At 43.5% G+C, this 57671-nt stretch carries 39 protein-coding genes (2 of these 39 running past the window's edge); 21 read left to right on the top strand and 18 right to left on the bottom strand.

Annotated elements, in window-relative coordinates:
* The 8 genes from guaD to PG901_RS00840 form a co-directional block, all read right to left on the bottom strand.
* Positions 1-1309: the 5' portion of a guanine deaminase gene (gene guaD / locus PG901_RS00875; RefSeq protein WP_271133137.1), read on the bottom strand. It extends 125 nt beyond the left edge of the window; only the first 1309 of its 1434 coding nucleotides appear in the window; it begins with the start codon at positions 1307-1309; the stop codon falls past the left edge of the window.
* 99 nt (positions 1310-1408) lie between these two features.
* Positions 1409-2527, bottom strand: coding sequence for an XdhC family protein (locus PG901_RS00870; RefSeq protein WP_271133136.1), 1119 nt, complete (start codon positions 2525-2527; stop codon positions 1409-1411).
* A complete protein-coding gene (gene xdhB / locus PG901_RS00865) occupies positions 2520-5108 on the bottom strand; it encodes a xanthine dehydrogenase molybdopterin binding subunit (protein ID WP_271133135.1) in 2589 nt (862 codons plus the stop codon). Before xdhB ends, PG901_RS00870 begins: the two co-directional genes overlap by 8 nt.
* Positions 5105-6856, bottom strand: a complete 1752-nt coding sequence (locus PG901_RS00860) for a xanthine dehydrogenase small subunit (protein WP_271133134.1) — start codon at positions 6854-6856, stop codon at positions 5105-5107. Before PG901_RS00860 ends, xdhB begins: the two co-directional genes overlap by 4 nt.
* 157 nt (positions 6857-7013) lie before the next feature.
* Positions 7014-8375: a uracil-xanthine permease family protein gene (locus tag PG901_RS00855; RefSeq protein WP_227692381.1), complete on the bottom strand. Its 1362-nt coding sequence runs from the start codon at positions 8373-8375 to the stop codon at positions 7014-7016.
* A gap of 355 nt (positions 8376-8730) precedes the next feature.
* Positions 8731-9423: a 1-pyrroline-5-carboxylate dehydrogenase gene (locus tag PG901_RS00850; RefSeq protein ID WP_271133133.1), complete on the bottom strand. Its 693-nt coding sequence runs from the start codon at positions 9421-9423 to the stop codon at positions 8731-8733.
* Positions 9424-9434: 11 nt separating this feature from the next.
* Positions 9435-12662, bottom strand: a complete 3228-nt coding sequence (gene putA, locus PG901_RS00845) for a bifunctional proline dehydrogenase/L-glutamate gamma-semialdehyde dehydrogenase PutA (RefSeq protein ID WP_271133132.1) — start codon at positions 12660-12662, stop codon at positions 9435-9437.
* A gap of 702 nt (positions 12663-13364) precedes the next feature.
* Positions 13365-14660: an NCS2 family permease gene (locus PG901_RS00840; RefSeq protein WP_201625685.1), complete on the bottom strand. Its 1296-nt coding sequence runs from the start codon at positions 14658-14660 to the stop codon at positions 13365-13367.
* 568 nt (positions 14661-15228) lie between these two features.
* Between PG901_RS00840 and tolQ the strand changes: the two genes are divergently transcribed.
* From tolQ to PG901_RS00820, 4 genes are all read left to right on the top strand, one after another.
* Positions 15229-15960, top strand: a complete 732-nt coding sequence (gene tolQ, locus PG901_RS00835; RefSeq protein ID WP_271133131.1) for a protein TolQ — start codon at positions 15229-15231, stop codon at positions 15958-15960.
* Positions 15957-16415 carry a protein TolR gene (tolR, locus tag PG901_RS00830; RefSeq protein ID WP_201563520.1) on the top strand — a complete coding sequence of 153 codons (459 nt, stop codon included), beginning with the start codon at positions 15957-15959 and terminating at the stop codon, positions 16413-16415. The genes tolQ and tolR overlap by 4 nt, the downstream gene beginning before the upstream one ends.
* A 120-nt stretch (positions 16416-16535) precedes the next feature.
* A complete protein-coding gene (locus tag PG901_RS00825; RefSeq protein ID WP_271133130.1) occupies positions 16536-17579 on the top strand; it encodes a TonB C-terminal domain-containing protein in 1044 nt (347 codons plus the stop codon).
* A gap of 128 nt (positions 17580-17707) precedes the next feature.
* Positions 17708-19000: a translocation protein TolB gene (locus PG901_RS00820; RefSeq protein ID WP_271133129.1), complete on the top strand. Its 1293-nt coding sequence runs from the start codon at positions 17708-17710 to the stop codon at positions 18998-19000.
* 316 nt (positions 19001-19316) lie between these two features.
* Here the strand turns inward: PG901_RS00820 and PG901_RS00815 are convergent, their stop codons facing one another.
* The 3 genes from PG901_RS00815 to PG901_RS00805 form a co-directional block, all read right to left on the bottom strand.
* Positions 19317-19949, bottom strand: coding sequence for a c-type cytochrome (locus PG901_RS00815; protein WP_201618702.1), 633 nt, complete (start codon positions 19947-19949; stop codon positions 19317-19319).
* Positions 19950-20025: 76 nt separating this feature from the next.
* A complete protein-coding gene (locus tag PG901_RS00810) occupies positions 20026-21627 on the bottom strand; it encodes a flavin monoamine oxidase family protein (protein ID WP_201618647.1) in 1602 nt (533 codons plus the stop codon).
* Between the two features lie 361 nt (positions 21628-21988).
* Complete coding sequence (locus tag PG901_RS00805; protein WP_271133128.1) at positions 21989-23443, bottom strand: cytochrome c; 1455 nt, start codon at positions 23441-23443, stop codon at positions 21989-21991.
* 690 nt (positions 23444-24133) lie between these two features.
* On the opposite strand from PG901_RS00805, the gene PG901_RS00800 reads away from it, so the two are divergent.
* Complete coding sequence (locus PG901_RS00800; RefSeq protein ID WP_271133127.1) at positions 24134-24427, top strand: hypothetical protein; 294 nt, start codon at positions 24134-24136, stop codon at positions 24425-24427.
* Between the two features lie 90 nt (positions 24428-24517).
* Here PG901_RS00800 and PG901_RS00795 read toward each other — a convergent pair whose 3' ends face one another.
* Positions 24518-25141 carry a flavodoxin family protein gene (locus tag PG901_RS00795; RefSeq protein WP_271133126.1) on the bottom strand — a complete coding sequence of 208 codons (624 nt, stop codon included), beginning with the start codon at positions 25139-25141 and terminating at the stop codon, positions 24518-24520.
* A gap of 520 nt (positions 25142-25661) precedes the next feature.
* Here PG901_RS00795 and PG901_RS00790 point away from each other — a divergent pair.
* Positions 25662-26924 (top strand): YeeE/YedE family protein, encoded by a 1263-nt coding sequence (locus PG901_RS00790; protein WP_271133125.1) that lies wholly within the window; start codon positions 25662-25664, stop codon positions 26922-26924.
* A 121-nt stretch (positions 26925-27045) separates the two neighbouring features.
* On the opposite strand, the gene PG901_RS00785 is transcribed toward PG901_RS00790, so the two are convergent.
* Both PG901_RS00785 and PG901_RS00780 read right to left on the bottom strand, forming a co-directional pair.
* Positions 27046-27942 carry a polyphenol oxidase family protein gene (locus PG901_RS00785; RefSeq protein ID WP_271133124.1) on the bottom strand — a complete coding sequence of 299 codons (897 nt, stop codon included), beginning with the start codon at positions 27940-27942 and terminating at the stop codon, positions 27046-27048.
* Between the two features lie 88 nt (positions 27943-28030).
* Positions 28031-29098, bottom strand: coding sequence for an RluA family pseudouridine synthase (locus PG901_RS00780; protein ID WP_442966836.1), 1068 nt, complete (start codon positions 29096-29098; stop codon positions 28031-28033).
* Positions 29099-30027: 929 nt separating this feature from the next.
* Between PG901_RS00780 and PG901_RS00775 the strand changes: the two genes are divergently transcribed.
* From PG901_RS00775 to yfaE, 13 genes are all read left to right on the top strand, one after another.
* Positions 30028-31200, top strand: a complete 1173-nt coding sequence (locus tag PG901_RS00775; RefSeq protein ID WP_271133123.1) for an outer membrane protein assembly factor BamD — start codon at positions 30028-30030, stop codon at positions 31198-31200.
* Between the two features lie 178 nt (positions 31201-31378).
* Positions 31379-33562 carry a CHC2 zinc finger domain-containing protein gene (locus PG901_RS00770; RefSeq protein ID WP_271133122.1) on the top strand — a complete coding sequence of 728 codons (2184 nt, stop codon included), beginning with the start codon at positions 31379-31381 and terminating at the stop codon, positions 33560-33562.
* 697 nt (positions 33563-34259) lie between these two features.
* Complete coding sequence (gene rpoD, locus PG901_RS00765; RefSeq protein ID WP_201563538.1) at positions 34260-36182, top strand: RNA polymerase sigma factor RpoD; 1923 nt, start codon at positions 34260-34262, stop codon at positions 36180-36182.
* 249 nt (positions 36183-36431) lie between these two features.
* Positions 36432-37679 carry a multidrug effflux MFS transporter gene (locus PG901_RS00760; RefSeq protein WP_271133121.1) on the top strand — a complete coding sequence of 416 codons (1248 nt, stop codon included), beginning with the start codon at positions 36432-36434 and terminating at the stop codon, positions 37677-37679.
* The gene (locus PG901_RS00755; protein ID WP_271133120.1) at positions 37666-38256 is read left to right on the top strand and encodes a TetR/AcrR family transcriptional regulator; all 591 of its coding nucleotides are present in this window, start codon (positions 37666-37668) and stop codon (positions 38254-38256) included. The genes PG901_RS00760 and PG901_RS00755 overlap by 14 nt, the downstream gene beginning before the upstream one ends.
* Before the next feature lie 382 nt (positions 38257-38638).
* Positions 38639-39286: a thiaminase II gene (tenA, locus tag PG901_RS00750; protein WP_271133119.1), complete on the top strand. Its 648-nt coding sequence runs from the start codon at positions 38639-38641 to the stop codon at positions 39284-39286.
* 86 nt (positions 39287-39372) lie between these two features.
* Positions 39373-40071, top strand: coding sequence for a class I SAM-dependent DNA methyltransferase (locus PG901_RS00745; RefSeq protein WP_271133118.1), 699 nt, complete (start codon positions 39373-39375; stop codon positions 40069-40071).
* 127 nt (positions 40072-40198) lie between these two features.
* Entirely contained in the window at positions 40199-40579 is a 381-nt protein-coding gene (locus PG901_RS00740; RefSeq protein WP_271133117.1) for a YbeD family protein, read from the top strand.
* A gap of 551 nt (positions 40580-41130) precedes the next feature.
* Entirely contained in the window at positions 41131-43407 is a 2277-nt protein-coding gene (gene nrdA, locus PG901_RS00735) for a class 1a ribonucleoside-diphosphate reductase subunit alpha (protein ID WP_271133116.1), read from the top strand.
* Positions 43408-43592: 185 nt separating this feature from the next.
* Positions 43593-45224 (top strand): P-loop ATPase, Sll1717 family, encoded by a 1632-nt coding sequence (locus tag PG901_RS00730; protein ID WP_201612330.1) that lies wholly within the window; start codon positions 43593-43595, stop codon positions 45222-45224.
* Positions 45225-45335: 111 nt separating this feature from the next.
* Positions 45336-45677, top strand: coding sequence for a hypothetical protein (locus tag PG901_RS00725; RefSeq protein WP_271133115.1), 342 nt, complete (start codon positions 45336-45338; stop codon positions 45675-45677).
* A 77-nt stretch (positions 45678-45754) separates the two neighbouring features.
* Positions 45755-46888, top strand: a complete 1134-nt coding sequence (gene nrdB, locus PG901_RS00720) for a class Ia ribonucleoside-diphosphate reductase subunit beta (RefSeq protein ID WP_201565347.1) — start codon at positions 45755-45757, stop codon at positions 46886-46888.
* Between the two features lie 179 nt (positions 46889-47067).
* Positions 47068-47334, top strand: coding sequence for a class I ribonucleotide reductase maintenance protein YfaE (yfaE, locus tag PG901_RS00715; RefSeq protein WP_183617826.1), 267 nt, complete (start codon positions 47068-47070; stop codon positions 47332-47334).
* 181 nt (positions 47335-47515) lie between these two features.
* Here yfaE and PG901_RS00710 read toward each other — a convergent pair whose 3' ends face one another.
* Positions 47516-48844 carry a S1C family serine protease gene (locus tag PG901_RS00710; RefSeq protein ID WP_201624331.1) on the bottom strand — a complete coding sequence of 443 codons (1329 nt, stop codon included), beginning with the start codon at positions 48842-48844 and terminating at the stop codon, positions 47516-47518.
* 466 nt (positions 48845-49310) lie between these two features.
* Between PG901_RS00710 and PG901_RS00705 the strand changes: the two genes are divergently transcribed.
* Together PG901_RS00705 and PG901_RS00700 are read left to right on the top strand one after the other, a co-directional pair.
* On the top strand, positions 49311-50168 hold the full coding sequence (locus tag PG901_RS00705) for a Nif3-like dinuclear metal center hexameric protein (RefSeq protein WP_271133114.1): 858 nt from the start codon (positions 49311-49313) through the stop codon (positions 50166-50168).
* 1194 nt (positions 50169-51362) lie between these two features.
* Positions 51363-52586 (top strand): transglycosylase SLT domain-containing protein, encoded by a 1224-nt coding sequence (locus tag PG901_RS00700; RefSeq protein WP_201565350.1) that lies wholly within the window; start codon positions 51363-51365, stop codon positions 52584-52586.
* 155 nt (positions 52587-52741) lie between these two features.
* Here the strand turns inward: PG901_RS00700 and PG901_RS00695 are convergent, their stop codons facing one another.
* From PG901_RS00695 to PG901_RS00685, 3 genes are all read right to left on the bottom strand, one after another.
* Positions 52742-55813 carry a LysM peptidoglycan-binding domain-containing protein gene (locus tag PG901_RS00695; RefSeq protein WP_271133113.1) on the bottom strand — a complete coding sequence of 1024 codons (3072 nt, stop codon included), beginning with the start codon at positions 55811-55813 and terminating at the stop codon, positions 52742-52744.
* 230 nt (positions 55814-56043) lie between these two features.
* Positions 56044-56538, bottom strand: coding sequence for a nuclear transport factor 2 family protein (locus PG901_RS00690; protein ID WP_201565352.1), 495 nt, complete (start codon positions 56536-56538; stop codon positions 56044-56046).
* A gap of 511 nt (positions 56539-57049) precedes the next feature.
* A protein-coding gene (locus PG901_RS00685; protein ID WP_201624349.1) for a CNNM domain-containing protein crosses the window boundary here: on the bottom strand, positions 57050-57671 show its 3' portion. It continues 716 nt past the right edge of the window; the window shows 622 of its 1338 coding nt (coding positions 717-1338); the start codon falls outside the window, past its right edge; its stop codon occupies positions 57050-57052.

The following is a 57671-nucleotide window of genomic DNA, read 5'->3' as shown; positions in this document are numbered from 1 at the left end:
GTCTTTCTAATAAAGGCGTTGCTGCCATATCTATTACCACGAAATCTGCTTCTTTATTAGGCATAAAGTTACCGATTTTATCATCTAGCATTAACGCCTGCGCATTGCCCAAAGTAATCTGATATAGCCCTTGATGAGCGGACAATTGATTGTTTTGTAGCTGCTGAACTTTATAAGCCTCTGACAAGGTGACGAGCATCGATAAACTGGTTCCCGCCCCTACATCAGTAGCGATACTGACGCCGGTATAGCCTAATGTTTTAGGTAAATCAAATAATCCACTGCCTAAAAACAAATTAGACGTTGGACAATGTGCTATTTGCGTACCAGTTGCGCGTAGCCTTTCGTATTCTGGGGTTTCAAGATAGATGCCATGCGCTAAAGTGGTATATCGACCTAGCAGTCCCATATCCTCGTAGATATCTAAATAACCTTTATGTTTGGGATAGAGCTTACGTACAAAAGCCACTTCCTCACGGTTTTCTGCCAGATGTGTTTGCAGATAAACAGTGTCGTAGCTGGCATATAGCTCGCCTGTCAATTGCAGCTGTTTTGGCGTCGAGGTAATGGCAAACCTTGGAGTAATAGCCACATGTTGGCGTCCATACCCATGCCAATTATTAATAATATCTTGCGTGTCTCGAATGCTTTGCTCAGCAGGCACACACAGATGCTCAGGCGCGTTTTGATCCATCAACACGTTACCCGTAATCATACGAGTATTGAGCTTGTGACTTTCAGTAAAAAAGGCTTCTGCGGATTGCGGATGACTCGTAGAAAACACCATGGCGCTGGTTGTGCCATTGGCGAGTAGCTGATTTAAGAAGAATTGCGCCGTATCATGGGCAACCTTTGGATCAGCAAAGTTGGCTTCAGTGACAAAAGTATAATTATTGAGCCAATCAAGTAGCTGCTCACCGAAAGCCGCAATCATATCTATTTGCGGATAGTGCACATGGGTATCGATGAAGCCCGGCATAATCAGCTTATTACGATAGTCATGAATCTTTACCGTTGTTTGATCATTAGTTTCAGCATAACTTGCTAACATTGCTTCGCTACTACCATAATCTACAATGTGGCCTGTTACATCATCGACAACCAGCGCACCCTTAGCAATATATTCAGGATAGACGTTCACGCCTGCAATGACGGGTAATAGCGTGATACTTTTATCAATGGTTGCTGTATTTGGGTGGTTATCAGTCGCTGAGCTGGATTTCTCAGTATGCGCACGTTCAGCCACTTGATTCAGATCATTTTCGGTAAGATAGTGCAGGAGCTGCGCTTGATAAATATGTAGAGCCATGGGTAAATCTCCCGTCACTTGGTCATACCGAACGTTTTAGTTAGAATCTAAATTAATGGTAAAGGTAGAAATCAGTATTGATGGTCTAGCACTTATGGCTTATTTTTGATGATAATGCTGCAAAATTTGCGCGGCAATAGATACAGCAACGGCCATAGGTTCTTTACCACCAATCGGTAATCCAATTGGCATGGTTAGTTGCTCGACTATCTGCTTATCATAACCACGTTGCAGCAGACGATTTTTAAAACGCTCTGCTTTAGTTGCCGAGGCAATACAACCAATATAAGGCATAGATATTTTTGAATAATCATTATCTAGATCCTTATCTGAACCATTATTATCAAGATTGGTTGCTAAACCGTTTGCCTCTGAAGCAGCATCCAACGCGGCACGTACCAATTCAAAATCAAGACTGTGATCATGGGTCATAACCAGAATAAAACGCTGACCGCTTTGTTTAAATGATTCAATAAATGGGCGAATGAAATCAACAGGATCATCATCAATATGCGCACGGATATGGGCAGGAAGATTATAGAGCTTAGGCTGAGTCAAACTAGGCTGAGTTTCTAATCCTTGAGACAAATCTTCTGTTTGAATAGATTTGTTTGGCAAATTAGAATTATTTAATAAATAACGCTCAAACATCTCAGGGCGACTATCGACCCAATCCACTTGGCAAGGCAGCTCTGCCAGTATCGTCATCAATGCCGCTGCCACGTGCCCGGCTCCAAATACCAATATCGACATCGGCGGCGTCACATTAAAACATTCAAACATAACGGTGACACTACCACCGCAGCACTGTGCCAGCTTTGCACCTAGCGGATAATGCTTGGTATAAACTGTATCGCGTCTTACTACTTTAGATGGCGTCGAATCACTGTCGTTATCATTGTTATTGTTATTGTTATTGTCGGTATTTTTATTGACACTTTTGTCTCTTTTAGAAGATTTTGGTACGGTTGTATCTATCTCACCATTTAGCAATTGCCGTGCTGTCGCAACAACATCATGTTCAAGACCGCCGCCGCCAAGCGTATCGCAACAGTTATCATGGGTGATCACCATTTTGGCCTGTAGCGCTCGCGGCGCAGACCCATTAACCGCAACGATAGTCGCCAATACGTGCGCAGACCCTTGCTGCTGATACTGGGCTAGACCATCATACCAACGTACTGGTATTGGCATAGGTGGCAATGATGAATTATTCACTGTGCGTCGGTTCACTATGGGCAGGGCCTCTAGCCGTTGCTACGTTAGGATGCTCTATCGCTTCTGGCTGCTCGTCGACTGTTTGACCCTCGACCTCTGGCGGCTTGATATCTTCGGCATGTGGCACAAGTTGTGGCTTAACTTTATCATCGTCAATACCGCAGTTGTCCTCCTCATCTCTAGTCAAGCTATCAATCGCATCAAAGTTTATATTCGTGTCAATCTCCCACTCTTCCCCTTGCATGCGCATCACCGCTTTTAATACTGCCTCTGGGGTTGCAGGCATCGTAAGATCAGGGTTCTTTTTATAATCACTTAAGCTTGCGACTGCATTATTGATAGCACACCAAACGCTAGCTGCCAGCATAAAAGGTGGCTCACCAACTGCTTTAGAATTATAAATGGTTTGCTCTTCATTTTTACGATCGTATAATTTAACGGTAAATTGTCTTGGCAAATCATGTGACGTTGGAATCTTATAATTGGCGGGGCTGTTAGATGCGAGTGTGCCCTTTTTATCCCAAGTAAGCTCCTCAGTTGTGAGCCAACCCATGCCCTGCACAAAGCCGCCTTCAATCTGTCCAATATCGATAGCGGGGTTAATCGACTGTCCTGCATCGTGTAAGATGTCGCAGCGCAGCACTTGATACTCACCAGTTAACGTATCTATTTCAACTTCAGAACAGGCAGCGCCTAAGGCAAAGTAAAAGAAAGGTCGACCCCACGCTTTAGAGCGGTCGTAAAATATCTTTGGGGTTTTATAATAGCCAGTAGAAGATAGACTAACGCGGTGCTGATACGCTAACTGCACCATTTCAGCAAAAGTAAAATCTTCCTTGTCGCCAATATAGACATGATTACGCTCAAAGCGTATGTCTTCTTGCGCCACTTCAAAATACTCAGCGGCAAACTCGACGATACGTGCTTTGATGGTTAAACAAGCATTTTGCGCGGCTTTACCATTGATATCGGTGCCTGATGAAGCCGCAGTCGGTGAGGTATTGGGTACTTTATCGGTACGCGTTGCCGATACTTTTACGGTATCCAAATCCACATCAAATTCATTGGCAACGATTTGAGCAATTTTGACAAATAACCCTTGCCCCATCTCTGTCCCGCCATGATTAAGGTGGATACTGCCATCGGTATAAATATGTACCAGAGCGCCTGCTTGATTGAGGGTCTGCACGGTGAACGAGATGCCAAACTTCACAGGCGTTAAGGCGATGCCAAGACGTTTGTCGCTGCCTTCAGCTTTGGCTTGCTCATTAGCTTTTATCATATGCTGGCGACGCTGCTCATAATCACAATCTTTTGCCAATGTATCCATAATCGTTGCCAAATCAAAATGCTCGATTGGCTGACCATAATGAGTACTATGGCCGTTTTTATAAAGATTCATCAAACGCACTTGCAGAGGGTCTTTGCCTAAAGTATAGGCGATATGATCCATCATATATTCGGCAGTCATCAGACCTTGAGGCCCGCCAAAACCTCGATAAGCAGTGTTCGATACGGTGTGCGTTTTACAGCGATGCCCTGCCACCTGCGCGGCTGGATAATAATAAGCGTTGTCACAGTGGAACATCGCTCGATCGACGATAGCATCGGACAAATCTGGCGCATAACCACACAAGCCAGCCAGCTGCATATCGACGCCAAGGATTTGTCCTGATTCGTCAACGCCGACTTCATAACGGTTGGCAAATTCGTGGCGTTTACCGGTCACCACCATGTCATCTTGACGATCCAAGCGCATACTGACAGGTACATTGTGACGTTTGGCAACGATACCGCAAAAGCATGCCCATGCAGCGGCTTGGGTTTCTTTGCCGCCAAAACCGCCGCCCATTCTGCGTACGACCGTATTGACCGCATGAAAGGGCAAATCCGTCACCTCAGCGACCAGCTGTTGCACTTCACTCGGATGCTGCGATGAGGTATAGACTTCAAGCCCGCCATCATCACAAGGCACGACATAGGACACTTGGCCTTCAAGATAAAAATGCTCTTGACCTAGCATATGAATATGGCCTGCGATACGCATAGGCGCCTTTGCAAGCGCTGCTTCGGTATCACCGCGCCGCATAAAGTGGCTTGGACGTACAAACTCGTTCTGCTCTAAAGCCTCATCAATACTTAATATAGCCGCTAATGGCTCATATTCTACAACCGCTTTAAGCACCGCCTTTTTTGCGGCACGGTGAGAGGTTGCCACAACCAAAAATAGCGTCTGACCTACGTACTCTGTGATCTCATCTACCATCAATGGCTCACCGTCGAATACAGCGCCGATATCCGTCTGAGCAGGTAAGTCTTTAAAACTTAAAACATCAATCACCCCATCAGCCGCTCTAACAGCACTGAGATCCATACTGGTTACCCGAGCATGAGCGTGACTGCTTTTACCAACTGCCAGATGTAGGGTACCTTGCGGCTTTAAGATATCATCCACATAGGTGGCCGTTCCCATGACGTGACTAATCGCACTGTCATGTTTGGCAGAAGTGCCGATTTTGTTTTTAGGCGGACGTACGCGGCGAATACTATAGCTGTCAAATAAGGATGATTGATGGCTCATGATGATTCTCTCTCAGTTTGCGTCTCTTTTATCAGCTGCTTGCCACACTTAATTAGTAAACGTTGCACCACATGCAAGCGATACTCACGGCTGGCTCGGACATCCGTTAATGGCGAGACATCCATCGGTAGCGCTTTTGCAGCTTTCTCAAAACTTGCAAGCTCAAGGGGCTGGCCTAGGAGCGCTTGCTGGCAATTTTTTGCTAATAATGGTATTGCTGCCATACCGCCGAGACCAATTTTTGCATGGTCAATAGTCATACCATCTGCTGACAGATCGATTCTTACGGCAACCAAACAAGCAGAAATATCATCTTCATAACGCTTACTAATTTTATGAATGAATAAATGCTGATTAGCCTGCATCAGTGGCATATGAATAGCGACAATATAACTGCCTGCCCGTAGCTTGGTCTTTTTATAATCTATAAAAAATTCTGATAAGGGTATTATCTCGTCTACATAATGCTTTTGATTATGTTCATTGTTTTTATCTTTAGCGTTTGCCTCTTCCCCACCAATATCTCCATTATTGGGATTACAATGACGCAAATGAATGCGCGCTTCTAACGCCAGTAAAATTGGCGGTAAATCTCCAATTGGCGAGGCATTGGCAATATTACCGCCAAGTGTACCCATATTACGTATTTGCGGTGAAGCGGTTCTTGCGAATAATGCCGCAAAGGCAGGAAAGTTATGTTCAAGTATCGGCAGCATTTGCTGATAGGTCATGCTAGCCCCAAACGTCAATTCCTGCACAGCTTCTTCATTATCAGTGGACTTATCTAAGTCGGATAACGGCTTTGAATCATGCTTTGAGCTAGACTTTGAATGAGAAAGTGACCAAGTTTTTAGCTCATCAATAGCAGATAGCTGAATAATCACTTCATGATCAACCAAGTGCTGAGTAATGCTTAACCCCAAATCCGTACCACCCGCCCAAATAGTCGCTTGTGGATATACGGCCAATAACTGATTAAGCGCATCCACTGTCTTTGGAATGAATAACTGCCGCGACCCTTCAGCAAGAGCAGGCTCAATAGTTGAGGCTTTATTCGAGGTATCCAATGATTCAGTTTTAGATAACGACTTACTTTTACTTGCCATCGCATCCGTCGCTAAGCTTATGGTCAAATCTTTTGCGACTGTTTTATCAGTATCTCTTTGCTGGCCAATTTTACCCATCGTTAGACCTGCTTCAATGATGGGTCGATAACCAGTACAACGGCATAGATTCCCTGAAATTGCGGCGACAATATCATCATAGCTTAGGTCATCGTAGCTTGATTCACCATTTGTGCTGCCCTGCTTGGTATTTTTCTGTTGTTGCATACGATTATTTTCATACAAATTAGCCAGAGACATGACAAAACCAGGGGTACAAAATCCACATTGCGAGCCATGGCAGTCAACCATCGCCTGCTGTGCAGGATGTAATAGCGCCCGCTCTGGGTGATGTGCTGGATTGTCCGCCAGATAAGAAGCGGTCATTAAATGATGACCATCCATAAGCGACAATAGAGCGATACAGGAGTTAAAAGTATAAAAAGGAGTGCTGTCACTAGAGTCGCTTGTCGCATGGTTAGGCAAGCGTTGCGCCATAATGGTACATGCGCCGCAATCGCCACTACCGCAGCCTTCTTTAGTATCAGTTTGATGCTCGTGCAAGCGCAGATACTCAAGTACCGTCGTATTCGGATTGAGGTGGCTTATCTCATGGCGCTTTCCGTTCAGATAGAAACTAATCATAGCAATACTCGGCTAAAAAATTGGGCTTTATGAAATTAAACAGCTTAGATAGATTATTAATATAAACACTTGCTTGATGGCGAAAACAAATCAATGAATATGTAATAGCTATCACACAATAATATTTACTAACCACACTTCTATTAAATATTTACTTTTATATATCAGCGTCTTGGGTATCTTCTGGTAAAAATAAACTCAATGCAATGGCAGTAATCGCGCCTATTGCGACAGGCGATATCAGCACGTTACGTATTGATTCAGGCAGTTGTGATAACACCTCAGGCACCATAGATACGCCGATACCGATGCCTACAGAAGTAGCAATAATCAACATATCACGGCGGTCAAGCTTAGCGCTAGCCAATACTTTTATACCAGCTACCGCTACTGTCCCGAACATTACCAATGTTGCGCCACCAAGTACGGGCTGCGGCATGGTTTGCAATATGGCGCCAAAGATAGGAAACAATCCGATGATAATCATAAGAGCCGCAATATAAATACCAACATGGCGGCTGGCGACGCCCGTAAGCGCAATGACGCCGTTATTTTGGCTAAAGGTGGTCGACGGCATGCTGTTTAAGGTGGCAGCAATCATAGAGTTGACCCCATCTGCCAATACCCCGCCTTGAATTCTATTAAGATAGACAGGGCCTTTGACAGGTTCTTTTGATACTACAGCGTTGGCTGTGAGATCGCCCGTCGTTTCAAGGGCGCTGACACAGTACAGGATAGCTAATGGAATAAAAGCGGTGATATCAAACTGAAAACCAAATTTGAATGGGATAGGAATGGTAATAAAACCGACATTGTTTAATGAAGAAAAATCTAATCTGCCCATGAAGAATGCGGCTAACATTCCTAAGATTAAGGCAATGACGATAGAAGAAAGTCTTAATAGTGGGTTTTTTGAGCGGTTAAATACAATCACCGATACCAGCACAACCATCCCTAAAAACAGATTTTGCAAACTGCCAAAATCTTCGGCGCCAAAACCGCCTGCAATATCAGTCATGGCAACTTCAATCAGCGGAACACCGATGAGAATAATAATGGTACCGGTAACAACCGGGGTAAATATTCTTTTTAATTTATGAATAAAGCGGCTAAGAACAATTTCAACGAAGGCGGCACAAAAACTAACCCCAAAAATAGTAGCCAAAATATCTTCTGGTGAACCACCCCGCCCTTTTACAATCAGTCCAGCAGCGATAATAGCCGTTAAAAAAGCAAAGCTAGTACCTTGCAAACTGAGCATGCCCGCGCCTATAGGACCTATTTTTTTACATTGGATATAAGTGCCAATTCCAGAGGAGATGAGCGCGCAGCTGATTAGATAAGGAACGTAATCCCCCAAACCCAAGGTTCCGGCGACAATCAAGGTAGGAGTGACAATAGCGACGATACTAGCTAGCAGATGTTGTAAAGCGGCGAAACTTGCCGGCCAAAAGCTAGGCTTGTCATTGAGCTGATACATCAACTCAGCGTTTTTTTGAGGCTCTAAAGATTGAGACATTTTAATCATCCTTGATTAATATGACCTTAAATCTATTAACAATCCTTGTTAATAGTTGTAGGCTGCTCTAGTTAAATTCCCCACCTTATTATTGGTCACAATATCAATTAAAAAGATGACTATTTGGTCAGGTTTTATTTATAGTATCACCACTATTGTTTCCCTACAAGCTAAAAAACCATGGATTTAAAAGGTTTTTAACGTCTAACCAAAATAATAAATATCTTAAAAAAACTATAAAAAAACGGTCAGTAATCATTTCCCAAAACGCTTGGAAAACAATTACTGACCGTTATGTCTGTGCTTCTATTTTTTATCTACTAGCAATAATCTAACTTTTATCTAAACGAGATTATTACTCTGTTCCAAGCTCCAGTAAGCTAGCATTACCACCAATCGCTGTGGTATTAATGGTTCTTACCCGTTCGGTGACAAAGCGATAGAGATAATCAGGCGTGAGCATCTCTGACAGCCCTTCCATATCAGTGACAGCAATCACTTGCGTCAAGATACCGTCGGTATTAGCAAGCTCTTGGCTAATCGTTTGGACTTCGCTTTGATTACCAGCGACAGCCACTTGTGCCAGACGATCGATATATAGTAGCGTCACGGTCTGTGAATCGTTCGCCACACTCAATACATCATCACTAATGCCCATCTCGTACAGTATTTTTGCAGCCTCATTGCACATCTCATCTTGGCTTGGGCAATGTAGTATCACCTCGTTCCCAGTCAATAATGCAGCGATTAACTGCCCAAGTACTGCCATTGCGCGCGCAGACTCACCGCCGATGACCATGGTTTTGCCACGAGCGGTCACGTATAAATCGTTGGATTCACCCGTCGCGCCCGTCATACGCTGCACTTCATCTAAGCTTGGCGCAGCACTTAATAAATGATTGAATAAACGCTTTGCTTTATTAACATCGCCAGTTAGCAAGGCCAATTTTGGAATGGCTGCTTGCAGATACGTTGCGCGATTGACCGCGCCAAGTAATCGCCAAGATTCACAAACTTGGGCATGATTCTTTTTAAATTCAGTCGCCATCTTGCTACTCCTTATGCGATTTGTGTTTGAGTGAGTGATTCAGTCGTTATTGACTCAGATTGCAGCTGCATGAGACGCGCTACATAATGTGGACCACCCGCTTTTGGACCCGTACCCGATAGACCACAGCCACCAAATGGCTGAACGTTTACAACGGCACCGATTTGGTTGCGGTTGATGTAGGTGTTACCAACAAACGCACGGCGCTCTATATGCTCGGCAATATTTTCAATACGGCTATGAATACCCAAAGTTAAACCAAAACCAGTACCATTAATGGCATCGATAAGCTTATTCAGATCAGGCGCTTGATAACGCAGTACATGCAATATCGGACCAAAATGCTCGCCACCAATGACATCGATACTTTTAACCTCAATCGCCGTTGGCAAGACAAAGGTAGAGTTCTCTTCGCTGACAACCGAGCTTGCACTCATAGGCGTCTGCGCCAAAATAGTTGCGGTTGGTTCAGCGCTCATACGTTCGATATGTGCCTCCAGACTGCGCTTGGCATCCGCATCAATCACCGGACCTACGTCTGTGGTGACGTGTAGTGGATTACCGACGACCAATTCTGCCATAGTCCCTTGTAGCAATTCGATTAAATTATCCGCGACTTCTTCTTGTACGCATAAGATACGACAAGCTGAACAACGCTGACCGGCCGAGCCAAAGGCTGACAACACCGCATCTTTAACCACCTGTTCAGGTAGTGCGGTTGAGTCAACAATCATGGCATTTTGACCACCCGTCTCAGCAATAAAGACCGGTAGCTCGCCACTGGCTTGCACATGATTATTTAAGCTTTGGTTAATACGCTGCGCCGTTTGGGTTGAACCGGTAAAAATAACGCCTGCGATATTATCAGCAGCTGTCAAAGCACCGCCAACATCGCCCGCACCCGTCACTAACTGTAATGCTTCGGCTGGAACCCCAGCTTGGTACATTAACTGAGCACCAAAATGAGCGATTAAGCTGGTCTGCTCGGCAGGTTTAGCCACTACTGTATTGCCTGCTGCTAGTGCTGCCACGATTTGACCGGTATAAATAGCCAACGGAAAGTTCCAAGGGCTGATACATACGAAAGTACCGCGCGCTTTATAAACCTGACGCGAGGGTTTACCTGTCAAATCAGTAAACTCATGCACCACATCGTCTAAACGCTCTGCTTCATCAGCATAAAAGCGGCAAAAATCAACCGCTTCTTTGATTTCATCAATGCCATCTTGCATGGTTTTACCGGCTTCAATCTGGCAGAGCGCCATCAGTTCAGCATAGTTTTCTTCATATAAGTCCGCCACTTTACGCAATATAGCAGCACGCTTCGCGGCTGGGACTGCTTGCCACGCACTTTGCCCTGCCACTGCCGCATCAATAGCTTGCACCGCCAATTCCGCATTGGCATATTTTACCTCACCAGCGATGACTTCATGATTCCAAGGTGCACGCACTTTCTGAGATTCAAGCTGATGAGTCTTACCATCCGCTTCGTATTCATCAACCGCTTTACCATTGATAATAGAAGTTGCTGACCACGTTTTATGCAGATGACTATCAATAGCCGCTTTAAACGGTAGCCATTGCGATTCTACAAAAATATTGGGACCGAAGCTGGCACGACGCTCGCCATAGATATCTAACGGCAGCGGAATATCAGGGTTATGTAAAGTATCATTGGTCAATAATTTGTCGTATGGATGTACGGTTAGCTTATCAATGGGATAAGATTTGTCTAATAATTGATGGACAAACGAGCTATTGGCACCGTTTTCAAGCAATCGACGTACCAAATATGGTAATAAATCTTTATGGGCGCCAACCGGTGCATAGATACGTACCGGAATTTGATAAGCTTGCAAGATATGGTCATACAGCGCATCGCCCATACCATGTAGACGCTGAAACTCAAAGTCTCTATGCGCACTCATGGTCATAATCGACGCCAGCGTGTGCGCGTTATGCGTCGCAAACTGTGGCCAGATGAGCCCACGCAGATGCTCAGACAATAAGAAGCGCGCGCAAGCAAGATAAGCAGTATCGGTACCCTCTTTACGTGTCCACACAGGATAGCCGGATAGACCTTTTTGCTGCGCCAATTTAATCTCAGTATCCCAATAAGCGCCTTTGACCAAACGGACCGGAATACGATCGCCGACCTCGGTTGCCAAGCGCGCTAACCACACTAAAATAGCAATCGCGCGTTTAGAATAACCTTGGACTACGATACCTAGCCCATCCCAATCAGCGGTTAAATTATCGCGATATAGAGACTCAAATAGTTTCAGAGAAATCTCAAGGCGATCGGCTTCTTCGGCATCGATACTGATATCGACATTAACTTCACGCGCCGCCTCAATCAGTAGTAGGCAGCGTTGACGTAATAGACCCATGACTTGCTCTTCTTGGGTCGCTTCATAGCGCGGATGCAAGGCTGACAGCTTAATAGATACCGACGGCTTTGGCATACCCTCTTTAACTTTAATACTGGCAGTTGCTTTAATCGCATGCAGATAATCGTTGAAGTATTTTTCAGCATCTTTATGGGTAATGGCCGCTTCACCTAGCATATCAAATGAATAGGTATAGCCTTTATTACGATATGGTTGGCTGTTTTTATTCGCCCCTTCAATGGTTTCGCCCAATACAAACTGATGACCCATGATACGCATGGCTTTTTGCATCGCACTACGAATGACCGGCTCACCCATCTTTTTGGTCATGCGGTCCAAAAACCCTGATGCCGTAGTATTGCTATCAATACTGACCACACGGCCGGTCATCATCATGCCCCATGTCGAGGCATTGACCATGAAGCCATTGTCATTTTTTATGTGCTTTTTCCAATCAGCCACACTCATTTTGTCATGAATCAGCGCATCGGCAGTATAGTTATCCGGCACCCGAATCAATGCCTCTGCCAAGCTCATCAGCAAGATACCTTCTTGGGTATCGAGGCTATATTCAAGTAATAATGAGTCAACCATTTTTACAGCTTTGCCATCATTACGTACGTGCTCGACCAGTTGGCGCGTCTGCGTTGCAGCGGCTTCACGTTCACTATCAGTCGGCTTGGCAAGGGGCAACAATTCTGACAACCAACGTTCTTCATCCACGCTATATAAAGGTGAAATACGGGCGTGCAGCGTTTCTGATGACTGAGCAATATAGTCTGGCGCTAGCAAATCTACCGGCTTAAATAAAATCGGCTCTTGCGGGGTAAACTGGTCTACTGGGTTCATAACAACTCCATAACTATCGTTTAAAAACCATAATAAATAGCGCGGTAAAAATTCTGATTATTTTGAAAAATACTTATAACCATTATTAAATTGAAGACATGATTAAATTAAATAATAGTCGTCTATGAATATTTACAGCAATAATCAAAAGACCAAACCACACCATCACAAAACGAGAAAATCCAGCATAGGCTGGACGCGGTCAAGTAGGTCGTTTTAGTGTTAAACGGGCTACGTTAACAATATAAAGGCAACAACGAACAGCTAAGCGGCATTAGTGCCTTCTTCTTGTTAGTAGTGAATGGAAAGTGATGCTCAGATGCGGTATCGTGTTAATAAAACCGTATCTGTCATCTTATATGACGCAAATTCACTGTAAGAAAAACCTCTACGGCGTTGATTGAGGTGATGCGCTTAGCTTAGTGATGGTAGCATAAAAAAAGCGTCAAACGCACGCTGTTACTTATTTTAACCAAGCAGAATATAGTTTAAAAACAATTGGTTATTAACATCACAGTAAATATCAAGATTTGGTTATACATCTAGATTACTGACGCTGATTTAACTGGTTTTTTGTAGAAATAATTGGGGTTTTCCTATCCCACTTATTCACGTTTTACCTATGATTTTCCTATAAAAAAACCCTCTTTATCAGCTTAGTAGATAAAGAGGGTTTTTATGGTGAATACACTAGCTAATATTTTATAAGAAGATAATCTTAATCAATAATACGGCTGTTAAAAGCCAAACAGGAATACTCACATCAGAGAATTTACCAGCGACTACCTTGATAGCGGTATAGGTGATAAAGCCAAGCGCAATACCGTCAGCAACAGAATAGGTCAAAGGCGTAAATAACAAGACCACCACGACTGGCGCCGCTTCTGTTAAGTCATGCCATTTCACGTCTTTTAATGTGCCCATCATCAGTACTGCCACATAAAAGATAGCCCCTGCTGTCGCATAACCAGGAATCATGGCAGCAAGCGGTGAGAAGAACACACTGAGTAAAAATAGCACGCCAACGGTCACAGCCATTAATCCAGTACGACCACCGGAGGCGATACCTGAGACACTTTCGATATAACTGGTCGTTGATGAGGTACCCAGTAAAGTACCTGCTACAGTCGCCGTCGAATCTGCTAGCAGCGCTTTACCCATATTAGGGATTTTACCATCTTTACCAATCAAACCTGCTTGACTGGTGGTTGCAATCAGCGTACCTGCCGTATCAAATAAATCCACAAATAAGAAGGCAAAGATAACACTAATCATTGCTACATCAAACGCACCAGCGATATCAAGCTGCATAAATGTTGGAGCAATAGACGGCGGCGCTGAGATAATACCTGAAAACTGGGTATTACCGGTAATAAGGCTAATAAGCGCTACCAGCAAAATACCAATAGTGACCGCACCTGGTATTTTTTTGTGAGACAAACCAACAATAATGATAAAACCAAGTGCTGCCATTGCCGGCGCAAATGCTGTCATATCACCAAGACCTACCAATGTCGCATCGTTATTAACGATGACACCAGCAGTTTGCATGGAGATAAACGCCAAAAATGCGCCAATACCAGCGACAACGCCTTGTTTGATACTGTCTGGAATAGAATTAATGATGATTTCACGGATTTTAAATAAGCTGAGTAGGACAAAGATACAACCTGACAAAAATACCGCGCCAAGCGCCGTTTGCCAGCTGTAGCCCATGCCCAAAACCACGCCATAAGTAAAGAAGGCGTTGAGTCCCATACCTGGGGCTTGCGCGACTGGCAGGCGGGCATAAAACCCCATGATAAAACAACCAATAGCGGCGGCAAGACAGGTAGCAACAAATACCGCGCCTTTATCCATTCCAGCGTCAGCAAGGACGTTAGGGTTGACAAAAATGATGTAAGCCATGGTCAAAAACGTGGTTACACCAGCTAAAATCTCTGTTTTGATCGTGGTATTTTCACCGTTGATCCCAAAATAGCGTTCGATTGCGTTCATAAGAGTCGCTTCCAAATAGCAGTAAGTAAATTATCATTATCCACCTGCGTTGATAAGCGCCGTTTTGCAATAGCGACCATCAATGCTGCTTTTAAATCAAACATATAAAAATACATCCAAATTGCGACTATAAATGACGCTTCCAAATTGCGACTATAAATGACGCTTACAAACTAAGATTCGAGATGATGTTTTTAATCCTTTAGCCACATATAACTTTGGCAAATGCAGAGCCACCATGAAAAGCGATAGCAACAAACAATTACATTCTAGTGAAATTGTCTTACAATTTCAATTAATGTCACGCTTTTTAAGTTAATGGGCACAATTAGCGGACTATATCGACAGCCTTATAAAACCCATTCACTATTATAATTTTTGCACCAACGATTAAATTTACATTTAACACTTTAATAAATGACCTTTTTATCATTTCACAGTACACTACGGGGTTATAGCGAGGAGGCAGAATTAACATATTGTGAAAACGCTACCCGCCCCTAGCCGCTATAAGTATTTAGCCATTAAAATCAAAGCCGTTATTATTAATTACCCATGAGCCTAACCCATGCCTGAATCATTAAATATTGTCGACCTCATCACCCAAGCCAGTCTATTGGTACAGATTGTGATGGCATTGTTATTATTAGCCTCGTTGCTTAGTTGGGTGATTATTTTTCGTATGAGTGCCCGTTTGGGTACGGCCAAAAATTTCGACCAGCAGTTTGAAACTTGGTTTTGGTCAGGAGAAGATTTGGCGAAGCTTTATCAAGGCGTACAAGGTTCACCTGAGCGCCAAGGACTTGAGCAGATTTTTTATGTTGGGTTTTCTGAATATTTAAGAATGCATAAAAAACGCCAGCCTAAATATGACATCATCGATGGCGTAGAACGTAAGCTTCGCGTTGGCTTGGGTCGTCAGCAGCAATTATTAGAATCAGGATTGACGACGCTGGCAAGTATTGGTTCGGTAGCACCTTATGTCGGTTTATTTGGCACCGTTTGGGGCATCATGAATGCCTTTTTGGGACTGTCGCAAAGCGAACAAGCGACCCTAGCCACTGTTGCGCCCGGTATCGCTGAAGCCTTGATTGCCACTGCTATGGGTTTGTTTGCCGCTATTCCTGCGGTATTGGCTTATAACCATTTTACCGCCAAATCAAGCCGCCTATATGACTCACGTGCTTTATTCTGTGATGAGATGACGGGGATGCTCCAACGCGAAACCAGTATCGAAAATCCGCAGCCTAGTACGCAAGTCAGCCAAGTTAATCAAAGCAGTCAGGTAACCGGTCTATGAAACAAAGTCCCTATCGCCGTGAGAAAAAAGCGCTCAATGCGGAGATGAACGTTGTTCCTTATATCGACGTAATGCTAGTGCTGCTTGTTATCTTTATGGTCACAGCGCCGATGCTGATTACGGGTGTCGACGTTGATTTGCCAAAAGAGCAAACCAATACCATGAGCCAAAGTCAGCTACCCGTGATTGTGTCGTTAACGGGCAGTGGCGAGATTTTTATCAGTTATGAGAACAATATCGACTTGCCGATTAGCGAGCCGGAGCTGATTGATACATTATCCAATCTGCAAAATCAAAGTAGCGAAGTGGGTGCACAGCCTTTGCAAGTGATGATCAATGCCGATCAAAACAATCAGTATGGCGCTATCATGACCCTGATGGCAACTTTACAACAAGCAGGTATCCAAAAAGTAGGGCTATTGACAGGTGCACCATTACCAGCGCCCTCATTATAAGACCGCCCACTTTTAGCTCAGTTGGTTATAATAAAGTAGATAATTTGATGAAGCTCTTTTTTCAGTCTCACGTTCTTGAATGCTCTGTTTTTGAGTGCCCTATGTTTAAGTACCCTGTTTTTGAGTACCATATCCTTGAGTATCAGTGCCATGCGTAATGCGCCGACCGTTTATGTGCCGACCGAACCTGAAGGTAACGGGCTAACCTTGCCTACGTTGCTCAGTTTTCTGGCACATGGTCTTGTGATTGGTATCCTAATTTATAGCTACCAGAATATGGAAGTCGAGACCGCGGGCACTATTGAGACCGTCATGATATCCCCTGAACAATTGGCTGAGATGCAAGGACAGATACTTGCCAATCGCGCTGCAGCGGCCAGCGCCATGCAAGCCGACAGCGGTGCAAGCGGCTCATCCAGTAATATGCCAGAAAATAGTACTGATGGCAGCGTTAGCTACGACAGCCCAACGCAGCCTAATTCGCAGCGCGTGCCTGTTTTTACCCGTTCTGATGATTCCGCTAGTCGCCCCATGCTAATGAGTGAAGAGCAGCACCAACGCCTGCTTGAGCAAACGCAAGAGTATGAGCGTAATATGGCGGAGTGGGCAGCGCAATTAGATGAGTCTGTACTAGAAGAGCATGAGCAAATTGAACAAGATAAGAAACAACAGCTTATTGAAGAGCAAAAAAGGCTCGGAGATTTTCGCAATAAGCAAAATAATCCGCCTAAGATTAAACGCCCTACGGCCAATGATAGAAATATAGAAATCAATACCGGTAGTTCTGGTAGCGCAGGTCAAACGCTTAGCTTAGGAGATGATGGACAGTCGATGCTATCTGGTGACGCCACGACTTCAAGTACCGCAAAAGGCAATAGCCGCTCGGCATCAAGTGGCAGCCGCGGTGCCAGCAATAGTGAAATTATCAACCTCATCAAACGCAACTACAATCCACCGACGGCAGCAAAAGGCTCGACGCAGCGCGCTACCTTAACCATCACTGTCAATGCCAGTGGTAATGTGGTTAACGTCTCTGCCTCAGGACCTGATAGCGCGGTCAATGAAGCCGCGAAGCAGGCGGTGTTGAATACCGGCAGCTTACCAATTGACGCCGATGATCCTAAATACCCTACCTTTACCATACAGTTTAAGGGCAGCAATTAATCAGTTGCCCTAAGACGATATTATTGCTAACTTTAGCTAACGCAACCTATATATGCGGCGATATTATCGTTATCGTCAGTTTACCGCCTTTAAAAAACATTATCCCAACCTAGGAGTTCGATTTGGTCATGCGCATCCATAAAAAACTATGCCTCTCTTTACTTGCCAGCACCTCAAGCTTATTGCTTGCTCCTAGCGTCTTTGCAGCACCCGTCGTTCTAGAGTTGGATTATGAGATTCCGGTGCAGCAAAACCAAGTGGCTTTTGTGCCCTTTGCTGGTGACACGACCTTATCGTCTATTGTCTTAAATGATTTGAGTAAAACAGAGCTGAAAGTCACCAGTCAAAACCTACCGCAGCAGCCGCGCAGTAGTAGCGAGTTAGCAGGCACACTACCTGTGTGGCAAAGCATGGGTATCCCTTATCTTGTGGTCGGTAGCACGCGCAGTAATCGCGGTAAAGTCGTCACCGATTATGAAGTCATCGATATAAAATCTGGGCGCGTGATAGAAGGCAAACAAAGCCTCACCGCTGATAATAATAAAGAAAGCATGCGTTACGCAGCTCATGTTATCGCTGATAAAGTATATGAGCTCATCACTGGCATTCCCGGCGACTTCTCAGGGCGCATTGCTTATATCGAAGAGATTGGCACTGGCAAAGAGAAAATATCGCGCCTAAAAGTAATGGATGCTGATGGCGAAAATGCCAAAACCATTACCGAGGTGGCAGGCTCTATCTTCTCGCCTACATGGTCACCCGATGGCAATCGCATCGCTTATTCAGTGCAGCGCGATAAGTCTTATCCTGTTATTTATGTACAAAGCGTGAGCGGCGGCGGTGCGACACCATTAACGCCCTTCCCTGGTAGCAATCTTAGCCCCTCATTTTCACCCGATGGTAGCAAAATACTGTTTTCTAGCAGCTTTGAAGGCAGTGCTGATATTTATGAGATGAGCGCCAGCGGCGGTACGCCTCGACGTATCACCAATTGGCCAAGTAGTGAAGTGCAGCCGAACTACGCACCTGATGGCAAATCTTTTGTCTTCGTCAGTGACCGTGCAGGGTTTAACAAACCGCGTATCTATCGTTATGAATTTGGTTCAGGACGTACGACTCAAGTATCAAGCAGTGGTTATGCCACCAGTCCGCAGTTCAGTAGTGATGGCTCACAAATTGCTTTTTTAAGTGGTCGCTCAGCTGCCATCATGAACAGTGGCGGCGCGGTCACTGCCAACTTGGGCAATACTGGTATCGACGAAGCTCCAAGCTTTTCGCCCAATGGTAAGCGCGTGGTTTATGCCTCAAAGCAAGGTGGTAAAGGCGTACTGACCATCAAATCATTGAATGGTGGCGAATCATTTGGTAAATCTGGTCAAGGTACTATCCGCTCGCCAGTTTGGTCAGCGAGTCCTAAATAGCTTATGAATTTATTAACTTTTCATTTTACCAGTTAAGAAAATCCTAGAAATCAAATCTCTAAATATAAAAAAGCGCCTAATAAATCATTAGGCGCTTTTTTTGGCTTGGAATAATAGAGCGACTTTTATAGTAATAATCAATGATATAGTAGAATTACTTTAAAATCGATACAGTACGACTGGGATGAATTTTTCGTAGCCTCTGTGATAGCAGCAAGCAAGAAAAATTTATACCAGTCGCACACAGCTATAACGTCTCGCTTTTATTTTGAACTGACTATACTAAAAATAAGCACTAAAACATTAACTCATTGCATTACTCATCACTAGGATCGCTAGCTGGTGGAACTGCGTGTCTTAGTTGTGCGACATCTTCAGCGGTAACCGTATCAGTATAACCATTTAAATCACTGACCACATACTGAGTGACCGCCGCCATCTGCTCGTCATTCATCATCTTATGGAAGGATGGCATGCCACGAAAGCCATTAATCAAGATATCAATGATATAATACTTCGATTGCATCTTACTGTTATCAGCCAGTGGCGGATAATAACCTGCGCCATAAGCACCCTCGCCTTTATGCATATGACAAGCGGCACAAGAGTCGTGATACAGTTTCTTACCATCTGTCGTCACAAAAGCATTCGTGCCTTCAAACTTGGCTTCCCATTCGGCAATACTTGGATCGCTATCCATAGTGGGAAGTGAGCTGTTATCGACGATATTGATAGCAGGGGCAGCAAGCTCCTCACGGCTCATATATACGCCGCCCCACGCCCCCGTATTACGACTTGCTTGATAGTCATTGGTCGTCAAGGAGTCTTGATCTTGTACTGTAGAGATGGTCACTTCATCATCTGACTGTTGACTACAGCCTAAAAGCGCTGCACTGCTCAGCAAACTTAGCAGCATCACAGTCAGCAGTTTGGGTGTCATGTTTTTCATGACTTTTTTCTTCACGACTGCCTTATTCACGATTGCATTGTCCATGATAGCCTCTGAATTTTTATAGTTATTCATATTAACCCAGCATTTTTGCTTTTTTATGTAGGCGCTTGGCGGCATCCATACCAGATAAAATAGCGCCTTCTTGCCATGCCGGAATGTGTGAGCAATGCTCGCCCGTGAGTACAATACGATTATCAATACTACACAAGGTGTCATAATGCTGACGACGAGTCGACTCATTCCAAATACCATAACAACCAAGTGTCCACGGGATACGGTGCCAGACGACTGATGTACCGGCGCGGAACTCTTTTGGATACTGAGGATGGATATACTTACCGTAAGCCAGCGCGACATTGATACGCTCTTGCGGGGTTAAGGTATTAAATTTATAAGAAGTTGGGCCGTAACCATACGCGCCCAACAACACACCTGTACCGTCTTTGAACATATTTTCTGAAGGATAAGCAATCTGCGCAATCGGCATATCGGTATAGGTCAAGCCGCCATAGATCCACTCATCCTCTTCCCAAAAGCGGCGATTAAACTCTAAGCCCACTTTATAAGAAGTCTCGTAAGGCACTGCGGCCATCGCCTCTTTCATCGGTTTTGAGACGTTGATATCAATTTGGGTCAGTACCGTTAATGGAATATTACACACACACCAATCAGCACGAATGGTTTTGGTCGCGCCATTTGGGCTATTGCTGTCGACATAATCAACGGTAACGCCACTTTCATCTTGATGAATCTTGGTCACTTTGGCATTAAACTCAATCATATCGCGGCATTCGCGGGTGAATGCATCACCGATTTTACCCATACCGCCAACAGGCTGAAACATGGTTGGCTGATGCGCATAGGTCATATGGTTGCCATAAATATCGGCCCACATGCCTGAATCTAATATCTCACTGATAGGCAAAGGCTTTGATGGGGTTTCATCGGGCATCAAGCCGCCACCCGGAAAAACACTATAACCACGATGCTTACTGGTCGCATTGCTGGCACGGTAGCGATAGTCTTTATCGAGTACACCCCAACCTTTTAAACCTTCTAGGAGCTTTTCTTTGTCTTCTTTATTAACCGAACGATCAAGACCGCCAACATTGACCGCTTTTGATAATAGCTCTGATACATGTCCTTGGATGTCGTTTTTCACATCACCCAAACGCTGCGGCACACCATTAAAATGGGTGCTACGATGCAGATAAGCGCGGTCATTGGTCTGAATAAAAGGCTGCATCTCAACGCCGAACTGTTTGCAATAATGGAAAACAGCATAATGATGGCTTGGCAGACGCCATGGTCCACCATTAAAATAGTTACCTTCTTCAAAATCGCAGGTGACTTCTTCGCCGCCAAGCTCGGTATATTTATCACCGCTATTGAGCGTCCAACTACGACCGCCACCACGGTTTTGGAACTCGAGCACCTTGACATCATAGCCCGCTTTACGTAGCTCGTAAGCCGCGGTCAGGCCGCCAAGACCGGCACCAAGAATGACGATACTAGCGCCCGGCGGTGCACCCTTAAGGTCCATGGTTTCCTTAAAGCTCGATTCTGAGGCAAATCCTAACGTCGTCATTGCCTGATACATGGCGGTTGCGCCCGCTGTTTTACCAATCATCGAGAGCAGTTGGCGCCGCGTTGGTGATTGAAGCATGTCTTTCATAATAATATCCTTAAAGTAGACGTTCGTGCATGACGGTAAACACGGGTGCTTAGACACTGATTCTTAGACACTGGTTTTATTGATAAACACCTATCTTTATTTATCAGTATGTATGCTATTTATCAGCTTGGCTTAATTCTGCGTTTATTTGCCAAGCTGCCCTGCGCTACCGTATTGCCGTTAATCCCTGTCACATAATAACTGTTTGATAATAGCCGTCTTATAATAACTGCCTAAAACGCATTTATAAGCTTACTAGTCCGCTGTTTGATTGAGTTTTTTGCTATTTGTATGACGTCAATTGAACGTAGTTAAGTCAAAACCATGGCAATCAAAGTCATTACGAATAGCTAAACCCTAATTAACGGCGGCGCTTAGAACGTAAAATGGCTCGTATAATAAATATAATGACCGCAATAGCGACGAGAATACCGATGATTGCCAATAAACCTGCGTACTTGATTAAGAAAGGTTTATCCACCCCTGTGTTAGCGATGCGATCGACATTAGCAGCACTGACCTCACTGTTAGCAAGCCCACCAAAATTGACACGTACATAGTTGGCAATGCCAGCAATCTGTTCACTGTTCAGCTCTTCTGAGAACCCCGGCATGATAGGCGAAGTATCAGTCGCTCCCTCTACCCCATGCAATATCATATTAACGAGGGCATCAGGCTTTTCGCGGCGAATACTGCTGAGTCCCACGATAGGCGCATAACGCGCATCAGGCTGACCGTAACCATCGACACCATGACAGCTACCACACGCTGCTAGATATAGCGATTCTGGCGAATTGCTACCATTACTCACCTCTGTTTTTGCTTGGGCTAAATAATCTTTTTGCGCAAGGAGATCATGAGTGATAGATTCATTGACGGGCGTTGGCAAGCGTGACACATCAACAGCAGAGACCTTATCTTCTGTTTGAATGGCTGGTATCGCTTTTAGATAAGAGGCAATGGCACTCAAATCTTCATTTTTTAGATAACGGGTACTATGCGCAACCGCTTCACCCATGGGACCACCCGCATAAGCGCGTTGGTCTAGCTCACCGGTACGTAGATAGGTGATAATATCTTGCTCACTCCAACTACCGATACCGCTCGACTCATCGGGCGTGATATTTGGCGCATGCCAATGCCCAAGCTGAGCACCTGATAGATACATTTTTTTATCGAAACCCATGGTGCTATTACGCGGGGTATGACAAGTACCGCAATGCTCTAGATTATTGACCAGATATTCACCGCGTTTTTGGGTCTCGTTCAGTCCGTCGCGCTTTTCGGTAGACGGTACATTGAGGAAATTCCAGCCAAGCATTAAGCTGCGAATGTTAAAAGGAAACGGTAAATTGGTTTTGTGCTTCGGGGCTTCATCGACGGCCGGTACGGTCTGCAAATAAGCAAACAATGCGCTGATATCTTCTTCCTTCATGCCGCTATAAGAAGGATATGGCATGGCAGGATACAGCATGTGGCTTGGTGCACGGCCTTTTTGCAAAGCGTTCTTTAAATCCGTTTCGGTATAATCGCCGATACCGTAACGTTTAGAGGGCGTAATATTGGTTGAATAAATCTCTCCCATCGGAGTTTCAATCGCTGTGCCGCCGGTGTAATCCTCACCATGGCATGCCATACAGTCAGCAGCACGGGCAATATATGCACCGCGGTTGACAAGCTCGCTATTGGCAGGGCTTACATTAGGCAAGCTGGCATTGGGTAAGTTGGCATTAGGAAGGTTAGCACCTTCAGCCATTGCGGCGCTGGAGGTAATACCAATGACAAGCATCGATAACATCACAGAAAGTGGCTTCATAATATCCTCATATAGCTGGCACCTAGGGTGTTGTAATTATTGTTGGAATAAGACATTCGATATTGGGCAAGTTTTTATGACTGATGACTTATAATGCCCAATGCATAATCCATTAAATGAGGTAGCAAATCGTCCAGTAAATGCTTCATAAAAGAGGGTGATAAAAGCAACTTAATAAAGATAGTTGCTAAAGAATGTCTACTCACCTCACTAATGTAAGACTATTTCACGACTATTACTTGAATAGTAACGGATTGGCTGCATTTTTTTACAAAACTTAAAGAAACGCTTTAGCGCTGCTACCTTGGAATAAATTAATATGTATTTTTATATTATAATTATCAATAATTAGATAAATCCTTTAGAAAACAATCACTAAAGCCTAATAAACCTTAATTTTATCCGTAAAAACGAATATATAAAACAATTTATCTGCTAAATTTCGGCTTTATTGCTTATCATTATCAATTATAAGTGTACATAATAGATACATAGCGCTTAGGGTCAATCGCCTTTCTCTGTCCTGATATCTACTGTTCTCTCTAGCTTACACATTATCTCAACCTTAATAATAAATAGCCTTTTGTATTCCCCATTGTTTTGTTTATGATAAGCGCCATGCTAAAGTCGCGCATTATTTTAACGTCGTTAACCATTTTAAAATCGCCAACTAGCGCCCGAGATGTCCTTATGAAATCATTTGCCTTTATATGTCTGCTTGTAGCGACGATACCTCTGACAGGTTGCCAATCTTTTCAATTTGTCGAAAGCCCAATTCCTGTCAAAAATCTCCCTGCGGAAACTTTCGCTGTTAAAGACCGGTCATTAACAACTGTACCAAATAAAAACATCTCTACCCCTACCGCTGCATTAGTTATGATTATTCCTGCTAAGAATACTGTTGATAATCCCTTTATCACTGATAATGATGTTACTAGAACCATTGTGGTTAAAAAGGTAGCAACACAAAATAACGCTCAATAAAAAAAGCAGATATCGATTTGATATCTGCTTTTTTATTTTGCGCTTCATAAAGCATTCAAAATACTGATAGCGCCTGAGTGACTGCTTAGGCTAGTTTTTAGCGGCTTCCATTTGCTGTTTAGGCTGATGCTTGATAATGGTCTTCGCCAAATGATCACCAAACCAGATAGCTGTATCAATATCGCCCTTCCCTGGGGTTTCTTCAGGTGGACCATCTAGCGACTGAGTCATCAAACCCAAAAAACTTGAAAGACGATTTAAATCATGCGCTTCATGACCGGTTGGCATAAGCGGCAGACCTATCCAATTCATCCCGTGCTGCATGGTATAAAGACAAATCTGCTGCAAGACGGCAAGCTTATCGCCGCTCAGACCGCCTGAATTGGCAAAGCCTGCGGCCCACTTACCTTCCCATTTACGATGATACCAACGCTTGGATGTCTCATCCATAAAGGTCTTAAAGCCTGCCGTCACGCTGCCCATATATACGGCACTACCAAAAACCAGTAAATCCGCCTGATCCAAAAACTCCCAATCGACATCATGAACATCGACCGCTTTGGCTTGTGCTTCTGGCAATTGCTGGCGCGCGCCCATCACTATGGCTTCGGCAACACGTCTAGTATGTCCGTAGTTACTATGGTAGATGACAGCCATCGATACGTTAGGCGGATTGTCCGTGGAAGCTGAGGAAGGCGTGATAGATGTAGTCATACGAACTCTAATAATGGATTGGGTGAATAGTAGTGATGCTGCAAATGTTCAATAATTTTTATTATAAATACTTTATGTGGCTACTGTTATGTAGCAGCTAACTATTATATAGGACAGCGGACGCATTAATTCATTGATATGAGGCAAGCTTTGATAAATTCAACCTTCACTATGCCGCGCTATTTTTAGACGCTGAACTTAAAGGCGAAATTAAATGGATGATATAGTTATTGAAATGACTATATAGAAAGAAGCATAGCAAAATACAGGAAAAAAAAGATATCGGCTAAAATATATTTAAGCACTGCTATCCGTTGATCTCCATCTACTTATTCCATATATGAATATGTTAATTCCCGCTCTTCTTGTAGTGATTCTTTAAAACGGGTCTATCATATAGCCCTTATTCAATCATACCTAGAAAAATCTGTTGGATATTCCAAATACCTTATCATAACCAATGATACAAACCATGAACAATGAACTCTGAAATATTATATCAGAGAAGGATGTGATTCCCTTGACGACTATAACGACGAGCGTTCAGCCCGTGAACGATACACGAGAGCCTATTGCTAAAGAGACGCTGGCTTTAAATAATCCACAAAAACCATTGATAATAGCTGGTGTTATTGTTGGTTTTATCCTGTTGGTCTATCTGTCTATTACCCAGACTACCGCCCAGCCGCTGCTTTTTGCTATCGGCTTATTGCTCGGCTATACCCTATTTCATGCCCGCTTTGGTTTTACTTCTGCCTTTAGACGCCTGATGTCGGTTGGTAATGGGCAAGCCATGCGCTCTCATATGCTGATGTTGGCCGTTGCAGTTACGTTGTTTGCGCCCATTCTTGCTTATGGTACGACGATTTTTGGCGGCTCAGTCGCAGGTTATGTATCGCCAGTTGGTGTCAGTTTACTGGTCGGCGCTTTTGTATTCGGTATTGGCATGCAGCTTGGCGGCGGCTGTGCTTCTGGTACGCTTTACGCAGTAGGCGGCGGACGTTCGGTGATGTTTATCACATTTATTTTCTTCGTCATTGGCGCGACCATTGGTGCTTATCATCTGCCGTTTTGGACAGAAGAGATGCCGTCTTTTGCGCCTTTTTCTTTAGCCACCTCTACTGGTCTTGGTTATAGCGGTGCTTGGGTGTTATCTTTAATACTGTTTGCTTTGATTGCGTGGGTTACGCTCGTTGTTGAGAAAAAGACCAAGGCTCCAAAGATGGCTCCCGTTCCAACTGAGTCAGGTTGGAGACGTATTTTTCGAGGTTCTTGGCCGTTATTCGCAGCCGCCATTGTCTTAGCGATATTAAATGCTTTAACCTTACTCACGCGTGGTCAACCATGGGGCATTACTTCTGCATTTTCATTGTGGGGCTCGAAAATCGCCAGCAATTTTGGTGTTGATGTTGCCAACTGGGGCTATTGGCAAGGGGCGAATGCCGCCGCATTGAACGCATCTATTTTCGCTGATTCAACCACAGTCATGAATATCGGCATTATCATTGGCGCTTTTATTGCCTCAGCAGCGGGTGGTTTATTCAAATTCACTCAGATTACTTTGGGGAATTTCGCCGCTTCGGTGATTGGCGGATTAATGATGGGCTATGGTGCACGTTTGGCATTCGGCTGTAACATCGGTGCTTACTTCGGCGGTATCGCCTCTTTTAGTGCTCATGGTTATATATGGGGCATCATGGCGATGGCAGGGACTTTTTTAGCCTTATATCTGCGTCCTTTATTCGGGCTGTCTGTGCCAAAATCGAATGATTCTGTATGCTAATTCATCAAATATCGTCTTAATAAAACAAAAAAATAGCAGGCTAATGATAAGCCTGCTATTTTTTATTGCACCATCAATATAATGCGCTTCATTACTTAAAAACTATTGCCAATTGTTTGCATCAAGAAACAGCAAGGCTGCGAACAATGACCAATGCCATACGTCCTGTCGCAGGCTGCTGAAGATGCGTTTGACGCCGATAAGAATAATAATGCGGGTCAGCATAACTACAAGGTATAGCGAACTCATTGCTAACTATAATACCTGCTGCCTTTAATTGGTCAGCCGCTAATTGTGGTAAGTTCAGCTTAATTTTATCCGCTTCAGAAGCTAAGACGTAACGTTCCTCAAAGCTCTCTAGATGCTGCGCCACTAAGGTTTGATTTTCAATACAACCTGTTAACAGCTTATCTCGTACTTGCCTGCCGACTTCATAATTTTCTTGACTGATACAAACCCCAATCCACGCCATGATTGGTTCAGAGCTGCTAAAGCGTTCAACCGTCGCTTTAATAACACCGCATGCCAGCCCTTGCCAGCCTGCATGTATAGCGGCTATCTGCCCCGTTGCCGGTTGGTATAAGACTATCGGCACACAATCGGCGGTCATCACCGCAAGCCCTAAGTTCGCTTGGCAGCTGACCATGGCATCGGCGTCGAGCGGACGCATAGCCAGCGCAGTCGCATCGATATCATGAATCTGCTTACCATGAACCTGATTGAGCCAGTGTAAGCTATCAATAGGCTGGCGCTGTGTTGCTGCCAATTGCTCATTGATAGCGCTCAGCAAATGCATGCGATTGTTTAAGACCGTCTTTGCATTGTCATTAACATGCAAGCCTAAATTTAGCGCCCCATAACTTGCTTGGGTTTGCTGGTCTGTTTGCAGCTTATTTTGTAAATTAGCAGCAATAGCGTCAACATTATCGTCACTGATAAAAGCAGCCGTTTGGAAAACAGCCACTTCTTCAAGCTGAGCGAGCAAGGTAATAGGAAGCTTGTTTATTGTGCTAGTCATGGTCGATTTACCACACTTCTCATTATCGTTATTAGGGCATTAGCGCTAATTTATACTTTTTAAATAAACATCATGAAGTCATTAATGATTATTCTTCGTCATAGCCATCGCTTAAGACTGCCATCAATTGCTGCATATCTTCAGGGATGGGTGTGGTGACTTCGATATCTTCGCCTGTCGTTGGGTGAACGAAACCCAAGGTATAAGCGTGTAATGCTTGGCGCGGGAAATTATTAATCGCTTGACGCTGCGCTTCTGTTAAACCGGCACGCAATTGACGACGACCACCGTAGACACGGTCACCAACTATCGGATACGTAATATGGCTAAGATGCACGCGAATTTGGTGCGTACGTCCTGTTTCCAGACTGACGTCTAGCAGACAGTAGTTATCGTTAAGCGGGGTCACGGTTAATAAATGGGTAACGGCTTCGCGTCCTGCCGTCATCACGGTCATTTTGGTACGCTGATTGCGATGGCGACCAATGGGCGCGTCAATACGACGATGACGCAGTAAACTTGCTGCATCTCCTGCTACCACACATTGATAATGACGATAGACGGACTTGTCTTTGAGCTGCTCCATCAATGCCATTTGTGCAGGCTTGGTTTTACCGATAAGCAATAGCCCCGAGGTATCTTTATCAATACGGTGCACAAGTCCGGCACGTGGCAAATGGTGCTGCTGCGGGTAGTGATACAGTAGCGCATTGACCAAGGTGCCGGTTTGATTGCCAGCGCCAGGATGGACAACCATACCGACAGGTTTATTAATTACTAAAACATCGTCGTCTTCATAAACCACCTCGATATCGATGTTCTCTGGCTGATCTTCGCTATGTTGCTGCAGGGTCGTCGATAAATGTAAGATATCACCGGCTTTGACACGGATTTTTGGTTTTTGCACACTACCGTTATAAAGTAAGCTGCCGTCAGTGATCCAGCCTTGTAGCTGGGCACGCGAAAAATCGGTAAATACTTTTGACGCCAATTTATCAATACGTAAACCCGCTTCTTCTTCTACTACCGTATGTGTGACATCAACGATGACAGGGACGGCTTGCCCAGCGACTGCCGCTGCATCATCGCCGTCCTCATCGTCTTCATCAAGTAGCTCGCCATCCACCAATTCATCTAGCTCATCATCATCGGACAGCTCTTGCATCTGCTCATCAGTCGCACTTTCATGGTCAGCAAGCAGCTCATTATCCTCTAATAACTCATTTGGCATCGTCGATTTTTGCACGGGTGAACCTTTCGTTGGTGAAGTTTTCATGGCTAACTGTTGCGCGGATAACTCTTGCGCAGATAGCGTTTCTGATGTTGATGTTGATATATTAGCATCTAGCGGTTGATTCTTAGGTAAATTGGTCGTCATAGCATCATTATTCATAGCGGATTCATACATGGTAAAGTCGTTTACATTGTTTTGTAAGCCGACCTCATAAGAGAGCAGACTAACGCTTGCTAACCGGCAAAAATAAGTGCGGGCAAAAAAAGCAAAAGTCACATCGTCATAGTGTAACATGCTGAACGCCTAAGCCCTACAGAAGCTGCGCGTTATCTATGATTTTATCATGACCATGCGACAGGTTCTCAGCCGTCATATATTGGGCGTTACTCGCTAGATTAACTCTCTAAAATATAACATGGCTGTAATTTACTGTATATTTGCCCCTGTCAGCCATATTCATTATCGCTCGTGACAGCGGCTCATGCTACACTACGGAACAATGTCATCATGGCCCCCATACATAAAGCATTAGCGTAACCAGACATAAAGCATTCGCCATTTAACTACAAAATAGATAACGAAAAAATAGACGAAGCAAAGGTTATTCTATAAAGTAAGCCATGTTTTGCTGTATGCTATGGCACTGAATTTTTAAAATAAATATATTTTATTCATACGAGCAAAACTGTATTCGATAAAAATTCTGTTGCTAATGAGTGCGCTTATTTATAGCGCCTACTCATTAATAGACAGTTAACGGATGCCGCAAGCATCGTTTTTTCATTATTATCCTTTTATTATTTAGCCTAATAGCGTCGCTGCTATTACGCGTCTTGTGTCGGAGAAGAAGTATGCAAGCTGTTGGCAATACGTTTATCAAACTGTCCTCAATCACCCTACTTGCCCTAAGCATCAACTTGGTGGGTTGTCAAACGTTTAAAAACCTAACCGGCGGTAAAGACGTGGATGCGGTCGAAACTGCTGAGAAGTCAGAGCAGCGTTACTATAATGACGCCATCGCCCAGATTGATAAAGGTCGCTATACGCAAGCTGTTGAAGATTTGACCAATCTGCGCACCTTTTACCCAACCGGACAATACGCCGAACAAGCATTGCTCGATATGATGTACGCTCAATATGAAAGTGGCAAGTTTGAGACCGCTGCAGCCAGTGCTGAGCAATTTATTAATTTGTACCCGTCTAATCCGCAAGTCAGCTATGCTTACTACGTACGCGGCGTGGCCAATATGCAAGGCTCGTCAGAAGGTTTAAAACTGTTTAAGCTCAATCAAGCTGAGCGTGATACCGCGTATTTGCGTATTGCCTTTGCCAATTTCCAAGAGCTTATCAATAAATACCCTAACAGCCCTTATGCGCCAGATGCCGCTCAGCGTATGACTTTTATCTATAATCAGTTTGCCGAAAGCGAGATGAGCGCGGCGAATTGGTATATTGAGCGCGAAGCCTATGTCGCGGCTGTAAACCGTGCCAAGTGGGTGTTCCAATACTATCCATTAAGCGAATCAGTACCTGACGCTATTGCGGTATTGGCTTATAGCCATGAAAAACTTGGTCTTAATGACTTGGCTAAAGAATATAAAACCCTGTTGCAGATTAACTATCCAAACATGCTAAGCGCTGATGGACGCGTTAAATTGAATACCAAACGTGAGCGCTCTTTGTTGAATAAATTGACCTTTGGGCAATTGAACCGTTTTAATAAAGACACCTCAGTTGCGACAGGCGATTACAATGGTGCCACCAAAACTCAAGTTATCCGTAATGCCAGCCAATTAAGATTGCCGAGCAACAATGCGGCAGCAGCCAACGCGAGTACTAATGCTAACGCCCCGTTAAATATGTCTCCAAAACGTACTACTGGCATTAATATGGGTCTAGGTCTACCTGAAGCGTCAGCTGAACGCGTGACGAGCCAATCGAGCACCGGCGATGCCGCCAGAGAAGCCAATGTCGATCCGCAAAACACCAATCCTGTACGCCGTACGACGATACCTGCGGAGTAAACTGATACTACCCTCGTCTATTTTAGACGCTTAGCGCCTATCATCACAAATAAGGTCAACATTCTGTTGGCCTTATTTTTCTGTTTTTACTTCTTATACTTTTTATCTACTTTCAGTTTTTATTTCTAGCTGATTGTCGATGCTTAATATAATTGACCTATGGTAAACTGTTTTTTGTATGAGCATTCCTAACCATATTCTTGAGCAATTAAATAGCCAAGCTGACTTAATCAGTATCATTGGGCGTCATACCACGCTTAAACGTGCGGGTAGTGAGTACAAAGGCTGCTGTCCGTTTCATGGCGAAAAGTCACCGTCTTTTTATGTCAATCCGCAAAAGAACATCTATCACTGCTTTGGCTGTAGTGTCGGTGGTAACGCCATCAGTTTTTTGCGTGATTATGAAAACTTAACCTTTATCGAAGCGGTTAATGAGCTGTCCAAACAAACGGGCATCGAAGTACCAAAAGAAGAGCAGCAAAACGTCAGCTATCAGCGTGCCCCAATTAAGCCAAAGGCTAAGCCGGAAACCAAGCCAAAAACCGCTATTCAGCCAGCAACATCGGCAGCAGCAACGCAGCCGCAATCGACTAATAACCAGCCCGTAGCCTATACTCAGCCATCCATAAACGTGCCAGCTGCTGATACGCAGCCGCCAGCTTATAACGACAACTATGACAATTATCCGCCATTAGACGCGTATGATTCCGTTCCTTATGCGATGGATGACTACGATACTAGCTACCAAGGTGATGCCAACTATCAAGGCAATAGTAGTTATCCACCTGCATGGTTAACCGGTGATGCTGATACTACTGCTCTCTACGATGATAATAGCGTCTCTGATAAAGACGGCAACCTTTACGAGTTGCTAGAGCAAATCCAGCAGTTTTATCAGCATAATCTCACTATTCATCCGCATGCCAAGCATTACTTTTTATCGCGTGGTATTACCGAAGACATCTTTGACACCTTTGGTTTAGGCTATGCGCCCTTTGGTTGGCAGCATCTTGAACATCAATTCCCGCAAGATATTGAAGGCCTTAAAGCCTTGGGCTTAGTGCGCAAATCAGAATCAGGGCGCGATTACGACCTACTTCGTGATCGGGTTATTTTCCCGATTCGCGACAACCAAGGTCGTACCATTGGTTTTGGCGGTCGCGCGCTTGATGACGAGGTAAAGCCCAAATATATCAACTCGTCCGACTCGCCCGTTTTTCATAAGCAGCACGTACTATACGGCTATTACGAATCTCGCCAACAACGTGCTGATAACTGGCTGGTGGTCGAAGGCTACATGGATGTCATTGCTCTTTATCAAGCCGGTATTTATGGTGCGGTAGCTTCTATGGGTACGGCGATTAATGAGAGCCAAATATCACGGCTGTTGACATTAAACCCTACCCTGACATTAAGCTTCGATGGTGATAGCGCGGGACAAAAGGCCGCTTGGCGCACGCTTGAAGTCGCGCTGCCTGTGCTTGGCGATGATAAAGAGCTACGGTTTTTAACCTTACCTAACAATCATGACCCTGATACTTTTATAAAAAGTCAGGGCGCGGATGCGATGCGTGAGCAAATCGCCACCGCCATGCCGCTATCACAGTATATTTTTGCTTACTTAAGTGAGCGCTACGACTTAACCTTGGCAGAAGGTAAAGCCAAGCTTATGTCGCAAGTGCGCGCATTGACCACCGCCCTACCTAAAGGCAGTAGTTTCCGCTATCTTTTGAATAATGACATTTATCAAAAGCTGGGCGGTAAACGTAGTCAAAACAAAGATGCCAAAGACGCGCTGCTAGATTTTGATGGCGATATGACCATCAGTCAGCAATTGCAGCTGTGTTTTTTATTCCAGCCGCGCGCCTTAAGTGATGACCCTATCGAAGCCATTTGGCAGCAGGCAGGTATTAATGATTTGCAGCTGCCGGCGCATATTAAACAAAAAGCCTCTGCTGATATATTGCGTCCACTGGCATGGGAAGACCTGCAAGATAACGCCCTGCTCGATATCGTCAGCACCATTAAGCGCTGTCTTAATTATTTGCCTAAAGACGCCAATGCAGCGGCGCACTTTATCTTATCCAATGTCAAACCCAGCACCCAAGAGACGCTTAGCCGCGATTGGGGCGGATTTTATAAAGCGCTTACCACGCGCAATATCTTAAGCCTTGATGGTTTGGTTGAAGAGTTGGTCAGCCAGTTGATTGAACGTCATATGAAGAAAAAAATCCAAGATTTGGTTAAGAACCCCGACAATATAAAACTGGCGATTGTCCGTAAGCAGTCACAATTATTAAACGACTGGTTACGCGCGCAGCAAGCAGAGCAATCGGCACAAATGGCAACGGTGAAATCTTAACGGCTAGGCTGGGATACGTCCTAGATTTTATTTATGGGCAGCGACCCTTTAAAAGCATCGCGGTTGCCCCCACTATTAATGATTATGCCCAGTTGCATATACCGCCCTCAATCAGGCTACTGATAAAAAACCAATGGGTGAAAAATAATGGGGAATATCATTAATAAATACCAGATAAATGCTAGATAAATAGCAGCGAGCATCACTAGCTCGTGCTTGATTACGCTGGTCTGTGTTAAACTGTGTCGCTAACTATTTATAGCCCGACTTAATAGATGACGATAAACCCGCATCATTAAGCACAATTTTAGCTAAAAGCACAGCTCTAGGTATGCATTTTTAAGGCGCTTTTTAAAACATAAATTTTAAATCGCTGTATTTTTGAATGACCATTTTTTAGCTCATAGTATTTTTTAGGGTTGTTTTTTAATTAATAGTATTTTTCAGATAACCGTATTTTTAGGCAACTGTATTTTTAGGTAATATGATTTTGAAGTATTTTGCGCATGACCAATTTTTAGCGGTTTTTTAGTATTGTAATTGTAGTATTTTGAGCCTTTATTCATATCCACTCATTTTTGTTATTATTGACAACCTTTACGCCATATTTTGATGAATCGATTGATTATATCAACGCACCCCGTAAGCGATAGCGAGTCACAATATAAAAATGTCCGATACAAGCAAGCGAGTATTTATGAACGATAAGTCAGTTTCTAAGTCCACATCTCAACTGGCCACCTTAATCCAAATGGGTAAAGAGCAAGGGTATTTGACCTATGCTGAGGTGAATGACCAACTGCCCGACTCTATTACTGAAAGTGATCAGATTGAAGATATCGTACAAATGCTAACGGACGTTGGCATTAAAATTTTTGAATCTGCGCCCGACGCCGATGACATCTTGATGAACGATGATTCAAGCGATGATGACATGGCAGCCGATGAGGCAGCAGCGGTTTTGGCTTCGGTCGAGACTGAGCCTGGTCGTACCACTGACCCTGTGCGTATGTATATGCGTGAGATGGGTACGGTTGACCTCTTAACCCGTGAAGGCGAGATTGCCATTGCTAAGCGTATCGAAGAAGGTATTCGTGACGTGCAGCATGCGATGTCTTACTGGCCGGGTACGGTACAGTTCGTCCTTGACGAGTACCAAAAAGTCCAAGATGGCGAGAAAAAATTGTCTGACGTCATCACAGGTTTTTTAGACCCTGAAACCGAAGAAGACAAAATCGCCGCCCAAGAGGCAAAAGAAGCAGCGAAAGAAGAACGCGAGCGTATTAAAGAAGAAAAAGAGAATCCGCCAGTTATCAAACCAAAAGCAAATGCCAAAGCTGCGCTTGACGATGATGACGAGGACGACGAGGTTGAAGTTGAAGAAGAAGCCGAAGAAGAAACCGGCGGTATCGATCCAGAAGAAGTACGCTTACGTCTAGAAGAGATTGAACACTTATTTATTAAAGCCAAACAAGCCTTGCTTGATTATGGCCGTGGTAGCGTAGAAGCAGATGCTGCTTATGCCTTACTTGCCGAACGCTTTATGATGTTAAAGTTAAACAATCGCTTGTCAGACCAAGTCATGGCTATCATGCATGATGTTTATGACGATGTGCGTAAGCAAGAGCGTCAAATCATGCGTTTGGTGATTCGCCGTGGTCGTATGCCGCGTGATGAATTCCGTAAAACTTTCCCTAGCAATGAAACCAACGTTGATTGGCTCATTGAGCGCATCAAAGGCAAACCTGCTTTTGCAGGTACGCTAGAAAAAGTTGCTGACGATGTGATTTTACTGCAACGTAAAATTCGTGATTACGAGCAGCAGCTCGATATGAAAATCCACGACATGAAAGACGTCGCCCGTCGTATGGCGGTTGGCGAAGCAAAAGCGCGCCGTGCCAAAAAAGAGATGGTCGAAGCTAACTTGCGTCTGGTAATTTCTATCGCTAAGAAATATACCAACCGTGGTCTACAGTTCTTGGACTTAATCCAAGAAGGTAATATTGGTCTGATGAAAGCGGTTGATAAATTTGAATACCGCCGTGGTTATAAATTCTCGACCTATGCTACTTGGTGGATTCGTCAGGCAATCACCCGCTCTATCGCTGACCAAGCGCGCACGATTCGTATCCCTGTGCATATGATTGAGACCATTAACAAGATAAACCGTGTCTCACGTCAATTGCTACAAGAAATGGGCCGCGAGCCAACGCCTGAGGAATTAGGCGAACGCTTAGAGATGGACGAAGTTAAAGTCCGTAAAGTGCTAAAAATTGCCAAAGAGCCTATCTCTATGGAGACGCCTATCGGTGACGATGAAGACTCGCACCTAGGCGACTTTATCGAAGATGGTACGATCTCAAGCCCTGTCGATGATGCGACCGCAGCTGGCCTGCGTGAAGCGACGCGTGACGTCTTAGGTAATCTGACTGAGCGTGAAGCACGTGTCTTAAAAATGCGCTTTGGTATCGATATGCCAACTGACCATACGTTAGAAGAAGTTGGTAAGCAGTTTGATGTCACGCGTGAGCGTATCCGTCAGATTGAGGCAAAAGCATTACGTAAATTGCGTCATCCTTCACGTTCTGAGCACTTACGCTCATTCCTTGAAAATGACTAATTTAAAGAGTATGTGCTAAGCACATCTTATTACGCCTAGTGACAAACCAAAAAAGCTGAGTATATCTCAGCTTTTTTGTGCCTGTTATTTAATGGCTATTAGCTTTTACCTATTAAATATAGAGCCGCTATGGCATACGAGAAGCAATTAATTCATAAAAATATTGCCTTTATTTAAAATAGCGAGTATAACTACCTACCGTTCGGTAGTTAAAAAATTAAATAGATAAATAGTTAATAGTGCACTCTTATGAATAAACAAACCCATGTAAAACACATCAGTATCAAAACCGTCATCTCTCTTGCCATCATTGTGGCGCTTGGCCCTGCAGCGATTGATATGTATTTGGCCTCAATGCCAAATATGGCAACAGACCTCAATACTTCCTACGCCACCACACAAATCACGTTGACCGTCTTTCTTATCTTTATGGGTTTAGGACAGCTGGTATTTGGTCCCGTATCTGACGCCATAGGGCGAATAGCACCATTATTTGCAGGCTTGCTGGCATATATTGGCGCTTCCGTGTGGGCGATGTGGGCACAAAGTATTGAAAGCCTAATCTTTGCTCGTATCTTGCAAGGTCTTGGCGCCTCTATGGCTATCGTGGTGGTGATGAGCATGGTACGCGACTTAGTCGATGGACCAAAAGCGGCACAGATTTATGCTTTATTAAATACCATTGTGGCATTAGGTCCAATCGTCGCGCCAGCAATCGGCGGTATCGTCGGTGCGCATTATGGTTGGCGCGGCGTCATGTTTATTTTGGCGGCGTTAGGTATCATCGTGCTCATTAATACGCTGTTGAATATTAAAGAAACCTTGCCAAAAGACAAGCGCATTCAATTAAATATAAAAAATATTACAGGCATTTATGTCGGCATATTAAAGAACAAAACCTTTGTCTTTAATCTCTTTGCGCTATCTGCGGTGTATTTCTTTTTGTTTGCCTACATCGGTGGTTCTGCTTATGTCTATCAAACAGACTATGGTCTTAGCCTAGAGCAATTTGGTTTTGTCTTTGGCCTCACGAGTATCAGTCTAATTTTAGGGGCATCTTCCACCGCTTATTTGGTCAAAAAAATATCGGCGTCACATTTGGCCTTAATCGGTGCCGGTGTCATGATGCTCGGTAGTGCCGTTTGCATCATCGCTTATCTGCTATCGATGGGTTTGGTCGGCATTGTCACTGGCATTGCCTTGGGATTATTTGGTCTTGGTGTATTAGAAGCGACGTTGATGGCAATTGCAATGGACTCGCAGCGCAGCGCTTTAGGTTCAAGCGCAGCTTTATTGGGCGCCATTCCTATGTTACTCTCATCTACTGCCACACCCATCGCGGGACAATTGGTCGAAATAAACACCTTATATTGGTTAATCTTGCTAGGTGCTATGGGACCGATTATTTTGGCATTGGTCTATCTCGGTTCTAGAAGCTTAAAACCTTATAGCACTGTCGCCACACCATCATTAGAGGAGGCCTATGCAAAGTCATAAACCACGCTCAAGCGCTAAGCAACGTATTATTGATGCTGCGTTTGAGCCTTTCTTTATGCATGGCTATGAGGGCGCATCACTCAGTGATATTGCTAAAGCGGTGGGCATCCGCAAAGCCTCTCTCTATACGCATTTTGCCAGTAAAGAATCGATATTTTTAGAATTACTGCAAGATGCTCTCGAGTCAGAATGTGCGTTTATTAAGTCATGCTTTGCGACGACTAGTGAGTTTACTGCTCCCGGTGAAGCGTATTGCCATGCTTTTGAAGCGCGTTATGAAAGCGCAATTACCTTACGGTTTTTAATTCGCATGGCCTATGCCGCACCTGTGCATCTGACCGATACCAGCGCGGCGACTTTTAATGTCTATATAAAGGTGTTGACTGAGCACATACAGCTGGCTCTACAGCCTTATCAGCTCGACTCTGAGCAGCTAGAGCTGTATACCGATGCTTATCTAGGCGTAATCGATAGCTTAAGTGTAGAGCTGCTATATGCAGAAGGCTTATATGAGCGCCGTTTTAAAGCCATGCTGATGCTCTATCACACTGCTATTGAACAGCTCGATAAAAAATAACTTTCTAAATCTAAGTTGCTTTTATTGAGGGTTATTTGGACATCACTTGCTAATGATGGCTGAGTTCACCTATCATAGGGCTCAACTTCTTAAATAACAGCAGTTCGAACTCATTTAAATTTTATATTTATTATTAAAAAACAAACCTTGTCGGGGTGCTTTGATTTTGACGCTTTAACTACAATCAAAATCATGGCTGAGAGTTACCCGCGAACCTGATGCAGTTAGCACTGACGTAGGAAACAAGCGTGTCGATATATAAGTCACATTTATTTTATATTTTGCCAATCTATTAAACCTAGACTGGCAAATTTTTTGTGCCTTATCACTTCTCGTTTTCTGCCATTTGCTTGCTTGCGTTTTATAAAAGTAAGTGAAAACTATGGATTACCAAACGCTACGTCACAATTGTCCCACATGGGATGATTACATTCAGCACGACTTTGTCAAGCAGCTGACCGCTGGCACGCTTGCCCCTGACAGCTTTCGCCACTACCTTGTGCAAGACTATTTATACTTAATTCACTATACCCGCGTGATGGCGCTGAGCGTGTATAAGAGTGACACACTGGCACAAATGCGTGTCGGTCAAGCAGGTATCAATGCCATGCTCGATATGGAAATCGCTATGTATTTGGATTTCTGTCATCAGTGGAATATCCCACTTGAACAAGTAGAAAACGCTCCTGAATCTGCCGTCACCATCGCCTATAGTCGCTATATATTAGACGCTGCGATGTCAGGCTCGCTGGCCGAACTTTATGCCGCTATTGCGCCTTGTTTGATGGGCTATGGGGAAATTGGCAAACATATCAAAGAGCAAGGCTTTATCGCTGACAACCCTTATCAACCATGGATTGATGTGTTTTCCAGTGATGAGTTTCTATCGATTACCGCGCAGAACGAAGCACAGATTAATACGCTATTAGCCGATGCCAGCCCTGCTCAAGCAGACAAGTTCCAACGGTTATTTAATACCGCCGCACGTATGGAAGTTAATTTTTGGCAGCAGGCGTTAGATTTGTCTTAACTTATACTCAATCTAGCTTGATGCTAAAAAAGCCCTCTAAAATCAAAAACAATGATCAATAATAACGATCAACAAGGAGAAACACCATGGCAGCATTCGATGAACACGCAAGCGCGTACGACAGCTGGTTTTTTGACAACCAAAACTTACTGACCAGTGAGCTAAAGCTGGTCGCTCACTTCTTAGATAAAGATAGCGAGATATTGTCTATCGGCTGTGGTAGCGGTCTTTTCGAATCACTGTTGGCCAAAGATTACGGCATTCATATCACGCATGGTATCGAGCCATCGAAAGATATGGCTGAAGTCGCTGAAAAGCGTGGATTGAAGGTAGATATCAGCCCTGCCGAAACCTGCGAGATTGAGCCCAATAAATTTGATATCATCATGTTTAATGGCAGTGTCAGCTATATCAGCGATTTGGATGTCTGTATCAAAAAAGCCTTTGATGCTCTAAAGACTGGCGGCAAACTTATCCTGATTGATGTGCCAAAAGAAAGCGGCTTTGCCAGCTTATACAATTTAGCCAGCGCGGTAGATACGTGGGAACATCCACTACTCGAACACATCTCCCCTGCTGACCCTTACCCTATTGAGCTGGTGAAGTCAGCAAACTGGCGTACCTCTGATGAGAAAATCGAGTTAATGCAAGCCAATGGTTTTGTCGATTTCGAATATGCGCAAACTTTATTGACCCACCCTATGTATGCCAATGACAAGGTACAAGAGGTCATCGAAGGCTATGATCGCGGCGATTATGTGGCGGTATGTGGTTATAAAAAATAACGATTTTAATACCGCTTAACGTTTGGTGACCCTTGAATAATATGATGAGTGGCCTTATAAATGGTAAATAAAGCGCTTATCGGCATAACCCATAAGCTCATATTTTCACAAAGATAAGGACAACATCATGACTGATGATCCAAAAGACACCAGTAATCCAAATCAAACGCCTAAAAGAGAGGTCAAAGTCACTGAGCTGGTCGCCAATGACGGTATCTTAAAAGGTAAAAAAACCGACGTACAAAATCCTGAGCTGTGGCAGTTCCCAATGAACTACCCACTTAGCATCATCGGTCATGAAGGCGAGCACGATAGCTTACTCAATGAAGTGAAGCTTATCCTTGGTAGCCAGTTTCCAGAGTTTGATTTGGCGTCTATGGAAGTTAAACCGTCAAAAACAGGACGCTTCCATTCGGTGCGTGCCAATTTATACTTGACCACCGTTGAGCAAGTGAACACGCTTTATGCATCACTTGATAATGCAAAAACGGTACGCATGGTCGTCTAATCATAGTTTTATCAATTTAACAAAAACCAGTCCGTTTTTCGTCCGAATCGTCACTCATATGGGTGGCGATTTTCTATTGGCTGGGGTACAATCACCACCCGAAATATGCGTGCCATTCAGCAGATTTGCGCTCGTTAATTTAGCCAACAATAAAAAGTAAATCCGCGCCATTTTTTACAAAACTTTTATTATTTTTCTTATTGGCGTCTAACCCTTATCCCATCGTCCTTTGCCAAAATTCGGACACGCTTTACCCTCTCATCAACATAGTTTGCCGCTAAAATCAATATAGCATTTTCAAAATTTTCCCGCTATATTGTGTCCACCTACTAACAAATACGCTATATGTAGTGCTCAGTGATTTAAACCCTCACTATGAGCAATGGCATCGTTTTGCCTAAAAAAACACTCTGCCGTGACAGGATGTTATAGCGTAATAAAGATAGCGTGATAAAGAATGCCCGCCGGTATTAACCGCGCCGCATTACTATAAGTAACATTATAAACATCATTATAAATTAATTGCCAAGCAATCAACTTACGAGGTCAGCATGACACATATCGATAAAATCCAAGTAACCAAACGTGATGGACGTTTAGAGCCTATTGATTTAGATAAGATTCACAAGGTTATCGAGTGGGCTGCTCATGATTTAGATAATGTGTCGGTATCACAAGTTGAGCTAAAGTCGCACATTCAGTTTTATGAAGGCATCAAAACTCGTGATATTCATGAGACCATCATCAAGTCTGCCGCTGATCTTATCTCTGAAACCACGCCTGATTATCAGTATTTAGCCGCGCGTTTGGCCATCTTCCATTTACGTAAGATTGCTTATAATAAATTCACCCCTCCTCACTTGTATGACCATGTTAAAAAGCTAACTGATGCCGGTAAATACGATCAGCATATCCTAGCTGACTATAGCCGTGCGGAATTTGATGAGTTAGAAGAATATCTTGACCACTGGCGCGATATGAATCTTGCTTATGCTGCTGTCGAGCAAATGGCGGGTAAATACCTCGTGCAAGATCGCGTCAGCAAGACCGTTTATGAAAGCCCGCAGTTCTTATATATGTTGGTTGGTATGTGTCTGTTTGCCAGCTATGAAAAGTCAGAGCGTCTCGACTACGTTAAACGCTTTTATGATGCAACCTCACAATTCAAAATCTCTCTACCAACGCCTATCATGTCAGGTGTGCGTACGCCATCGCGCCAGTTTAGCTCGTGCGTATTGATCGAATGTGGTGATAGCCTAGATTCTATCAACGCCACCACCAGCGCTATCGTACGCTATGTATCGCAGCGTGCTGGTATCGGCATCAACGCTGGTCGTATCCGCGCCCTTGGTAGCCCTATCCGTGGCGGCGAAGCGCAGCATACTGGCTGTATTCCTTTTTATAAATTATTCCAAACTGCGGTTAAATGCTGCTCACAAGGCGGCGTCCGTGGCGGTGCAGCGACGTTATTTTACCCATTATGGCATTTAGAAGTTGAGTCGCTATTGGTACTGAAAAACAACCGCGGCGTTGAAGACAACCGTGTCCGTCACATGGACTACGGCGTCCAGCTAAACAAAACCATGTATACCCGTTTGATTAAAGGTCAAGATATCTCGCTATTTTCACCAAGCGACACCCCGGGCTTGTATGATGCGTTCTTTGAAGATCAAGACGAATTTGAAGAGCTATATACCAAATATGAAAATGACCCTAGTATTCGTAGCCGTCAAATTCCAGCCACTGAGCTGTTTAGTCTGATGATGCAAGAGCGCGCCAGCACCGGTCGTATCTATATCCAAAACGTTGACCATTGCAACACGCATAGCCCGTTTGACGCCACAGTTGCGCCGATTCGCCAGTCAAATCTATGTATGGAAATCGCCCTACCGACCAAGCCACTTGATAATATCAATGACGAAACCGGTGAAATCGCCCTTTGTACGCTATCAGCGGTCAACTTAGGTAAAGTTGAAAACGTTAGTGATATCGAAGAGCCAGCAGAATTAATCGTCCGTGCGCTTGATGCCCTGCTCGACTATCAAGACTATCCAGTAAAAGCGGCTGAAAATGGTAGTATGCGTCGCCGCACCTTAGGTGTTGGCGTGATTAACTATGCGTATTATTTAGCCAAAAATGGCGTGCGCTATTCAGACGGCAGCGCGCTTGGTCTAACGCATCAAACCTTTGAAGCGCTACAGTACTATCTCTTAAAAGCGTCGAACAAATTGGCAAAAGAGCAAGGCGCGTGCCCTGCCTTTAATGAGACCACTTATTCGCAAGGTATCTTGCCGATTGATACCTATAAAAAGGACTTGGATAAAATCTGCCAAGAGCCGCTACATCTCGATTGGGAAACGCTACGCACTGAGATTACCACTCATGGTCTGCGCAACTCTACCCTAACCGCCTTGATGCCGTCTGAGACCTCTAGTCAGATTGCCAACGCCACCAACGGTATCGAGCCACCACGCGGTCTGGTCTCTATCAAAGCGTCAAAAGATGGCATCTTAAAGCAAGTCGTGCCTGAAATTGACAAGCTAAAAGATCAGTACGAGCTACTATGGCAAATGCCGAACAATGACGGTTACCTAAAGCTGGTCGCTATCATGCAAAAATTTGTCGATCAAAGTATCTCTGCCAATACCAACTATGACCCAACGCGCTTTGATGGTCAGCGTGTACCGATGAAGGTATTGCTAAAAGACTTGTTGACGGCGTATAAGCTTGGCGTGAAGACTTTGTATTACCATAACACCCGTGATGGTGCGAACGATGCCCAAGCGGATATGGAAGATGATTGTGCTGGTGGTGCTTGTAAGATTTGAGAACCGTTAAAAAATTGCACTGCAATTTTAGGTTCGCAAGAGAAATTCTTTAAATAGAATTTCTGGCGGATGGCGGGTTTGGCTTTTTGGTTAAGCCCGCTGTTTACTGCTATAAGATTTTCTAGGGAGTGGACGTAGTGGAGTTACACTACATGAACTATTACTTATAATCGGTAATAACTATTATGGAAGATATAAAAATAAGACCTAACATGAAAATAGGTCAATTAGATGCCGAAAGCGATGCTAAGTTCCTAGCAGAGTGCTATGTGGATAAAGGACTTATAGAAGTACTAATAGATACAAGTGCTAGTGAAGCTATTATTCTTGGTAGAACAGGAGCTGGTAAAACTGCATCGTTATTGACAGTGAAAGAAGCTGTAGATAAAGAACGCTCAAAACTACTCAATTTAGAAGATGTCTTTCTAAGATATATTGATAACTCTAATATCATAAAATTTTTAACATTGAATAATGTTAATTTAGACCTATTTTATAAATATCTTTGGCGACATATTTTAACAGTCGAATTCCTTAAGCTCAAATATCCACACTTAAACGATGAGAGTAAGTTTTCTCAAATTATAAATGAACTCAGAGATTTGATTCGTCGTCCTGAGGAAAAAACTGCTTTGAAATATTTGGAACAATGGTCTGATAAGTATTGGATCGAAACTGTTGAAAATATTGAAGAAATTGTAAATAAATTCTCAAGTGATATGAAGGCTGGTTTTGAAGCTGGTTTTTTAGAAAACAAAATAAATGCCGAAGGTGCTCAAGGCTTATCAGAAGAACAAAAAGTTCAGGTAGAAAGTAGGGTTCAAAAAATCATTAATGACTTACAGATATCAGATCTTTCTAAAGTTATTGATTTAATGAACAGACATATTTTCAATGACCAAAAAAAGAAATACTACTTGCTGATAGACAAGCTCGATGAAAATTGGGTATCAATAGAAGTTAAGTACGGTTTGATAAAAAGCCTAATTGAAGAGATAAAACACTTCAGAAAGATAGAGAACGTAAAAATATTAGTTTCTTTAAGACTAGATTTGTATCAACTTACGCTAGAGAAAACTCGTTCTAGTGGTTTCCAAGAAGATAAACTATTATCCTTAATATGGGACTTAAGTTGGACAGAAAAAGACCTAAAAGAGATCGTCGATAAACGTATCACGTTTCTATACAAACACAAATATACTAATAGAGATATAGTTTTTGAAGATTTATTTCCTGTTGATAACAACGTCAGAAATAGAGATTCTTGGCAATATTTAATTACCCGAACGTTCTGGCGACCAAGGGATATATTACAATTCGTGAACTATTGTTTAAGTCAGTCAGCAGAGAAAAGCTTAATAGAATGGAGTGCTATTTACAAAGCAGAAAAGGAATATTCAAAAGATAGATTAAAAAGCTTACATGAAGAGTGGTGTGATATATATCCATCGTTGAAATATACTATATATATATTGTCAAACGCTAAAGAGATAGTATCTATAGATGATTTCAAGGCAGTTCTATCAGAAGATAAAATCCTTCAGCTATATGAGTTATTTAATACACACAAAATCAATGACCAAATATCAGAAGTTATCAATAACTATATCATTGGTAACGGATATCAAGAAAACATTGTTTATGAAGTTTTAAGCTGTTTCTATCGTACGGGTTTAATAGGTACTTCAGATAGTTTACCGGATAGTTTTGAATGGTCTTTCAGACACTCATCCTCTAAATCCGAGTTTGAATGTAGTCATGCGAAGCACTTAAAAATACACAAAATGTTTCATCAAGCTCTTCATATTGAACAGTAATTTTAGAGTACCTCTCATGAACCCTATGTTTTAAAATTTATATAATTAGAACACTTTGGCTTTATCGCCATAATTAAAACACACAGATAGAACTAAAACGACGGAGGTCATGTGCAATATACCGCAATCATCAAAGACGGTGGTTTGTTTATCCCTAACGTATTTTCCGACCTAAACGATGGTGGCTCGCATATCGTCCAAGTAGAAGTCGATATCGAGGAAGTTCGTCAGCAATTAAGTAGCAGCGCAATGCCAAAGATGGACGCGCCAAAACCAGCAAAAAAACCGCTAAAAAAAGAAGCACACAAAGCCGCAGAGGTAGATTTAAGTATACTGCGTAAGAGCGCTATCGATGAGCTGGAAGGATTGGATGATAGTGAGCTTAGCGAGATTTTTAAAGCCTATATGAATGATGGACAAGAACCGACCCAAATATCTTTAGAGAACTTATAACGCCCTTTTGAAAGTATTTCTCAGGTGGCATTTTAAAACTTTTGATTCACAACTGTATCACTTATAAAGGTGGAGCTATGACTTACTCGATTTTTTCCCAAACGCCAAACAATGCGCTAAAAGAGCCGATGTTTTTTGGTCAGCCGGTCAACGTGGCGCGTTATGACCAACAAAAGCATCCTATCTTTGAGCAATTGATTGAAAAGCAGCTGTCGTTCTTTTGGCGTCCAGAAGAAGTCGATGTGTCACGCGACCGTATCGACTATGGCAATCTGTCGTCACATGAGCAGCATATCTTTATCAGTAACCTAAAGTATCAGACCCTACTCGACTCTATCCAAGGTCGTAGCCCAAACGTGGTGCTATTGCCACTGGTGTCTATTCCTGAGCTTGAAACATGGATTGAGACGTGGACGTTTTCTGAGACCATTCACTCGCGCAGCTATACTCATATCATTCGTAATATCGTCAATGATCCGGGTATTGTCTTTGATGACATCATGCAAAACGAGCATATTTTAGGGCGCGCGGCTGACATCGCTAAGTACTACGATGACTTGTACTACAACTCACAGCTCTACAATATGTATGGCGCAGGCACGCATACCGTCAATGGCAAAGAAGTGACCGTTAGCTTAAAATCGCTGAAAAAACAGCTGTATTTATGCTTGATGGCGGTTAACGTCTTAGAAGCCATTCGCTTTTATGTGTCGTTTGCCTGCTCGTTTGCTTTTGCTGAGCGTAAGCTGATGGAAGGCAATGCCAAGATTATTAAATTAATCGCCCGTGATGAGGCGCTACATTTAACCGGTACGCAGCATATCCTAAACTTGATGCGTAATGGCAGAGATGACCCAGAGATGGTCGATATTGCCTATGAGTGCTATCAAGAAAGCATTGATATCTTTACCAAAGCGGCTGAGCAAGAAAAAGAATGGGCCGGTTATCTGTTCAAAGACGGCTCAATGATTGGTCTCAATAAAGACATTCTTTGCCAATATATCGAATTTATCACCAACTTACGTATGGAAGCGGTTGGCTTGCCAGTAGCATTCCCGAACTCTAAATCAAATCCGATTCCGTGGATTAATACTTGGTTGTCTTCTGACAATGTCCAAGTGGCACCGCAAGAGACGGAAATCAGCTCGTACTTGGTCGGTCAAATTGACTCAGATTTATCAGACAGCGACTTTGATGATTTTGAACTTTAAAAGCTTTGATGTTTAAAAGCTTTTGGCTTAAATAGATTTAAAAGTTAATCACGTAATTTTAATGGCTTAACCTTACTATTTTAAGGTTAAGCCAATGTTATTTTAGGAAGATTTTATCATTAAAAAGAACCATCACATTGACTTTGAATGTGATGGGAAAATTAAGAGAAGGTTGAATTATGACTTGGGTAATGACGAGTAAGAAGCAATTCTACTTGCATGATGACGAAAGTCTGCTCGATGGATTGCTACGCACCGGACATGATATCAATTATCAATGTAAGGAAGGTTATTGTGGCAGTTGCCGCATCAAGCGCATCGCCAGCTCACACGTTATTGATTATCCGTTTGAGCCACTTGCCATGATTGAAAAAGATGAAATCCTGCCCTGCTGCTGTCGCGTGCAAGGGGTGATTTATATCAATGATGAGTCTTTTGCAAAATAGCAGCCGTTGTTAATATAAGCTGCTATTAATAGAAGCCATTGTTTAAAAAAGCTGTTATTTAAAAAGCCCGATTAAAAAAGCGCGTTATCTTACAGATAACGCGCTTTTTTATTATTTATAACACTCTAAAACCGTTTTGATTAAACTTTACGTATAGAGCATGACGTTATAAAGCATAGCACTATAAAGGTGCGCCATCTCTTTCAAATAACTGTAGCAGCTCTTCGCGCATACGGTCACGCTCAGCTTCTGACATCATAGGTACCTCTGCTCTATCACCTTGTAGACTTGGATCTTCCATACCGCCAAGCGTTTCATCATGAATCACGACAGGGCTCGCCATTGGCTCTTGCGCCGGACGTTCCTCTAGTAATATCTTCACTTGGGCATTTTTACCGCGGCGTAAGATTTGCGCGTTGAGCGTGGTATTCGGTGCTTTACGAGCAACATACTGAATCAAGGTATTGGCATCCGTCATCTCAACGCCGTCAATCGTCAGGACGATATCACCAACGCGTAGACCACTTTTAGCAGCAGGGCTCTTAGGAACGACGTTTAGCACTTCTACCCCAGTCGAGGTTTCTAGCTGCGTTGGGTCGCGTAATTGTGACTGTATCTCAATCCCTAACCAACCACGGCTGACCTTACCGTCTTTAATCAGTGCGTTCATCACTTGCTCAACGATAGCCGTAGGAATGGCAAAGCCGATACCCATCGAGCCACCAGAACGCGAGAAAATCACCGTATTGATGCCGACCAATTCACCGTGCGCATCCACCAGCGCGCCACCTGAGTTACCCGGGTTGATAGCGGCATCGGTTTGGATAAAGTCTTCAAACTTATTGACCCCAAGCCCCGTACGACCTGTCGCTGAGATAATCCCTTGGGTTACGGTTTGACCAACACCAAACGGATTGCCAATCGCTAGCGCTAAATCGCCCACGCGAATAGGATCTTCACGGAAGCCAAGTGGCGTCAGACCCGTCATATCGACTTTAATCACCGCCAAGTCACTGTCAGGATCAGTACCGATGATTTGCGCGCGGCTCTTACGCCCGTCGTTAAAGGCAACGGTAATCTCATCGGCTTTTTCGATGACATGGGCGTTGGTGACGATATAGCCATCTTCTGACACAATTACGCCAGAGCCTAAGTTGGTATTGCCCTGCTCTTGTGATGGACCACCATGAAACTCAAAGAAGCGGCGCAACACCGGATCATTCATATAAGGATGCTCAGCCATCGTTTGGGTGGTATAAATATTCACTACCGACTGCGAGGCACGGGCGACCGCATTATGATAAGAGGAAATCGGCGCTGGCGTATCTGCCACAGGCGCTGAGGCTTGCTGCTCAGCAGGCGTGGTTCTAGGTGGCTCCCAAGCCTGCTCTGATGCCGCCTTCATACTCGCAAACAACCAGATAAATGCTACAGTGACTACAAGTAACAAAATCCAAGGTAACCATTTTACCAGACCAGCCTTGTCATTGGCGTTCCGAGATGACGACATATAAAAACCTCTATATTATTTTAGAAACAGTATTTGTAACGATGGTTTTGTAAAAGTAACAATAGCTTTGTAGCAATAGCTTTATAAAAATAGTTTTTACAAAACAGTAAATGATGAATAAGCCAAAAAATTTCTGAGTAGTCCGCCGTGATTGAGCGCAAAACCAGATAGGATACGCGCTATGAATCATATAGGCTCAGGTATACAAATTATAACTGGCAACACGGGCAAATAGTAACGCATCGTGTACCGTTTCAGTTATTCGCCTTGTCTACTCTTTTACAACGCCATGCTAAAATGGTGATGATAGAAACCCAGATTATTTATAACATACATAATTTATAAATTGGTATTTTGATTATTTACTATAAACACTTAAACCATTTAAGCAGTAAAATCGAAGCCGTTATAAAACGAATGATATAACCAATATAGTGCAAAACTGCAACAATTATAAGGAAAGACCATGACCGCGCACAATACCTTGAACCCATCCGCAAGCGAATCTTCAACCCAGATATCAGATACGGCGATTAGCGCGCAAGCTTTAACAGAATTTTGTGACGAATACCTATCGGCGCCAGCCTTTAAAGACTATGCGCCCAATGGTTTACAGGTAGATGGCGGCCGACCTATCCAGCGCATCGTCACTGGGGTCACTGCTTGTGAGGCGTTAATTGACGCCGCGATTGCTGATAATGCCGATGCCATTATGGTGCATCATGGTTATTTTTGGAAAGGCGAGCCTGCGCCCATCACAGGTATGAAAGGTCAGCGTATCCGCAAACTGATGCAACATGGCATCTCTTTGATTGGCTATCATCTGCCGCTTGATGCCCATCCTCGCATTGGCAATAACGCCAAGCTGGCTGAGCTACTTGATATGAGCATTATTGGCGCGCTTTATCCTACCGAATCACATCCGGTTGGTAATATCGCCACTTGCACCCCGCAAAGTGCTCAAAGTCTAATCACCCAGATTACCGACGCGCTAGGACGCCTACCCTTACATATCTCTGCTCATTATCAAACTTCAGATACCAATCAATCTGATGGGCAAAATGACAGGCTTATCGAACGGGTGGGTATCTGTACTGGCGGCGCGCAAGATATGATTGAGCAAGCGGCACTGATGAGCTGCGATGCGTTTATCTCAGGTGAAATATCAGAGCGCACCACACATATTGCTCGTGAGCTTGGTATTGATTATTTTGCTTGCGGCCATCATGCAACAGAGCGTGGCGGCATTCAAGCATTGGGAGAACTGATTGCTGAGCAATTTGGCTTACCGGTGACTTTCATAGATATCGATAATCCAGTCTAATCATTCAGCCAATTTATCGTATTTATAATAATTTTCGTGGCTTTAACGCTGTTTCAGCGCTATTTAAACGCTAATTTTTTACATTTTAAGCGCCATGCAGGCGCTTTATTCCCTATCGCAATCGCTTTTTGTGACGTTTATTGTCAGCAGATTAGTAAAAACGCGGTCTTTTTTTACCGTTTATAGCGCTATTGTTAAGTTTTATCGCTAATTTATTAACCCTACTTGAATAATATGATGAATATCCGCATATTAGTACCTGAAGAAAGAACGTCTTGTCATGAGACTTCCCATTTTTATAGCTTCCGGTTATGGTGCTAAAACAGTGTTTATCGTCTAAAAGCCTATCTTTAATTCATTAGGTTTTTGACAGTGAGCAGTCAAATACTATTTTTGTATGGTTAGTTTTTAATTAGTTTCTTTGATTAATTAGTTTCTTTGATTAATTAGTTTCTTTGATTAATTAGTTTCTTTGATTAATTAGTTTCTTTGATTAATTTGCTTTCTAATTAAATAGCTTTCTAATTAAATAGTACACCCTGTTTTTAGCGTCGCGATACTGCTTAAGCAAAGTTTGTCTGCTACTTATTGTTAATGAGTAGTCAGATAGAATGTTTGCTTGTTTTTATCGCTGGACAGTCCATATTATTCACCATTTACCCTACTACAAACTATTTAAAGAGTAGCTGGTTAGTAATATGAGCGTTGCAACGATTAAGTGCAGCTGTACCGCACTTATCCGACGTTTTTGTCTCAATAACTTATTCATGACCTTACCTATGTTTACGATAGTTGAATAACGGGTCTTTTATTCAGTAGCAACCCTAACATCGATGAAGGAATCATCCGATTTATACCCTTCGCGGTGTTGTGCGTCTTTTTTTTAGAGCGTTTTTTTTAGAATAGTGTTTAAGATGATTTCTATTTTAAAAAAGTTTAAAAAAGACGACATTGGGTATTGGCTAGCTGATTAAGAGACTTGAGCGCTAACGCTTATATAATGCATGTTAGCCCCACTATATGTAAACAAGATGACATTGTTCCTTACTTTATTGATAAGGGCGATATTATCTAAAATGCAACGCCAGTTTATGCCACTTATATAGCAATACGCTTTTGATAAGCATATATAAGCAGCATGAATTGACGAGGCGTTTTTATGGTATGCAGGATGGCTAAAACTAGGAGACATCCATGCAGCGTATTACTTATCGTGTGAAAGTATCTGCGCAAGGGGCCAAACGCCGTATCTCATACTTACTGCGTCCATCTAAGCGCCTACTGCACACCAAAAGTAACATCGTTCCAGTCGTTGCACCTATTAAAGTAGCTCGTTTTGCCAAAACTAATTTCTCTAAAACTAAGAAGTTGGCACAAGTATCTAGCATCGCCATGCTCTCTCTACCTGCTGAGAGTCTGATGACGATGGGCGCACCCATACCAGCTTATGACCATGTCATGCTGGAGAACACTCTGACTATTGCTGCCGTGCCAGGTGATAGCACCTACTTTGCGACTGATGGCTTTCAGCACGGTTTTGGCTACGACTTGGTGCGTAGTTATGCTGACGAGCTTGGAGTAAAAATCGATTTAAAAGCTTATGCCAGTGAAGAAGCGGCATTAAGAGCGTTAAAATCAGGCGATGCCGATATGGCATTGACCACTGCCAGCACCCAACTAAAAAGCCAATTAAGCTTATCTTCAGTCAATGTCAGCTGCGGCTATGACGCCAGCTTGACCAAAAATGGTCTACATCCTAAAGTCAGTTGGACGTTTAATTCAGCCAATGACCCGTTATCACAAAAAGCCAGCTATTTTTTATGTGATAGCATGAAGCTTGAGCATACTCAGAAACTGGCCGCGTTTTATAATCAAAACTTATTAAAAGACGCTTATAGCCAAGACCATTTTAAGAAAACCTTGACCGAGAAACTGCCCGACTATCAGTCTTCGTTTCAAGAGCAAGCGCGCAATTACAACCATGATTGGGAGCTGCTCGTCGCTATGGGTTATCAAGAGTCGCATCTAAATGCCAATGCTGTGTCTCCAACAGGCGTACGCGGTATTATGATGCTGACCAATAATACTGCCAAAGCGATGGGCGTCTCTGACCGCGTTGACCCTTACCAAAGTATCGGCGGCGGCGCGCGTTATTTGGAACAAGTCAAAGAGGACTTCGCCGATGTACCAAAGACCGATCGCATATGGTTTGCGCTAGCAGGTTACAACATGGGTCCTAATGCGGTAAAAAGTATCCAGCGTAAATTAAGGGCGCAAGGAATCGATGATAAAAGCTGGGCAAATATATATGCCTACTTATCTGAGAATAGAGCCTCAAATAGCCGTTATGGTCAAGCGATGCATTATGTGAGTAATATTAGAAGTTATCTTGAGACCATTAAAACTCAAACGGTTTAATAGCTTTTCTTTTTAAAAGACTGCTAGTAAAAGCTGCTAAATACAATACGTATAAAACCTTGTTAATAAAAAACTTTGTCAATAAAAAAGCTGCTCTTATAAAAGAGCAGCTTTTTTTAATGCTTAAAATTTATTAAATACGGCTACATTCTACATTAGCGATTCGGTACGGTTAAACGTTGACCGCGTTGCAGCATGGTATCTACAGCGATATTATTCATATCCGCAAGCTCTTTGGTTGAGACGCCATATTTACGTGCCAATCCAATCAAGCTATCGCCTGAGCCAACGGTATAGCTTACCGTCGCTTTTGGTACTTTAATCGTTTGACCACGTTGTAACTGGGCATTGGTCGCCAAATCGTTTGTCGCGGCTAGGTCTTCTACCGAGATGCCAAACTGACGCGCTAAGGCAATAAGACCATCGCCCGATTTAACTTTGTAGCTCTCAGTATTACCAAGTTTTTTGCCGCTACTGCTTGCGGTTTCTGCACTGGCGCTGCTGGTGCTCTTGTTACTAGTGCTACTAGCATTACTATTAGCTGTACTAGGAGCGCTTACTGTCCCATTAGCAGGAATGGTAATCGTACGACCAAGGATTAAATTAGAATTGGTTTTCAAATTATTGGCTGCTGCCAAATCACCCAAACCGATATTGTAACGCTGCGCAACGCCCGTCAAGGTATCGCCAGATTTGACTTTATAACTGACGGCTTTGTCATTGAGCTGACGATCTACCAAATCTTTAGAGACCGGTACTTTAATCGTTTGACCACGTTGCAAGCGTGCTTTGGCATCAAAGTTGCTATTCACCGCTGCCAATTCTTCAGGACTAATACCAACGCTATTTGCAATACCAATTAAAGTATCACCTGATTTGACTTTATAATTGGTCGTTGCCACTGAGCTTGACGTGCTAGTAGTCGTATTGCTGCTTGTGCTATTCGACGTATTGTTAGATGCACTGCTAGACGTAGCAGCCGCAGGCGTAAAGTCTACATTGGCTGGTACTTTTAAGGTCTGACCAACGTATAGTGAATCGGTCGTGCCCATATTATTTAACGTCGCCAAGGTGGTAGTCGGCACATTAAACTGGCGTGATAAAGCAATCAGACCATCACCAGGTTTGACTTTATAATTCTTGGTTGCCGTGCTCGACTTACTAGGTTTGGTCGATGGTGCAGCAGGCGTGGTCGCAGGCGCGGTCACTTTACCAGGAACCAGCCATAGTTTTTGACCGCGTAGCAAGTCCGCTCTACTGCTCAAATTATTATAAGTAGCTAGCTGAGTCACCGATAAACCAAAGCGATTGGCCGTACCGATTAGCGTATCACCGCCTTGTACCACATAGCTTTCAGGCTGGCTTGCCGCTGTAGTACTGGCATTGCTCAATGGCTCGATAGATTTGGCGTTATATAAGTATAACGTGCTGCCCGCTAGCAGATTGGCGCTAGCATCTATTTGGTTCCATTCAGCGATATCACGCCAGCTGACGCCCGCACGACTGGCGATATTTGCCAAGGTATCGCCACGTTTTACCGTATAAGTGCTACGCGTGCCTTGTGGTTTTGGCTTACTAACCGAGGTTTTTGGGAAACTTAATTTCTTTTCTTGACCGCTGGCCTCTAACACTGACTGCTGCGTTTGTACCGCTGATAAATTGATATTACCATCGGCATTAATGACTTTGGTTTCAGGCGTACTGATGCGAATCTGACTGGCAATGAAATCGCGCTCTTCTTTGCTTAGTGGTGGCTCTTGAATAATAGTATTGTTTTGCGTGATTTGTGCCGATGTGGTCGGTAAGCTGTTACTGCTTTTTAGCTCAGCGTTAATCTTTTTGGTTTCTGCAGAAGTCAGCGGTGGCTCAGTGCGGAATGAGGTATTGCTGCTATAAACGGAGCTGCTCGTCGGTGAAACCGTCGGCGGAATATAGCTGGTGGTTTGCTGCGGTACACTGGCGCTCGCCGCGTAATCAGCAAGGGCGCTACCGGTAGAAGGTAATGATCCACCGCTAGTATAAGGCTTATTGTTATAGCTCGGCGTGGTAGAAGTAGAGCCTGAATAGCTTGGCGTGCTACTGCTGCTGGTGTTACTAGAAGCAATCACATTACTACTGCCATTCCCTCTCAAGGCGCTCAGCTTCGCATCTGTCGTTAAGCTGACATCATTAGGAATAATGATACGCTGTGGACCTGATGAATCGATACGAGCTGAAGTCAGCGCGGTATTTAGTCTTTCTAGCTCGTCATAACTGACACCTGTCACCTGTGCGACTTCGGCTAAGCTGACGCCATAATTTACTGGTACGCTACGGAAATGCTGACGGTTAGCAATAGCAGGCAGATAAACACCATATTGCTCAGGCTTGGCGACGATTTCAGCAACCGCTAAAAAGCGCGGCACATAGTTCATGGTCTCTGTTGGCAGTCTTAGTGACCAGTAATCGGTCGGCAAGCCGCGTGCAGCATTGGCATCGATGGCTTTTTGTACACGACCAGGACCGGCGTTATAAGCGGCTAGTGCCAGCTCCCAGCTACCAAATTGGTTATGCAGTGCGGTCAAAAAGTCATAAGCGGCACGTGTTGATTCAATCACGTCACGGCGACCATCATAAGTGCTACTTTGATTTAGACCATAGATACGCCCCGTACTCGGAATAAACTGCCATAAACCTGCTGCCGCCGCACTACTGGTACCACTTGGATCGTAGGAGCTCTCAATGACAGGCAATAACGCAAGTTCGGTTGGAATATTACGACGCTCGGCTTCTCGAACGGTATGGTAAAGGTAGCGACTGGCACGCGCGGTCAAACGATTTAGATAGTCTTGACGACTGGTAAACCAACCTTTTTGCGCTTCAATACGTTGATTATAAACAGGCTGTCCGCCATTCATACGGTAGCCTGCCCGCAAGCGATTCCATAAATCACCATATTGTTGAATCGCAAGTTTATTGCCCTCAACCATAGTCATGTCGGTGGCTTCTAATAAATCAGCCAACTCATCTAAGCTTTCAGCATCTAAGAACGCCGTTGAATAATCAGCGCCCGTACTTGGCTTAGTAACTTGAGCGACAGGACGCTTAGTAACCACAGCTGAGCTGCCGGTCGCACCCGTCTTTTTCACCGCCGACGTATTACTACAAGCGCTGATAAGTAAAGTCGACACCGCAAGCGTCAGTGGTAAAGCGATAAATGAGCGAGATTTTGATGACACAGTAGACATGATAGTGGAAGTTTCCTAACAACAATAAGTGATAAAATAAAGTTAATCGACAGTATAGTACGCAATATCAAACAAAGACCAGCCTATTATGAAAGATAATGAGTAGAATTTAATCCACTCTATCTCTCAATGGCTGAATAGCGATATTATTTATACGATTTATTAACTAACTCTGCTAGCGATGGCTCATTGATGACTAATGACATTACTTACCAATATAGTAGTAATGATTAATTAATCGCCACTTGTGACACAGCGCGTAAAAGCACCGCATTCCCAGTCGATAAGGTAAGCGTTACTCTCGATGTCGTGACAAATGAGACCTTTTGCCCATCTTTTACCCAGCTTTCATTGGTAGTGACATTGGCTTTTGCTTGCTCACCGGTAATGACAATATTATCCACATTGATATCGTAGCGATAATTTGAGGTATTACTCCAACTGTTTTGCAGTAATTTTAGATAAGCATCTTTGTCGAGACTGGTAGACTTACCTTTTCTTGACATAGAAATCAGCGCATCGTCAGATACGAGGCGCGCGACCTGATTAAGACTTTGGCTATTGGCTGCTGACTTCATGGCCGTTGCATAGTTTTGTACCAAAGCTTCGGTCATGGTTGCCGCTTGCGCGCTGATAGTCATGGTACTGGCAGCCGCCACTATCGCAGTCACGCTAGCGCTTTTCATCAATAGAGCCAACAGCCCTTTTCCCCATAATCTTTTCATGATATTCCTTAGTGATACTATTGTCGTCTATCGTCATGGTCAGGTATGATTTTCATCATGCCATCATACAATGACGCTTAACGGTGATGTATCATTTAATTATAAAGTGCTGCTCTCGTAGATAAACAGTTATCATATAAATTGAAACAAGTCGTGCTTTTATCAGTTAAGTATTTTACATCTGGCTTAATCTAAGACTTTTAGCAGCCTTCTGTTATGATAATTTCAGCCTATCACTAAATTCTCACAGCCATGTGACACCCTGTGTAATTATTGCGAATATCATCAAAGTTGACAGCCTAGAGTAAAAAATGACCGCTTAGCTTAAATGCTATGACTAAGTAGCATTACTAGATATCATGCAATATAAAATATATTACTCTTTATAGAAACTATCTATTATAAGAACTGCCTAAATGATTCATAACTTAGGCAGCTTTATCGAACGCATTTTTAATATCTGTTTTTAATATCTACATTTCTAATAGCGGTGTTTCTAATAGTTATACTTCTAATTCTTATGTTCAGTATGGATGTCTTCATACTGCTCATCATCACTCAGCTTCATACCCAAGCGCTCAACACGTCTGTCCATCATCTGCCGAGCTAACGCTTGCATGTCTTCGACGCGGTCTATTTCATCGACAATCTCAAGACCCAACAAGGTCTCAAACACATCTTCTAATGTCACTAAGCCTTTGACCTCGCCATATTCACCAACGGTAATGGCGATATGAATACGGTTTTTTAGCATCAGCTCTAACAAATCAAACAATTTCATCTTTGAAAATACAAAGGTAATATCACGTTTGAACTGCGTCAAGGGTTTATGTACCGCATGATTAACCTTGGCCAATAACATGTCGGTTTTTAAGACAAAACCGGTGATATTGTCTAAATCACCATCATAAATCGGCAGGCGCGAAAAAGTGAGTTTTGGTCGGTCAACCAATAATTCAGCAACGGTTTTATTTTCTTCAAACGCCAGCATCACCGAACGCGGGGTCATAATATCTTCAACTTTAATGGCACCAAATGCCAATAAGTTACGAATGATACGCGACTCTAATGGGTCGATTTGTCCTGACTCTTCGCCGATACTGGCAAGCGCCGCAAACTCTCGGCGACTAAAG

It is taken from the genome of Psychrobacter sp. ANT_H3, assembly GCF_027919975.1.
In the GTDB taxonomy this organism is placed as follows: domain Bacteria; phylum Pseudomonadota; class Gammaproteobacteria; order Pseudomonadales; family Moraxellaceae; genus Psychrobacter; species Psychrobacter maritimus.
The sequence above is the reverse complement of the archived record's forward strand: the minus strand, read 5'-3'. Positions and strand labels throughout refer to the sequence as shown.

Excerpts from the sequence above, each read along its gene's own strand:
- xdhB (WP_271133135.1), bottom strand. The coding sequence starts at position 5,108 with ATGAGCCATCAATCATCCTTATTTGACAGCTATAGTATTCGCCGCGTA.
- PG901_RS00860 (WP_271133134.1), bottom strand. The coding sequence starts at position 6,856 with ATGATTAGTTTCTATCTGAACGGAAAGCGCCATGAGATAAGCCACCTC.
- PG901_RS00855 (WP_227692381.1), bottom strand. The coding sequence starts at position 8,375 with ATGTCTCAATCTTTAGAGCCTCAAAAAAACGCTGAGTTGATGTATCAG.
- PG901_RS00850 (WP_271133133.1), bottom strand. The coding sequence starts at position 9,423 with ATGGCGACTGAATTTAAAAAGAATCATGCCCAAGTTTGTGAATCTTGG.
- putA (WP_271133132.1), bottom strand. The coding sequence starts at position 12,662 with ATGAACCCAGTAGACCAGTTTACCCCGCAAGAGCCGATTTTATTTAAG.
- PG901_RS00840 (WP_201625685.1), bottom strand. The coding sequence starts at position 14,660 with ATGAACGCAATCGAACGCTATTTTGGGATCAACGGTGAAAATACCACG.
- tolQ (WP_271133131.1), top strand. The coding sequence starts at position 15,229 with ATGCCTGAATCATTAAATATTGTCGACCTCATCACCCAAGCCAGTCTA.
- tolR (WP_201563520.1), top strand. The coding sequence starts at position 15,957 with ATGAAACAAAGTCCCTATCGCCGTGAGAAAAAAGCGCTCAATGCGGAG.
- PG901_RS00820 (WP_271133129.1), top strand. The coding sequence starts at position 17,708 with ATGCGCATCCATAAAAAACTATGCCTCTCTTTACTTGCCAGCACCTCA.
- PG901_RS00815 (WP_201618702.1), bottom strand. The coding sequence starts at position 19,949 with ATGAAAAACATGACACCCAAACTGCTGACTGTGATGCTGCTAAGTTTG.
- PG901_RS00810 (WP_201618647.1), bottom strand. The coding sequence starts at position 21,627 with ATGAAAGACATGCTTCAATCACCAACGCGGCGCCAACTGCTCTCGATG.
- PG901_RS00805 (WP_271133128.1), bottom strand. The coding sequence starts at position 23,443 with ATGAAGCCACTTTCTGTGATGTTATCGATGCTTGTCATTGGTATTACC.
- PG901_RS00800 (WP_271133127.1), top strand. The coding sequence starts at position 24,134 with ATGAAATCATTTGCCTTTATATGTCTGCTTGTAGCGACGATACCTCTG.
- PG901_RS00795 (WP_271133126.1), bottom strand. The coding sequence starts at position 25,141 with ATGACTACATCTATCACGCCTTCCTCAGCTTCCACGGACAATCCGCCT.
- PG901_RS00785 (WP_271133124.1), bottom strand. The coding sequence starts at position 27,942 with ATGACTAGCACAATAAACAAGCTTCCTATTACCTTGCTCGCTCAGCTT.
- PG901_RS00775 (WP_271133123.1), top strand. The coding sequence starts at position 30,028 with ATGCAAGCTGTTGGCAATACGTTTATCAAACTGTCCTCAATCACCCTA.
- PG901_RS00770 (WP_271133122.1), top strand. The coding sequence starts at position 31,379 with ATGAGCATTCCTAACCATATTCTTGAGCAATTAAATAGCCAAGCTGAC.
- rpoD (WP_201563538.1), top strand. The coding sequence starts at position 34,260 with ATGAACGATAAGTCAGTTTCTAAGTCCACATCTCAACTGGCCACCTTA.
- PG901_RS00760 (WP_271133121.1), top strand. The coding sequence starts at position 36,432 with ATGAATAAACAAACCCATGTAAAACACATCAGTATCAAAACCGTCATC.
- PG901_RS00755 (WP_271133120.1), top strand. The coding sequence starts at position 37,666 with ATGCAAAGTCATAAACCACGCTCAAGCGCTAAGCAACGTATTATTGAT.
- tenA (WP_271133119.1), top strand. The coding sequence starts at position 38,639 with ATGGATTACCAAACGCTACGTCACAATTGTCCCACATGGGATGATTAC.
- PG901_RS00745 (WP_271133118.1), top strand. The coding sequence starts at position 39,373 with ATGGCAGCATTCGATGAACACGCAAGCGCGTACGACAGCTGGTTTTTT.
- PG901_RS00740 (WP_271133117.1), top strand. The coding sequence starts at position 40,199 with ATGACTGATGATCCAAAAGACACCAGTAATCCAAATCAAACGCCTAAA.
- nrdA (WP_271133116.1), top strand. The coding sequence starts at position 41,131 with ATGACACATATCGATAAAATCCAAGTAACCAAACGTGATGGACGTTTA.
- PG901_RS00730 (WP_201612330.1), top strand. The coding sequence starts at position 43,593 with ATGGAAGATATAAAAATAAGACCTAACATGAAAATAGGTCAATTAGAT.
- nrdB (WP_201565347.1), top strand. The coding sequence starts at position 45,755 with ATGACTTACTCGATTTTTTCCCAAACGCCAAACAATGCGCTAAAAGAG.
- yfaE (WP_183617826.1), top strand. The coding sequence starts at position 47,068 with ATGACTTGGGTAATGACGAGTAAGAAGCAATTCTACTTGCATGATGAC.
- PG901_RS00710 (WP_201624331.1), bottom strand. The coding sequence starts at position 48,844 with ATGTCGTCATCTCGGAACGCCAATGACAAGGCTGGTCTGGTAAAATGG.
- PG901_RS00705 (WP_271133114.1), top strand. The coding sequence starts at position 49,311 with ATGACCGCGCACAATACCTTGAACCCATCCGCAAGCGAATCTTCAACC.
- PG901_RS00700 (WP_201565350.1), top strand. The coding sequence starts at position 51,363 with ATGCAGCGTATTACTTATCGTGTGAAAGTATCTGCGCAAGGGGCCAAA.
- PG901_RS00695 (WP_271133113.1), bottom strand. The coding sequence starts at position 55,813 with ATGTCTACTGTGTCATCAAAATCTCGCTCATTTATCGCTTTACCACTG.
- PG901_RS00690 (WP_201565352.1), bottom strand. The coding sequence starts at position 56,538 with ATGAAAAGATTATGGGGAAAAGGGCTGTTGGCTCTATTGATGAAAAGC.